Annotated in this window: 50 protein-coding genes and 1 pseudogene; 26 read left to right on the forward strand and 25 right to left on the reverse strand. The window is 65.9% G+C overall.

Annotated features, from left to right (window positions below; all coding sequences use genetic code 11):
* Positions 1 to 3: 3 nt before the first annotated feature.
* The 4 genes and pseudogenes from ON44_RS32360 to ON44_RS54160 form a co-directional block, all read left to right on the forward strand.
* Positions 4 to 900, forward strand: a complete 897-nt coding sequence (locus ON44_RS32360) for an aminotransferase class I/II-fold pyridoxal phosphate-dependent enzyme (protein ID WP_063721660.1) — start codon at positions 4 to 6, stop codon at positions 898 to 900.
* Between the two features lie 237 nt (positions 901 to 1,137).
* The gene (locus ON44_RS32365; protein ID WP_245567425.1) at positions 1,138 to 1,461 is read left to right on the forward strand and encodes a cupin domain-containing protein; all 324 of its coding nucleotides are present in this window, start codon (positions 1,138 to 1,140) and stop codon (positions 1,459 to 1,461) included.
* Between the two features lie 89 nt (positions 1,462 to 1,550).
* Positions 1,551 to 1,739 carry a ribbon-helix-helix protein, CopG family gene (locus ON44_RS50650; protein ID WP_040697332.1) on the forward strand — a complete coding sequence of 63 codons (189 nt, stop codon included), beginning with the start codon at positions 1,551 to 1,553 and terminating at the stop codon, positions 1,737 to 1,739.
* 64 nt (positions 1,740 to 1,803) lie between these two features.
* Positions 1,804 to 1,917, forward strand: a pseudogene (locus tag ON44_RS54160) (type II toxin-antitoxin system death-on-curing family toxin); the annotation flags it as partial.
* 226 nt (positions 1,918 to 2,143) lie between these two features.
* On the opposite strand, the gene ON44_RS32380 reads toward ON44_RS54160, so the two are convergent.
* The gene (locus ON44_RS32380; protein ID WP_040697338.1) at positions 2,144 to 2,551 is read right to left on the reverse strand and encodes an SdpI family protein; all 408 of its coding nucleotides are present in this window, start codon (positions 2,549 to 2,551) and stop codon (positions 2,144 to 2,146) included.
* A 128-nt stretch (positions 2,552 to 2,679) separates the two neighbouring features.
* Here ON44_RS32380 and leuS point away from each other — a divergent pair, with 128 nt between their 5' ends.
* On the forward strand, positions 2,680 to 5,529 hold the full coding sequence (gene leuS / locus ON44_RS32385) for a leucine--tRNA ligase (RefSeq protein WP_040697341.1): 2,850 nt from the start codon (positions 2,680 to 2,682) through the stop codon (positions 5,527 to 5,529).
* 184 nt (positions 5,530 to 5,713) lie between these two features.
* Here the strand turns inward: leuS and ON44_RS32390 are convergent, their stop codons facing one another.
* Positions 5,714 to 6,484: a polysaccharide deacetylase family protein gene (locus ON44_RS32390; RefSeq protein ID WP_040697440.1), complete on the reverse strand. Its 771-nt coding sequence runs from the start codon at positions 6,482 to 6,484 to the stop codon at positions 5,714 to 5,716.
* A gap of 192 nt (positions 6,485 to 6,676) precedes the next feature.
* Positions 6,677 to 7,372: an SDR family oxidoreductase gene (locus tag ON44_RS32395; protein ID WP_040697344.1), complete on the reverse strand. Its 696-nt coding sequence runs from the start codon at positions 7,370 to 7,372 to the stop codon at positions 6,677 to 6,679.
* A 202-nt stretch (positions 7,373 to 7,574) separates the two neighbouring features.
* On the opposite strand from ON44_RS32395, the gene ggh reads away from it, so the two are divergent.
* Positions 7,575 to 8,912: a glucosylglycerate hydrolase gene (gene ggh, locus ON44_RS32400; protein ID WP_040697348.1), complete on the forward strand. Its 1,338-nt coding sequence runs from the start codon at positions 7,575 to 7,577 to the stop codon at positions 8,910 to 8,912.
* A gap of 183 nt (positions 8,913 to 9,095) precedes the next feature.
* The gene (locus tag ON44_RS32405) at positions 9,096 to 9,776 is read left to right on the forward strand and encodes a glycoside hydrolase family 25 protein (RefSeq protein ID WP_245567426.1); all 681 of its coding nucleotides are present in this window, start codon (positions 9,096 to 9,098) and stop codon (positions 9,774 to 9,776) included.
* Between the two features lie 98 nt (positions 9,777 to 9,874).
* On the opposite strand, the gene ON44_RS32410 is transcribed toward ON44_RS32405, so the two are convergent.
* Positions 9,875 to 11,947, reverse strand: a complete 2,073-nt coding sequence (locus tag ON44_RS32410; RefSeq protein WP_040697354.1) for a PhoX family protein — start codon at positions 11,945 to 11,947, stop codon at positions 9,875 to 9,877.
* 258 nt (positions 11,948 to 12,205) lie between these two features.
* Between ON44_RS32410 and ON44_RS32415 the strand changes: the two genes are divergently transcribed.
* Positions 12,206 to 12,451, forward strand: a complete 246-nt coding sequence (locus ON44_RS32415; RefSeq protein ID WP_040697356.1) for a hypothetical protein — start codon at positions 12,206 to 12,208, stop codon at positions 12,449 to 12,451.
* A gap of 58 nt (positions 12,452 to 12,509) precedes the next feature.
* Here ON44_RS32415 and ON44_RS32420 read toward each other — a convergent pair whose 3' ends face one another.
* The gene (locus ON44_RS32420; protein ID WP_040697357.1) at positions 12,510 to 13,313 is read right to left on the reverse strand and encodes a hypothetical protein; all 804 of its coding nucleotides are present in this window, start codon (positions 13,311 to 13,313) and stop codon (positions 12,510 to 12,512) included.
* 106 nt (positions 13,314 to 13,419) lie between these two features.
* Entirely contained in the window at positions 13,420 to 13,962 is a 543-nt protein-coding gene (locus ON44_RS32425) for a lipoprotein LpqH (protein ID WP_040697359.1), read from the reverse strand.
* 146 nt (positions 13,963 to 14,108) lie between these two features.
* Here ON44_RS32425 and ON44_RS32430 point away from each other — a divergent pair, with 146 nt between their 5' ends.
* From ON44_RS32430 to ON44_RS32445, 4 genes are read left to right on the forward strand one after another with little or no spacing between them, the layout of a single operon-like run.
* Positions 14,109 to 15,437, forward strand: coding sequence for a hypothetical protein (locus tag ON44_RS32430; RefSeq protein ID WP_040697361.1), 1,329 nt, complete (start codon positions 14,109 to 14,111; stop codon positions 15,435 to 15,437).
* A complete protein-coding gene (locus ON44_RS32435; RefSeq protein WP_040697363.1) occupies positions 15,437 to 16,483 on the forward strand; it encodes a hypothetical protein in 1,047 nt (348 codons plus the stop codon). Before ON44_RS32430 ends, ON44_RS32435 begins: the two co-directional genes overlap by 1 nt.
* Positions 16,483 to 18,018 carry a tetratricopeptide repeat protein gene (locus tag ON44_RS32440; RefSeq protein ID WP_040697366.1) on the forward strand — a complete coding sequence of 512 codons (1,536 nt, stop codon included), beginning with the start codon at positions 16,483 to 16,485 and terminating at the stop codon, positions 18,016 to 18,018. The genes ON44_RS32435 and ON44_RS32440 overlap by 1 nt, the downstream gene beginning before the upstream one ends.
* The gene (locus ON44_RS32445; protein WP_040697377.1) at positions 18,015 to 19,280 is read left to right on the forward strand and encodes a CHAT domain-containing protein; all 1,266 of its coding nucleotides are present in this window, start codon (positions 18,015 to 18,017) and stop codon (positions 19,278 to 19,280) included. The genes ON44_RS32440 and ON44_RS32445 overlap by 4 nt, the downstream gene beginning before the upstream one ends.
* 4 nt (positions 19,281 to 19,284) lie before the next feature.
* Here the strand turns inward: ON44_RS32445 and ON44_RS32450 are convergent, their stop codons facing one another.
* The 7 genes from ON44_RS32450 to ON44_RS32480 all read right to left on the reverse strand — a co-directional run bounded on the left by ON44_RS32450 (position 19,285) and on the right by ON44_RS32480 (position 25,360).
* Positions 19,285 to 20,124, reverse strand: coding sequence for an alpha/beta fold hydrolase (locus ON44_RS32450; RefSeq protein WP_040697380.1), 840 nt, complete (start codon positions 20,122 to 20,124; stop codon positions 19,285 to 19,287).
* 132 nt (positions 20,125 to 20,256) lie between these two features.
* Positions 20,257 to 20,676, reverse strand: a complete 420-nt coding sequence (locus tag ON44_RS32455) for a hypothetical protein (protein WP_040697381.1) — start codon at positions 20,674 to 20,676, stop codon at positions 20,257 to 20,259.
* Positions 20,677 to 20,767: 91 nt separating this feature from the next.
* On the reverse strand, positions 20,768 to 21,124 hold the full coding sequence (locus tag ON44_RS32460) for a nuclear transport factor 2 family protein (protein WP_040697384.1): 357 nt from the start codon (positions 21,122 to 21,124) through the stop codon (positions 20,768 to 20,770).
* Positions 21,125 to 21,424: 300 nt separating this feature from the next.
* Positions 21,425 to 21,721, reverse strand: coding sequence for a hypothetical protein (locus tag ON44_RS48720; protein WP_083898261.1), 297 nt, complete (start codon positions 21,719 to 21,721; stop codon positions 21,425 to 21,427).
* A 98-nt stretch (positions 21,722 to 21,819) separates the two neighbouring features.
* Entirely contained in the window at positions 21,820 to 22,545 is a 726-nt protein-coding gene (locus ON44_RS32470; RefSeq protein WP_040697390.1) for an amino acid ABC transporter ATP-binding protein, read from the reverse strand.
* A gap of 3 nt (positions 22,546 to 22,548) precedes the next feature.
* Positions 22,549 to 24,339 (reverse strand): ABC transporter substrate-binding protein/permease, encoded by a 1,791-nt coding sequence (locus ON44_RS32475; RefSeq protein WP_040697392.1) that lies wholly within the window; start codon positions 24,337 to 24,339, stop codon positions 22,549 to 22,551.
* A gap of 226 nt (positions 24,340 to 24,565) precedes the next feature.
* Entirely contained in the window at positions 24,566 to 25,360 is a 795-nt protein-coding gene (locus ON44_RS32480; protein WP_040697395.1) for an LLM class F420-dependent oxidoreductase, read from the reverse strand.
* A 183-nt stretch (positions 25,361 to 25,543) separates the two neighbouring features.
* Here ON44_RS32480 and ON44_RS32485 point away from each other — a divergent pair, with 183 nt between their 5' ends.
* Together ON44_RS32485 and ON44_RS32490 are read left to right on the forward strand one after the other, a co-directional pair.
* Positions 25,544 to 26,638 carry an ABC transporter ATP-binding protein gene (locus ON44_RS32485; protein ID WP_040697398.1) on the forward strand — a complete coding sequence of 365 codons (1,095 nt, stop codon included), beginning with the start codon at positions 25,544 to 25,546 and terminating at the stop codon, positions 26,636 to 26,638.
* Between the two features lie 164 nt (positions 26,639 to 26,802).
* The gene (locus ON44_RS32490) at positions 26,803 to 27,450 is read left to right on the forward strand and encodes an NADPH-dependent F420 reductase (protein WP_040697401.1); all 648 of its coding nucleotides are present in this window, start codon (positions 26,803 to 26,805) and stop codon (positions 27,448 to 27,450) included.
* Between the two features lie 181 nt (positions 27,451 to 27,631).
* Here ON44_RS32490 and ON44_RS32495 read toward each other — a convergent pair whose 3' ends face one another.
* Positions 27,632 to 28,141 (reverse strand): winged helix-turn-helix transcriptional regulator, encoded by a 510-nt coding sequence (locus ON44_RS32495; RefSeq protein WP_085998664.1) that lies wholly within the window; start codon positions 28,139 to 28,141, stop codon positions 27,632 to 27,634.
* A gap of 101 nt (positions 28,142 to 28,242) precedes the next feature.
* Between ON44_RS32495 and ON44_RS32500 the strand changes: the two genes are divergently transcribed.
* A complete protein-coding gene (locus ON44_RS32500; protein WP_040697403.1) occupies positions 28,243 to 29,412 on the forward strand; it encodes a thiolase family protein in 1,170 nt (389 codons plus the stop codon).
* A 43-nt stretch (positions 29,413 to 29,455) separates the two neighbouring features.
* On the opposite strand, the gene ON44_RS32505 is transcribed toward ON44_RS32500, so the two are convergent.
* Entirely contained in the window at positions 29,456 to 29,797 is a 342-nt protein-coding gene (locus tag ON44_RS32505) for a hypothetical protein (protein ID WP_040697405.1), read from the reverse strand.
* A gap of 98 nt (positions 29,798 to 29,895) precedes the next feature.
* Positions 29,896 to 30,792: an alpha/beta fold hydrolase gene (locus ON44_RS32510; protein ID WP_083898262.1), complete on the reverse strand. Its 897-nt coding sequence runs from the start codon at positions 30,790 to 30,792 to the stop codon at positions 29,896 to 29,898.
* A gap of 93 nt (positions 30,793 to 30,885) precedes the next feature.
* Between ON44_RS32510 and ON44_RS32515 the strand changes: the two genes are divergently transcribed.
* Both ON44_RS32515 and ON44_RS32520 read left to right on the forward strand, forming a co-directional pair.
* Positions 30,886 to 31,365, forward strand: a complete 480-nt coding sequence (locus tag ON44_RS32515) for a MarR family winged helix-turn-helix transcriptional regulator (protein WP_040697409.1) — start codon at positions 30,886 to 30,888, stop codon at positions 31,363 to 31,365.
* A 50-nt stretch (positions 31,366 to 31,415) separates the two neighbouring features.
* Entirely contained in the window at positions 31,416 to 32,378 is a 963-nt protein-coding gene (locus ON44_RS32520; RefSeq protein ID WP_040697411.1) for an o-succinylbenzoate synthase, read from the forward strand.
* 308 nt (positions 32,379 to 32,686) lie between these two features.
* Here the strand turns inward: ON44_RS32520 and ON44_RS32525 are convergent, their stop codons facing one another.
* From ON44_RS32525 to ON44_RS32535, 3 genes are all read right to left on the reverse strand, one after another.
* Positions 32,687 to 33,199, reverse strand: coding sequence for a TIGR04338 family metallohydrolase (locus ON44_RS32525; RefSeq protein ID WP_040697413.1), 513 nt, complete (start codon positions 33,197 to 33,199; stop codon positions 32,687 to 32,689).
* A gap of 144 nt (positions 33,200 to 33,343) precedes the next feature.
* The gene (locus ON44_RS32530; protein ID WP_174415195.1) at positions 33,344 to 34,186 is read right to left on the reverse strand and encodes a DUF2786 domain-containing protein; all 843 of its coding nucleotides are present in this window, start codon (positions 34,184 to 34,186) and stop codon (positions 33,344 to 33,346) included.
* A gap of 142 nt (positions 34,187 to 34,328) precedes the next feature.
* Positions 34,329 to 35,354 carry an alpha/beta fold hydrolase gene (locus ON44_RS32535; RefSeq protein ID WP_051182684.1) on the reverse strand — a complete coding sequence of 342 codons (1,026 nt, stop codon included), beginning with the start codon at positions 35,352 to 35,354 and terminating at the stop codon, positions 34,329 to 34,331.
* Between the two features lie 545 nt (positions 35,355 to 35,899).
* Here ON44_RS32535 and ON44_RS32540 point away from each other — a divergent pair.
* From ON44_RS32540 to ON44_RS32565, 6 genes are all read left to right on the forward strand, one after another.
* A complete protein-coding gene (locus ON44_RS32540; protein WP_040697445.1) occupies positions 35,900 to 37,201 on the forward strand; it encodes an ABC transporter substrate-binding protein in 1,302 nt (433 codons plus the stop codon).
* A 44-nt stretch (positions 37,202 to 37,245) separates the two neighbouring features.
* Positions 37,246 to 38,268 (forward strand): carbohydrate ABC transporter permease, encoded by a 1,023-nt coding sequence (locus ON44_RS32545; protein ID WP_083898264.1) that lies wholly within the window; start codon positions 37,246 to 37,248, stop codon positions 38,266 to 38,268.
* Positions 38,268 to 39,143 (forward strand): carbohydrate ABC transporter permease, encoded by an 876-nt coding sequence (locus ON44_RS32550; RefSeq protein ID WP_174415198.1) that lies wholly within the window; start codon positions 38,268 to 38,270, stop codon positions 39,141 to 39,143. Before ON44_RS32545 ends, ON44_RS32550 begins: the two co-directional genes overlap by 1 nt.
* Before the next feature lie 114 nt (positions 39,144 to 39,257).
* Entirely contained in the window at positions 39,258 to 41,519 is a 2,262-nt protein-coding gene (locus tag ON44_RS32555; protein ID WP_040697416.1) for a transglycosylase domain-containing protein, read from the forward strand.
* Between the two features lie 364 nt (positions 41,520 to 41,883).
* Positions 41,884 to 42,342: a GyrI-like domain-containing protein gene (locus tag ON44_RS32560; RefSeq protein ID WP_040697418.1), complete on the forward strand. Its 459-nt coding sequence runs from the start codon at positions 41,884 to 41,886 to the stop codon at positions 42,340 to 42,342.
* A gap of 8 nt (positions 42,343 to 42,350) precedes the next feature.
* Positions 42,351 to 42,776 carry a GyrI-like domain-containing protein gene (locus tag ON44_RS32565; protein WP_040697421.1) on the forward strand — a complete coding sequence of 142 codons (426 nt, stop codon included), beginning with the start codon at positions 42,351 to 42,353 and terminating at the stop codon, positions 42,774 to 42,776.
* A 161-nt stretch (positions 42,777 to 42,937) separates the two neighbouring features.
* Here the strand turns inward: ON44_RS32565 and ON44_RS32570 are convergent, their stop codons facing one another.
* From ON44_RS32570 to ON44_RS32585, 4 genes are all read right to left on the reverse strand, one after another.
* Entirely contained in the window at positions 42,938 to 44,038 is a 1,101-nt protein-coding gene (locus ON44_RS32570; protein ID WP_040697424.1) for an inositol-3-phosphate synthase, read from the reverse strand.
* On the reverse strand, positions 44,031 to 44,585 hold the full coding sequence (locus ON44_RS32575; protein ID WP_040697429.1) for a PadR family transcriptional regulator: 555 nt from the start codon (positions 44,583 to 44,585) through the stop codon (positions 44,031 to 44,033). Before ON44_RS32575 ends, ON44_RS32570 begins: the two co-directional genes overlap by 8 nt.
* A gap of 367 nt (positions 44,586 to 44,952) precedes the next feature.
* Positions 44,953 to 45,759, reverse strand: coding sequence for a DUF1707 SHOCT-like domain-containing protein (locus ON44_RS32580; RefSeq protein WP_040697432.1), 807 nt, complete (start codon positions 45,757 to 45,759; stop codon positions 44,953 to 44,955).
* 6 nt (positions 45,760 to 45,765) lie between these two features.
* Positions 45,766 to 46,860, reverse strand: a complete 1,095-nt coding sequence (locus ON44_RS32585; RefSeq protein ID WP_051182685.1) for a DUF1707 SHOCT-like domain-containing protein — start codon at positions 46,858 to 46,860, stop codon at positions 45,766 to 45,768.
* Between the two features lie 159 nt (positions 46,861 to 47,019).
* Between ON44_RS32585 and ON44_RS32590 the strand changes: the two genes are divergently transcribed.
* The 3 genes from ON44_RS32590 to ON44_RS32600 all read left to right on the forward strand — a co-directional run bounded on the left by ON44_RS32590 (position 47,020) and on the right by ON44_RS32600 (position 52,068).
* Complete coding sequence (locus ON44_RS32590; protein WP_169338118.1) at positions 47,020 to 47,439, forward strand: DUF5318 domain-containing protein; 420 nt, start codon at positions 47,020 to 47,022, stop codon at positions 47,437 to 47,439.
* A 718-nt stretch (positions 47,440 to 48,157) separates the two neighbouring features.
* Positions 48,158 to 50,308, forward strand: coding sequence for a transglycosylase domain-containing protein (locus ON44_RS32595; RefSeq protein WP_444543896.1), 2,151 nt, complete (start codon positions 48,158 to 48,160; stop codon positions 50,306 to 50,308).
* 71 nt (positions 50,309 to 50,379) lie between these two features.
* Positions 50,380 to 52,068, forward strand: coding sequence for a glycosyltransferase family 87 protein (locus tag ON44_RS32600; RefSeq protein ID WP_051182689.1), 1,689 nt, complete (start codon positions 50,380 to 50,382; stop codon positions 52,066 to 52,068).
* 317 nt (positions 52,069 to 52,385) lie between these two features.
* Here ON44_RS32600 and ON44_RS32605 read toward each other — a convergent pair whose 3' ends face one another.
* Positions 52,386 to 54,002, reverse strand: a complete 1,617-nt coding sequence (locus tag ON44_RS32605; RefSeq protein WP_051182686.1) for a TerD family protein — start codon at positions 54,000 to 54,002, stop codon at positions 52,386 to 52,388.
* Between the two features lie 67 nt (positions 54,003 to 54,069).
* A partial coding sequence (locus tag ON44_RS32610) for a TerD family protein (RefSeq protein WP_040697438.1) occupies positions 54,070 to 54,832 on the reverse strand: 763 nt, incomplete at its 5' end.

The following is a 54,832-nucleotide window of genomic DNA, read 5'->3' on the forward strand; positions in this document are numbered from 1 at the left end:
GTACTGGCACAAGCCAATCGCTATCCGGAGTTCCTTCCGCGTCAGCTGCCGAGGTTGATCGGGGGGCATGTCGGAGTGCATTCGGATCAGGTGGTTGTCGGTTCCGGCGCGACCGGGGTGGCCATGCAGATCATCCAGGCATTGACCAAGCCGGGTGACGGAATCGTCTACGGTGCACCGACTTTCGACGGCTATCCGATCATGGCGGAGATGGCCGATCTCGAGGTCGTTCCGGTGCCCCTGGATGCCGCGGGCAATCAGGATCTCTGGGCGATGACGAAGGCCATCGACAAGCGGACCGGGTTGGTGGTGGTCTGCCGTCCGCACAATCCGACCGGCACCGTGATCTCGGCCGGTGAGCTGAAGTCGTTCCTGGGCTCGGTGCCGCGCCGGGTGCCGGTCATCCTGGACGAGGCGTATGCCGAATTCCTCGGTCCCGCCGATCGGGTCGACACTCTGGAGCTGCTCAACCGACATCCGAATCTGCTGGTCCTGCGCACCTTTTCGAAGGCCTACGGACTGGCCGGTCTGCGCATCGGCTACACCTTCGGCCGCAGCGAGTTGATCAGTCGCGTCCGCAGGCTGCAGCTGCCGTTCGGGGTGGGTTCAGCGGCGGTGGCCGCGGTCGCCGCGTCCTACGCCGCCGAACCCGAATTGGCCGCGCGCATCCTGCGCATCACCACCGCCCGCGAGACCCTGCGCAGTGCGTTGCTGCACCGACACATCGCCGTGCCACGCAGCTACGCCAACTTCCTCTACCTCCCGGGCCCCGGCGTAGCAACGGCGCTACGCCGAGCCGGCATCGCAGCCAAGGCCTACCCCGACGGCAGCGCCCGCATCGCCGTCGGCGCCCCCGAAGCAGACAACGCGGTCCTGAAGGCACTCGAGTCCCTCCGCTAGCCGGACCGCCCCGGGTCACCCTGGCCCCGGGGCGGCCCGCGCCGGCGGATGCGCTCAGCACGAGCGACGCGGTCGGCGCCAGCGGATCAAGATCAGGTGACACTAGTGGCGGTGGCTTCTCGGGCGATGCCGCCATAGGTGCCACCTGATCTTGATCGCGGGTGGTTCCATGGGGAGGTGGTGAGGTGGTGGGAGTTCCGGGTGAATGCGGCGCCGGCGCGCGGGACGGCGAGTCGGGTGCTGTTTCGGTTTGCGTTGGGAGGGCGGGAGGTTATCGGTCGGCAGACGGTCGTCGAACCTGGTGGGACAAGCGGCTGGCACTACCACGACGGCACGCTGCTCGTGCTGGTTGCCCGCGGCACGCTCGACCACCCCGGTGGCGACTGTGTCCCGGTCAGCTACCGGCGCGGCCGAATCTTCCGGGAACCCAGCGGCCCGAACTATCCACATGTGGCACGCAATCTCGGGACGACACCGGTGACCCTGTTCGTGCTGTACCTGAACCCGGTCGGCAGCCCGCTGTCACATCACGTCGACCCGCCTGCGTGCGCCGACCGATAGCCGCTTCGCGACGTAGCAGCGGCGTTCGCGGGCCCCATGAGGTTTCGGCCGCGCCACCGCCGCGAGCCGTGGTATCGAAGGTTGTGGCGATGACCTTGCGACTCGATGATGACGACGACCGCATGCTGACCGAGGAAGCCGCGCGCACCGGCCGCTCCAAGCAAGAGATCGCGAAGGACGCGATTCCCCTGCATCTCACCGCGAACCAGGAGGTGTTCGAGGCGATGCTGGCGCGCAGCATGCAACGGCACGCCGAATTACTCGAACGGCTGGCGTGATCCCATACCTGACGGTCCACGAACTTCTTTTGATCGCGCGGGCCGTGAACCGCGGACCGACGCGATCCGGGATTACGGGTTACTCGCCTCCGCCGCAGCGCGTCCATCCCCCAAGGTGTTCGGCGTCGATCCGGAATTGTTCGAAAAGGCCGCCGCATTGCTGCATTCGCTTGCTCGCAATCATGCCCTGATCGACGGCAACCAAAGCACCGCGTGCCTCGCCGCGGCGCTCATGCTCGAACGTAACGGTGTGATGCCAACCGCCCTCCCGGACGAACAGGAGCCGATCATGATCGCCGTCGCGGTCGGGGACATGGACGTGCCGGAGATCGCCGAGCATCTCCGGAAATGGAGCGAACAGCAGCGCGCACGACGTCGCGATGGGGTCTGGTCGCGACCGCGCGTCAGTTGGTCGGGGCGCAGGTATCGCGCAACGAGCACGCACCGCAGGAGGAACCGCAGCCACCGATCTCTTGGGCGGGAACCAACTCCTCGACCGCACGAGCTGCGGCATTCGCGCCCGCGCCGAGGGTGAACAGCGCGACCGTCGCTGTGACCGCCGCAACGATCAGCGCCGGAAAACCACCTGCGGCGAGGGCGACGAGACCGCCCGCGAAGAGCAGTGCGCCCGCGGCCACGGAGGTGGGGGCGGCGACGCGGTTGGCGATGCGGAAGGTTTCCTCGTCGTGCAGTGCCGCCTCGGTGTGCACCCCGACGAAGCGGTTGCGTGGCAGCCGGCCGGTCAGTCCGAGCACACCGGTTGCGATGGCGACCATGGCCAGCACGAACAGGGTGAGAGCGACGACGAACACCCGAGAAGGCTAGCGCACCGCCGCCACGCCGGATCCAGCCCGGCCCGATTTTCGGTGTATAAGCCCTGACGTTCTACCCTGATAGACACATCTATGACGGGGATCGGCGAGAACAAGAAGGCAGGACCGTGGCGGACACTCGTGCAACCGAAAGCGATGTACCGGAGCACAGGTACAGCGCCGGCCTCGCCGGCCGCATCGAGCGCCGGTGGCAGCGGACCTGGGACGAGCGCGGAACCTTCCACGCGCCGAACCCGGTAGGCCCGCTCGCGGGTGCGACGCCGACGGACAAGCTGTTCGTCCAGGACATGTTCCCGTATCCGTCCGGCGCGGGTCTGCATGTCGGGCATCCGCTGGGCTACATCGCCACCGACGTCTTCGCGCGCTACCACCGGATGCACGGCCGCAATGTGCTGCACGCGCTGGGCTATGACGCATTCGGTCTGCCCGCCGAGCAGTACGCGGTGCAGACCGGTGCGCATCCGCGCCAGACCACCGAGTCGAATATCGCCACCATGCAGCGTCAGCTGGACCGGCTCGGCCTGGGCCACGACCGTCGGCGCTCGTTCGCGACCACCGATCCGGAGTACTACAAGTGGACGCAGTGGATCTTCCTGCGCATTTACAACGCTTGGTACGACAAGGATCTGGACCGCGCCCGCCCAATCGCGGAACTGCAGGCACAGTTCGTTTCGGGTGCCCGGCCCACCCCCGACGGCCGCGCCTGGAATGATCTGACCGCGGCCGAACGCGCCGAGGTGCTGGACTCGTATCGTCTGGTGTACCAAACGGATTCGGTGGTCAACTGGTGTCCCGGTCTGGGCACGGTGCTGTCCAACGAAGAGGTCACCGCCGACGGCCGCAGTGAGCGCGGCAACTTCCCGGTATTCCGGAAGCGGCTGTGGCAGTGGATGATGCGCATCACCGCCTACTCCGACCGGCTGGTCGACGACCTGGACCGCCTGGACTGGCCGGAGAACGTAAAGGCCATGCAGCGCAACTGGATCGGGCGATCCCGTGGTGCGCAGGTGAAATTCGACGCCGATGGTCAGCAGATCGAGGTCTTCACGACGCGGCCGGACACCCTGTTCGGTTCCACGTATGTGGTGCTGGCGCCCGAGCACGAGCTGGTCGACAGGCTGACCGCGGAGGCCTGGCCCGCGGGCGTCGATCCACGCTGGACTTTCGAGGACGCCGGTGACCCTCGGGAAGCCGTTGCCGGATACCGCAAGGCGATCGCGGCCAAATCGGATCTGGAGCGGCAGGAGAACAAGGAGAAGTCCGGCGTCTTCCTGGGTTCCTATGCGACGAACCCGGTGAACGGCGCGCAGGTGCCGATCTTCATCGCCGACTACGTGCTGGCCGGTTACGGCACCGGCGCGATCATGGCGGTGCCGGGACACGATCAGCGCGACTGGGAATTCGCCTCGGTATTCGGCCTGCCGATCGTGGAAGTCATTTCCGGCGGGGATATTTCGGCCGCGGCCTACTCCGGTGACGGCGCGCTGGTGAACTCCGATTACCTGAACGGCTCGGCGGTCGAGGAGGCCAAGGCCACCGTGATCGCGCGGCTGGAGGCCGACGGCCACGGCAAGGGCACCGTTCAGTACAAGCTGCGCGACTGGCTGTTCGCCCGCCAGCGCTACTGGGGTGAGCCGTTCCCGATCGTCTACGACGAGGACGGCGCACCGCACGCACTGCCGGAATCCATGCTGCCGGTCGAACTTCCGGAGCTGGACGATTTCGCACCGGTCACCTTCGATCCGAACGACGCCGACTCCGAACCTTCGCCGCCGCTGGCCAAGGCCACCGACTGGGTCAATGTCGAACTGGATCTGGGCGACGGCCCCAAGCAGTATCGCCGCGATACCAATGTCATGCCGAACTGGGCGGGCAGCTCCTGGTACCAGCTGCGCTACGCGGACCCGACGAACGCGGATGCGTTCTGCGCCAAGGAGAACGAGCAGTATTGGCTGGGCCCGCGCACCGCGGAGCACGGCCCGAACGATCCGGGCGGCGTCGATCTGTACGTCGGCGGTGTCGAACATGCGGTGCTGCATCTGCTGTACGCGCGGTTCTGGCAGAAGGTGCTGTTCGATCTGGGTGATGTGAGCGGTTACGAACCGTACCGCCGCCTGTTCAACCAGGGCTATATCCAGGCGCACGCCTACACCGATGCGCGCGGTGCGTATCTGCCCGCCGCCGAGATCATCGAGCGCGACGGCAAGCACTACTTCCCCGATCCGACCACCGGCATCGAGATCGAGGCGTTCCAGGAGTACGGCAAGATCGGAAAGTCGCTGAAGAACGCCATCTCGCCGGACGAGATGTGCGATATGTACGGCGCCGATACCTTCCGGCTGTACGAGATGTCGATGGGTCCGCTGGATACCTCGCGGCCGTGGGCGACCAAGGATGTCGTCGGTGCGCACCGGTTCCTGCAGCGGGTGTGGCGGCTGGTCGTCGACGAGGAGTCCGGCGCGGTCCGGGTCACCGACGCGGCGCCGTCGCAGGAGACGCTGCGCCTGCTGCACAAGACGATCGCGGGTGTAGACGACGATTACGCCGCGCTGCGCGATAACACCGCGGGCGCCAAGCTGATCGAGCTGACCAACCATCTGACCAAGAGCTACCCCGCGGGCGCACCGCGCGAAGTGGTGGAGCCGGTGGTGCTGATGCTCGCGCCGATGGCACCGCATATCGCCGAGGAACTGTGGGAACGGTTGGGGCACAAGGAATCCCTGGCTCACGGCCCGTTCCCGGTGGCGGATCCGGCGCTGCTGGTCGAGGAGTCGGTGGAGTATCCGATTCAGGTGAACGGCAAGGTGCGCAGCCGAATTCAGGTGCCCGCCGACGCTGATAACGCGACCATCGAGGCGACCGCGCTGGCCGATGAGAAGATCGCGGCACTGCTCGGCGGGAATGCGCCGCGCAAGCTGATCGTGGTGCCGGGTCGACTCGTCAACATCGTCGCCTAGCGCACTTCCCGCGCACGGATTTGCACGCCGCGCGCCCCATTGCGCGCCATGGACGGGTTGGTGTGCCGCACACCACTTCGTGTGCCATGCACGAGTTGGTGTGCCGCACACCGACCCGTGTGCCACGCACGGATACGCCCGGTTATTTCGACGCGGCAGCCTAGGCGTGCGCGGCGCGGTTCGGTCAGCGCGGCGGCAGCAGGACGTCGTTGAGGGTCACCATGGAGAGATTGCGCTCCTTGATGATGTCCACCAGCTGCCCGTAGACGTGCGTAACCGCGGGCGCGTTCGCGTGCCCGATGATGATCGTCTGCGGGTTGAAATACTTACGCGCGCACTCCAGTAGGTAGTCCTCGGTGATCACACCGGAGTCCGACAGCGAGCCGTACCACATGGTCGGCACGGTGTAGCCGAGATCCGCGGCGACCCGATCGACCGTGCCGTTGTGGCGACCGAACGGCGGGCGGTAGTAGGGCGTGCCGTCCACACCGAAGTTGTTCCGCAGGAAGGACTTCGCCCGCTCCAACTGCGAGGAGATACCCGACGCGGACAGCTTGGTGAGGTCCGCGTGGTCCCAGGTGTGATTGCCGAGCTGGATCTGACCGGAATCGACCAGGGGCCGCAATGCGTCTCGGTGAATCGCCCACGAGTCGTAGTAGGCGGTCACGAAGAAGGTGAATCGCGCGCCGGTATCCCTCGCGAATTTGATGTAGGCCCCGACGACTTCCGGACTCGCGCCGTCATCGATCGTGAGCGCCATATTGGTGCCACCGCCCGGCAGTGCGGTGATGGTCCGCGCCGGAATCGGCGTCTTCGGTCCGATCGGCGGCGGGGGCAGCAGCGGCGCGGGCAGTATCGGCCCGTTGCCCGCCGAACCACTGTTGAACGGCTCCCCCTCGGCCCGCACACAGCCGGTCAATGCCACCGCGGTCCCTGTAGCAAGCATTGTCAGCAGCCGACGTCTATCCACGATTCGAACCCTCTAGCTTCGCTCTATCAGCGCACCGCCGCCCCGTCGACGCAAACGCGCAGGTAACAGACGCGAGGCTACCGAGCGAAACTGTCCCCGAGCTGAACCTCGGAAAAACATGTCAAGAAAACGACACCATCTCGGCCTCACATTCGGATGAAATCACAGTGAGCCGAATCAGTAGGGCCGCAGCACGATCTCGGTCGGATGGCCGTCGCGCGGTGTGTCGATGGCCGAACGCACGGTCCCCGCGACGGTCTCCGGGCTCAGGAATTCCTCCGCGCGATACTCGCGCCCCTCACCCGCGATGATCTCCCGCTGCATATCGGTATCGATGCGGCCGGGATGGATCGAGGTCACTCGCAGCGTCGGCTCCTCCAACCGCAGCGCGTCACCGAAGGCCCGCAAACCGAACTTGCTTGCCGCGTAAGACGCCCACCCCGCATTAGCCCGCAATCCGGCACCCGAATTGATCAGCACCACATGACCGTTGGCCGCGCGCAACGCGGGCAGCAGCAGCCGAGTCAACTCGGCGACGGCAATAATGTTGGCTTCCAAGGTATTTCGCCACTGCTGTACCGAGGATTCGGCGATCGAACCCAGGTCCGCGATACCGGCGTTGTGTACCAACACATCCAGGCGCTCGATCGGCGAAACTGCTTCCGCCACTGCGGAATAGTCGGTCAACTCGACCGGCCATCCGGTGGCGCCGGGCAGTTCGCCTAATATCGCGCGCAGCGCCTCGGCCGAGCGGGCGCCGAGCAAGAGATCGTGGGTCGGTGCGAGTTCGCGAGCGATCGCGGCGCCGAGCCCGCGGCTGGCGCCGGTGATCAGCGCGGTCGGCTTCGGTGTGCTGGTCACGGCGGTGGTCATGGAGTCACCGTATCGGCCACCGAAACGGGCGGTAGCACTACCCGCACGCGCGGCGATGGATGCATAAAGCGAATAAGTGGAATTCACGGACGGGGCATGCAGAGTGAGATCCGGCGCACAACAGCTGGCCACCAGGGCGCACCAGGACGAGACACGAGTCACTGAGCGGGCGTACTTGCGGGTGTCATCGCAAAATAGGGGGATGGCACACCCAGGCTTCACCCCAACACAGCTCGCGGCTCGCGCCGCCTACCTGCTACGGGGCAATGACCTGGGCACCATGACGAGTGCGGCACCCCGGCTGTATCCGCACATGTGGAGCTGGGACGCCGCCTTCGTCGCGGTCGGTCTCGCCCCACTGAGTGTCGAGCGCGCGGTCATCGAACTGGACACCCTGCTTTCGGCGCAGTGGAAGAACGGGATGATCCCGCACATCGTCTTCGCCAATGGTGTGGACGGCTACTTCCCCGGCCCGGCCCGCTGGGAGTGCAAGAGGCTGGCCGCCAATGCCCCGGACGGTCCGGACACCTCCGGCATCACCCAGCCGCCGGTGCACGCCATCGCGGTGCAGCGCATCCTCGACCATTCCCGCCGCCACGGCCGCAGCACCAGGGCGGTGGCCGAGGAATTCCTGAATCGGCGCTGGCCCGATCTGGTGCGCTGGCATCGCTGGCTGGCCCATGCCCGCGACCCCAAGGAGAGCGGCCGGATCACGCTGTATCACGGCTGGGAATCCGGGATGGACAATTCGCCGCGCTGGGATCGGGCCTATGCGAATGTGACGCCCGGTGATCTGCCGCCGTATCAGCGCGAGGATCTGCTGGTGGTCTCGGATCCATCGCAGCGGCCCAGCGACCGCGAATACGACCGCTATCTGTGGCTGGTCGAGCAGATGCGCCGCGCCGGATACGACGACTACCAGCTCGCCTCGACGATGAGCTTCGCGGTGGAGGACGTCTTCGTCACCGCGATCTTCGCGCTGGCGTGTGAGGTTCTCGCCAATATCGGCGAGGAGTACAAGCAGCCCCATGCCGATGTCCGCGAACTGTATTCGTGGGCGGAACGCTTTCGCGCGGGCGTGGTCGCGACTACCGACGCACGCACCGGTGCGGCCCGGGATTTCGACGTGCGCCTCAAGCGCTGGATCAATACCGAAACCCTCTCGATGTTCGCCCCACTACTGTGCGGCGGCCTGCCCCGCGACACCGAACGCAGCCTGTTGCGCCTGTTCGAGGGCCCGCGCTTCTGCGGTCATCCGGACCTGCGCTATGCCCTGCCGCCGTCCACCTCACCGGTCTCCAAGGACTTCCGCTCCCGCGAATACTGGCGCGGCCCGGTCTGGCCGGTGATGAGCTGGCTGTTCTCCTGGGTCTTCGCCCGCCGTGGCTGGGCCGAGCGCTCCTTCATGCTCCGCGCCGAAGGTCTGCGCCAAGCCAGCGACGGCAGCTTCGCCGAATACTACGAACCATTCACCGGAGAACCCCTCGGCAGCATGCAGCAGTCCTGGACCGCGGCCTCGGTCCTGGACTGGCTCGGCTGACGCATCCGGCCCGGTCGCAGCAATGGGAGCCGCTGGGTGACGTGAGCGGCCCCAGCGGGCGGTAAGTGAATACTGCGCAAATGCCTCAGATGTAACTCTGGTCACAAACGATACTTGTCGCTATCGTCAAAAAGCATGGATAGCACTCGTTGGAGATCGACCCGCGCCGTGGCGTTGTCCGCGATGACGGTGGGCAGCATCCTGATGGCTACTTCGACGGGAACGGCGGTGGCCGGCCCGAGCGGACCCGATGTGTCGTCGTGGCAGCACGTCGACGGCCGGTTCATCGACTGGTTCGCGGTGCGAGGGGCCGGGCACGCTTTCGCCATGGTGAAGGCGACGGAGGGCGTGAATTACGTCAATCCGTATTTCGTGCCGGACAGCATTCTGATGCGGGCGGCGGGGGTCGCGCGCGGGACGTATCACTACGCGCGACCGAACCTGCCGCCGGAGCCGCAGGCGGCGCTGTACGCGACCGTCGTGCTCGGACAGAACGGGCCGCTGGATCTGCCGCCGGTGCTCGATCTGGAGAATGCGGGCGGACTCGCTCCGGCCGGACTGATCGACTGGACGCATCGGTATCTGAATACCGTGCAGGCCCTGACCGGACGGGTGCCGATCATCTACACCTATCCGAATTTCTGGAAGTCGGCCATGGCGAATACCAATGAATTCACCAGGTATCCGCTCTGGATCGCCGACTATCGCGGCAATGACCAACCCGAAGTACCGGGTGGCTGGCCGACATGGACGTTCTGGCAGACCACCGACAGCGGCCGCATTCCCGGTATCGCGGGCGGCACCGATGTCAACGTATACAGCGGCGCCCAAGGCGATTTCGCGCGCTACGCCAATATGGGCTGAACACAGCACGAAACCGCTACTCCCTGCAGGTTGTCGAGTAGCGGTTTCGTGTGTGCGGGGCAGCTGCGCCTACCCACCCCGCCTGCTGCGCCCCCTAGCTAGGCGCCGATTCGCCCGCCGCCCTTCTTCCACACCGAGACAACGGCGGGTCTGGGCAGACTATCGCCACCATCGGGCCAATGCGAGGCGGGCTTTTCCGCGGTCGCGTCATCGCGCTCGCCCGGATGCTGGACGCAAACGGTGACCCGCTGCTCCGACACCGTCGGACCGCAGGTCTCCGCGCCGAACGGGACGGTCAGGAATTGTTTGGTCTCACCGCGATTCGGCCCGTCGAGCACCACCGAGAACAGCCCGTCATTGGCACCGTTGGCGCGCGACGCATCGGTGGAGATCCACAGATTGCCGTAATCGTCGAATGCGAGATTGTCCGGTGCCGCGATCGGGCTGACCTTGGCCTTGTCGAACCCGGCGAAGTAGGTGTCGGTGGTCTTCGGATCACCGCACAGCATGAGGATATTCCAGGTGAATGTGGTGCCCGCGTGGTCGTCGTCGAGTTCGAGCACCTGCCCGAATTTATTGATATTGCGCGGATTCGCCTCGTCGATGGCGGGCTTGCCCTGCGCGCCGCGCTGCTCGTTGTAGGTCAGCGCGACATAGACCTTGCCGGACTTGGGATTCGCCTCGAAATCCTCGGGACGGTCCATCTTGGTCGCGCCGACCTTGTCCGCGGCCAACCGGGTGAATACCGAAACCTCTTCGGCGGTGAAGCCGTCCACCTTCGAGGTTGCCTTGCCGTCCTCGCCGGTGACCAGCAGCGGAATCCATTGGCCGGTACCGGTGAAGCCCTTATCCGAGGGCACCGTGCCATTGCCGTCGATCTTGTCCGGGTGATCGCCGGTGAATTTGGCGACGTACAGCGTGCCCGCGTCCAGAATCGTCAGGTTGTGCCGCATACTCGCCTGGCCGTTGCCGGACTGCACCTTTCGCGACGAGACGAACTTGTACATGTAATCAAAGCGCTCGTCATCACCCATATAGGCGACCACGGTGCCGTCCTTGGCGACATGAATGGTCGCGGCCTCGTGCTTGAACCGGCCGAGCGCGGTGTGCTTGATCGGCGCGGCCGCGGCATCCCACGGATTCACCTCGATGACCCAGCCGAATCGGTTGGCCTCATTGGGTTCCTTCGCCAGATCGAAGCGCGCCTCGTGCCGCTCCCATTTGCGCTCGGAGGCGCCGTTCGGGAAGCCGTAGCGCTTGAGCCTGGCCTTGGCGGCCTCGTCGGTGACCTTATCGCCGTTGGCGAAGTACTGGTTGATGTTCTCTTCACCGGAAAGCACTGTGCCCCACGGGGTCAGGCCGCCGGAGCAGTTGTTCAGCGTGCCGAGCACCTTGGCGCCGGACGGGTCGGCGCTCGTCTTCAGGAAGGCGCTGCCCGCGGCGGGTCCGGTGACGGTGAATTCGGTGGTGCCGGTAATGCGGCGGTTGTATTTGCCGAATTCCGGTGTCAGCTTGCCGGTTCCGGATTCGCCCTTTACCTGGACCACCGAAAGACCGTGTGCGGCAATCGCGGTCTGGTAATGCTCGAGTGCGGGCTCTTCCTTGTTGTAGCCCTTGAACATCTGCGGTTCGGTGGTGTACTCGTGATTCACCACCAGCAGGTAGGTATTCGCCTGCCCTTCGATGGGCAGTAGCGCGGCGAAGTCGTTGTTGAAGCCGAACTGTTTGGCCTGCGTGGCCGCAGACTGGGCATTCGCATCGAACTTCGGAGCTTCGGCGAATAGCGGGTCGCCCCAGCGGATCACGACATTGTGCTCGTAACCTTCCGGAATGACCAGTGCGTCATCGGAATTCGCCGCGACGGGTGCGAAGTTGGTGCCGACCGGCACACCGTCGACCAGCGAGCCGCCCGCCGCCAAATCGACCTTGTCGTCGTCTCCGCAGGCCGCGAGCACACCGGCCGCGCCGACCGCGACCACGACCCCCGCACTGCCCTTCAACATGCCGCGCCGCGTCAGCGCCGCGCGCACCATATCGCCGAAGTATTCGTTCTCGGAAGTGTTCGGAACCTCGTGGAAGCAGGCGTTGCCGCATTTGTACTGACAGGTGATGGCCGAGCGCTTCGGCTGGCCGTCGCGCTTCACGAACAGGGCTAGGGGCTTCGGTGTCACGACTGCGCCTCGCTAGCGCTCGACTCCGTCGTGCCACCGAGGTGGCCGCTGTTTCTGGTTCGCTCGCTCACGATGAACTCCTGACATAGTGCCGACCGGCGCACCGTAAGCCGCTCAGGCAATCCACAGGAAACAGTCAGATGAACGTCCGACCAATTAGGTAACCCTCAATATGCGTAGCGCGCTACTGATGTGTGGCTTCCCCGCCAGGAGGAGGATCGGGACGAAGGACATGAGTACCGAGTCAGGAGTAGTGCGATGACCTTGTCCGGAGGAAAACCCCAGCTCACCTCGCAGGCGCTGGACTATCTCGATTCGATTCTCGCGGGCGCGGTGGCCGAGGCCCGCGTCGTAATCGTCGACCATGACCATATGGGTGAAGACGGCGACGGCGGCTGCAACAGGTGTACCCACCCCACCTGTGTCGGCTTCATCCCGGGCGGTGGTGCGGTCTGCAAACGGCCCACCTGCCAGCACAGCTTCTTCAGCCACCGCGTCTTCTGACGCACAAATAAATATTGCTCCCGTTCCTGATGAACGAGAGCAACATTCTGTTCCGGGGCTAGGCATTGACTTGCAGTGCAATCACGACCTCTTGTTCGTTCTCCGGCAGATAGTGGACCTGGATGATCCGACCGACCTGCACCTGGGCCACGCTGGCGGGCGGCAGGAACTTGTCCACGCTCGTGGTGAAAGTCGTTCCGTCGGACCGGGTCACGACCAGGCCGAGCTCGATCTTGGAATACCCGTTGCGAATTTCGCCGGGCACCGCAAGCGATTGCACAACGGCCTGAGCGGTGATGCCGCGCTCGGCGATATCGAGTTTGGCCTTGGTGGTGAAGCCCTTTCGGATCATGGATTCGTTCATGGCGCGCTGGGCCGCCGACATATCGCCGGAGCGATCGACCTCGACCTTGTCGGTGCGATCGGGGAGATAGCGCACCGGCAGCACGACACCCGGCTGCAGCAGTGCGAGTTCGGTGAGCGGAACGATCATTTTGGCGTGCGAGTCGAAGATCTTGCCGTCGACGCCCTCGACGCTGAAGTCGATGCGGATCTGCGGCTGATCATTGACGGTCAGCCCGGTCTGGCGGAAGGACTTGATGGTGCCGATGCCGACCAGACCGTCACGGAAGGCCGAGCTGTTATTGCCGGTGAAGGCCGCCAGAATGCCCTCGCCGGTGAAGGCGAAGACGATCGGGACGATGGTCAGGGCGATGATCGGCAGCGCCATCTGCGGCCCGACCCAGGCGAGCGTGCTGTCGTCGAAGGGGCCGGAGCTGGTGTAGGTGAAACCGTGCCAGAGGTAGTAGCCGATCGAGAGGACGAAGAAGGCGGCGGCGAGCGAGCGGGCGATGTTTTTCATGGTTTTCCCTTGTGTATGAAGCGGTTTGCCCCGCTCACGCCCCTTACGTCAAGGGGCGTGAGCGAGCGCCGGCGAGGCGGAGCCGTGAGCGGGATGGTTGTTCGGGTCAGCCGCCGACCACGGTGGAGCAGGCGAAGGTGATGTCGAATTTCGAGCTCTTCGGGCTTGCGGTCGGATTGGTGAGGTCGGGCGCGCCGACGCCCTCACCGGTGACCTTGTAGGTGTTGCCGTCCTTGACGACCTTGGCCGAACCGCCGGGCATGCCGTTGCCGAAGCCGAGGGCGTAGGGCAGGCCGTTGGCGCCGCCCTTGCTGCCCGCTACCGCGACGGCCTGGACGTTGTCGCTGCCGGTGATGGAGGCGCTCACGCTCAGGGTGCCGTATGTGGCGTTATTGGTGTCGCTGAGCGCGAGGGCGAGGGTGTCGCCCTGCTTGGCGCAGGTGGTGTCGAACTTGCCGTCGAGCGCCTTGCCGTCGACCGAGGCGGTCGACTTGCCCGACGCGGGCGCCGAGGCTGCCGAGGTGCCCGGCTTGGCCGAGGTGGTCGCCGAGCTGCCCGAGTCGTCACTGCATCCGGTGACGAAGAGGGCGAAGGCGGCGGCCGAGGCGGCGAGGGCTGCGGCGGAGATGCGGACCGGCTTGGTGTTCATGATCTGTTCCTTTTGCTTCGTTCGGCTCCGGTGTTGGGCCGATACGAGAAAGGTAGGAATCGAACGCGCCCTACCGATCCCAGGTTTTTCGGAGTCTGAAACGGAGGAAGTTCCGTTAACCTGGTCGAATGCGACGGCCGCGCGCGATGGTGCTGGACGAGGTTTGGCGCCGACTCGAGGGCGTCGAACCGCTCAGTGGACCCCACGGCGGGCCGCTGCGGCGGACCGTGAAGCTCATCCTGGATCCACTGGTCATTCGCCCTGTGCAGAATCCACTGTGCGCGGGCCCGATCCTCACCGCCGACGGCGCGGTTCTGCTCGCCACCCGAATCCATGCCGCCGCCGATGTGCTGCGCGCGACAGCGGCCTGGTTTTCGCTGCTCAAACAGGTCCGGCGGGCGCTGCGGATCACCGAGGGCAATCCGCAGGATCTGTATTTCCAGCGCGCCTTCGAACTCGCCACCACATCGGGTATGCCGGATCCGGGCCGGGACCGGGCGACCGCAGAGGCGACACTGCGCGACGTCCACGAATTCGCGGCGGGGCGCACCACACAGGCGCTCAAGGAGTACATCACCGCGAGTGCGCGGACTGCCGAACTCGACTCGTTGATCGATATCGCGTGGGGACGACGTCCGGTGGGCGGTCCGACCGGAGAGCACGCCGAGCTGTTCGCGGCGCTGCTCGATGCAGCCGCGGCTCGTGACGGCCGGAGCGCCGACGGGCAGCGGACATTCGATCAGCTCGTCGCCACCCATGCCGGGACACACGGCGGAATCCGACTATGGGACAACAGCTTCGAGCCGACGGCTCATCAGCTAGGGCTGACCGCAGTGCCGATTCCGCAGCCACCCGCGCTCGGTTCGTCGGCCTCGAAGGCCAGTCTCGGACTGCCGTTCGATCGCACCATCTACGAGCGCGTATTCACCGTGCTGCAAGCGTCGAGTGAACGGGCCGAACTGCCGCCCATTCCGGAATTGGTAACCACGGAGATCGCCCGAAGTTGTTCGCCCTGGGCACTTTTGGATGAATCACTACGCATCGCGGCGACTGCCGGGGCCGCGCTCGCGCTCGGGTTGCGGCCGATCGCGTCGCATATCGGCACCAACGGCGCACAGCCCGCTGCCGAGACGGCGGCGCATCGGGTGATCAACGGCCGCTGGCAGCGGGAGGCATACGTCCTGCAGGCGCGACGGCTCGTAGTGCGCACCGATATCGAAATGCCCAGTGGACCGCTGGCGGTCATCGCCACCGAACTGCGTACGCCATGGCGGCCCTACCTGCGACGGCTGTGGGTTCGGCTGCACGGACGCGATGTCAGGGAGTTCGGCGTGTACGAGCTGGACGAGCTGTGGGATCTGCTCGATGGGGTGGCGCGCTCGGTCATGCTGGACCATCGCATGCGGGTCAAACAGGCGCTGAGTGTGCGTTCCCTTGTCACCGAGCCGGATCCGGCGGAATCGAGGGCGAGCTGATGAGTGCGGCCGTGCGGATCGAACCGGGCGGGGACGGGATCTGGATCATCGCGCCCGAGGGAGCGCCGACGGTGCTGGACGGCACCGCGGCAATAGACGTGCTGGTGCTCGAGGTGGTCGGCGGACATCTGTCCTGGAGTCTGCTTGCCGGACAGACGATTCCGGCTGCGGTAATCGATGATGTCGAGCTCGCGCAGGACTGGTTGTGGGCGGTGTACGGCGAGCGGATAGCCGTTGCCATTGCCGACACCGAGAGCGGCGGAACCGAATTCACCGACGTGGCCGAACCCGTGGTGCCGGAGCTGGTGGCCGCCGCCTGGCGGCTCGGGTTCGCGTATTGGGCCGCGCGATGGTGGCCCGCATCGACGATCGATGGCATCACGCCGCTCGACGACCAGCTGCTCGACCAGGAAATCGCGACGTTGCGCGCGGCGTGCGAAATGCTCATCGATGACGATGAGCAGGCGCCCGATGACGAAACAGCAGCGTCGGATGTCATCGCCTCCGTCAAAATGCCTGCTCGCGCAGAGGATTACGCGCTGGCCGCCGGTGGCGTGGCGGATCGTCCAGCCGGGGCGCTGTCGCTCGCGCGCGGCACCGGCGGTTGGGACTGGCGACGGTGCCCGCCCGGCCTCATCGACGCGTCCGAACGGGCAGTGTCCTGGGAATCAACCCGTAGTTCGGGAACTACGACGGTGCGCGTCACCGCGGTAGCCGCACCCCAATTGGGCTCGGACGCACCGGCACACCTGCACCCGCGCGCCTTCATCACCACACCCGCCGGCACGGCGGAGGCCGAGCTGGACCTGGTCGGCGATCTGTGGACCGGCGCGGCCACCACGCCGTCGGATTCCGTTTCGACGGTGGATGTCTACGTGCCCGGTGTCGGTGCGCCCGGCGAACCCGAGCCGGGTGGCCTCGAGGTCCGGCGACAGATTCGTGAGCTCGCGGCCGCACGACTGCGTCGCGCTGCCGCCGCGGACGATGCGGTCGATGCACCCCTGCTCGCCGAAATCGCGGCCGCCGCATCGGATTCGGACTTCTGATGCCAGCCGATGACGGTCGCGAGCGACTCGCCGAGGGAGCCGCCGCCTATCAGCGTGGCGATGTCGCCGAGGCCAGGCGGCTGTTCGAGGAAATCGCCCGGACGAGCACGGATGGACTGCGGGTGAGCGCGCTGGTCAATGCCGCGAGCATGTGCGATGAACTCGGCGATCATGCCGGGGCGATCGTCATGTTTCGCGAGGCGCTCGCGGAGATGCCCACGGACGCGATCGAAAAGCGGCCCGCCGCATTGATCAACCTCTCCCAGGCGCTGCAGCACATCGGCGATCTCGATGGTGCGCAGGAGGCGCTGGAACAGGCGCGGGCGCTGCTCACCGAACACAACGACGAGAGCATGCAGCGCGTGGCCTGTCTGCTATCGCTGACCGCGGTGGCATTCCATCGCCAGAGCTGGGCCTACGCCATCGAACTCGCCACCGAATCATTGGATGCGGCAGTGCGTTTCGCACCGCACCTGGCCGGACATCCGCTCTCGACGCTCGGCGGGATCTACTTCGAGACCGGACGGCGCGAACTCGCCGTCGACTTCATGGGCCAGGCGCTGGCGGCCTTCGATGCCGCCGGTGATCGCAACGCCGTCGCGGAGACGGAACAGAACCTGGCCGTCATGTACGTCAGGTTGGATCGGTTCGACGAGGCGGAACCGCCGCTGCGATCCAGCCAGGAGTACTTCGAGCGCGCCGAACTCGGATATCGCGCGGGCGTCGGGCTGAAGACCATGGGATTTCTCGCCGAGGGCCGTGGCGATACCGATGCGGCGCATCAACTCTATCGCCGCAGCCTCGACTATTTTCAAGAATCCGGTGCAGTGCTCGATGCCGCCGATGTGCGAGTGCGCCTGGCGACCGTGGCGTACTCGAACGGACAATACGACGAGGGCGAAGCCCTCATCGACGAAGCATTTGCCGCCTATGCCGAGCGCGGTCTCGGATTGCACTGTGCCCAAATCGATTTCTGGCATGCGGCGCTGTTGGAGTCGGTCATCGAGGCGGCCGAATCCCCGGATGCCGAACTATTGGGGCGGGCGATCGATCTCGCGGTGCCGTCGGCGCTGGCCATCGATGCCGTGCGCTACACCCTCCCCAATGGCAATCAACGCGAGAAGTGGAACCGCCAGATCGCCGATCCGGCAATGCGAATGGCATTCCGGTTCGCCTACCTGTCCGGCAATGGTCCGCTGATCGTGGATCTCATCGAAACACAGTGCGCGGGTACGACATTGGATATCGCCAGATCGGCAGTCGGCGGGCCGCCGCAGCTGCCTCTCGAACTATTCGATCCACCGGCTGAGCCTGCGCAACCCGCAGTGCAGGTCGGGACCGGGGCGCAGAGTGGGTCGGCCCCGCAGTTGGGCACGGCGCTGGCCTCGGTCGCGGCGAGTGCCGGACTGCCGGTGGCGCCACCGCCGCGGGTGGCCGTCGCACCGGACGGACATATCGCATTGGCCGGGTATATCGAGGCCGCCGAGCTGCGGTACCGGCATCCGGTGCGGGACAGCCGGGTGCTGTCCGCATGACCATCTCGGAACAACCGACCGTCATTGTGCGGATGGCGGATGCGGGCGATCTGTACATGTCGTGGCGCTGGTTGCGCAACGAATACGCCCCGGGTGCGAGCATGCTGCCCGGGGATGCGATCGCCGACGCCGTCGAGCAGTTCGCGCAGGCGCTGCCTGATCCGGCGGTCCCAGGCGGCCTCGAACGTGCCATGACCACTGGCGCTTTCGCCTCATACGACGCGGAATATGTTGTTGCGCAGGCGCTTTCCCGCGCTTTGCTACCCTATGGCCTGGCGGCACAGTTGTACGACCTGCACGTGCGCGGTGTGCGTCCACATATTCGGCTGCAACCCTCGCCCCGGGTAGCCCAGATCCCGTGGGAGATCATCGCTCCCAGCCCGGAACTGCGGCTGGTGGATATCGCCGATCTCAGCCTGCTCGCTCCCACCAGCATCGTGCACGGTCCGGACCGCACGGCTCGCACCTGGTCCGAGACGGGCGCATTGCCGGTGGTGGCCGTACTGGATCCGCGCGTCCCGGGCTTTCGCGCCGATTCCGCACTCGGCTCCGTCCTCGGCCGCATGGACCCCAAAGCCCCACTCGCCCAACGGGTTGCCGAATATTCGTCCCAGGGCCGACTACTGCCCGCAGTCGACGATCCCATCGACGCATTCCGCCGCACGGATATCGATCGCAGCTGGTTGAGCGAAGCGCTACGCGGCGGTGCCAGCCGTCTGACCTATGTGGGGCACGTAACCGCCGCGGCCCCCGAATCCGGCCAGAGCGAAGCCTCCGAACTACACCTCGCCTGCGACGCCGAATCCATCGGCTTCGCCACCCCCGTCCGAGCGCACCGTCCCCTCTCGGCCAAGGATCTACTACTCGGCACCCACACCCTGACCGCCGAACCCGTTGCCGGACCCCAACTCTGGCCGATTCCGAGCCGAGTCGCCCTGATCGCCTGCGAAAGCGGCGGCGATATGCGCTTCAGCGAGGCCCTCGGCCTGGTCGCCGCCATGATCAACGGCGGCGCCGAACTGGTCACCGCCAGCCGCTGGCCGCTCCCCACCGATTTCGCCTTTCAACGCCTAGCCGGCGCACCCCCTGATGCCCATCCCCTGCAAGACGCCATCTGCGCCATCGACGCCGCTCACGAACACCCGGACCCGGTAACCGCCCTCGCCATCTGGCAACGATCTCGCCTGACCGCCTGGCGCACCACCCACGCCATCGAACACTCCCCCCTCCTCTGGTCCGCCTTCGCCACCGTCCGCACCTGAGCGACTACGTCCGATGGGCGAGGAGGTGTTCCATGATGAGGCGGGTGAGGGATTCGGGGGCTTCTTCGGGGATCCAGTGGGAGGTGTCCTCGAGCATTTCGAAGCGGTAGGGGGCGGTGACGTGCTCGGCGGTGGCCAGGGCGGCGGTGGAGCCGATGGTGGGGTCTTCGGTGCTCCAGACGTAGAGGGTCGGGACGGTCATCGGGGCGGTCGGACCGGCGAGCGGGAACGCTCGGTACCAGTTCAGGGCCGCGGTGAGGGCGTCGGGGCGGGTGAGGCGGTGGATGTAGTCGTCGATGCGCTCTTCGGGAATCTTCCAGTCGAAGATCTTGCGGAGGGCGGCGGCGTCATCGGCGAGTAGGGCGCGCTCAGGCGTGCGGGGCTGGCGGAAGTAGGTGAAGTGTTGGGCTCGCTGGGCCTGATCTTCATCCTCGGCCATGGCCCGCAGGAAGGCGGTGGGGTGCGGCTGCGATACGGCGGTCAGCGTGCGGATTCGCGCTGGGTGTTCGGCTGCTACCGTCCACCCGACGTGGGCGCCTATGTCATGGCCGACGAGATCGAATCGCTGCCAACCCAATTGGTCGGCGATGGCGATGACATCGCCGACCAGCTCCTCGACGCGGTAGTCGGCGACCTTGTCGGGGCGCACGCCGGGCGAATAACCGCGCTGATCGGGGGCGACCACATGGCAGCCGCCACCACCAAGGGCGGTGAGCTGGAACTCCCACGCGATGGCGGACTCCGGAAAGCCGTGCAACAGCACGACTTCCCGGCCACCGGGTTCGCCGCTGGTCAGGGCGTCGAAGGTGCCGAACTCGGTCGGGATCTTGGTTGCCTCGAGCACAGCACGACTCTAGAGGCAGTCACCGACCACAAACGCCGAACGCGGCATCGGCGGTGGGGACGGCAGCCGGCGGGGTGGGTAAGCACTGCCGATGCCGCGTTCGGCGGAGTTGGTCGATTGTGGATCCAATCTTCAGCGGGCCTTGCGGATGCCGAGGTACTGCAGGGCCGCGAATCCGCCGACGGTCGCCGCCTGCATGACGGTCCAGATCGAGCCGACCAGGTTCAGCTCGAGTGCGCCCTCGACGAGGGCGGCCAGGCTCACCACGACCCAGGCGGCATTACCCGCGGCGACCACGGCGGCGGCCTTGGTATTGATGGTCTTGGTCATGCCGACCAAGGCGACACCGATGCCGTAGAGGGTCAAGAAGATTCCGATCGGGATGCCGATCTTGCTGTCCAGGCCGAGCAGGGATTCCAGTGGGCCCGAAAGCGCCAGGTAGGCAAGGCCGTTGACGGTGGTGACGACCGAGTCCAGGCGAAGCGAGGTGCGCAGCAGGTTCTGGCCGGGGGCGAGCAGGGTGGACATGTAGGTGGGGGTTGTCGTGGTCATGGCTGGTATTTCCTTCTGGGGTAACGATTTTGGACGACCAGGGCCGCCGCCACCGGAAGCGCGGTGGCTGCGGCAGGTTGGTCAGGCGGGGTCAGGCGGCGGCGGGAACCTTGTCGAGGAAGCCGTAGACGTTGGCGATGCGCCCGTCCTCGACAACCGCGACATCGAAGCCGATCACGACGGCGGGTGCGTCGGCCGGCCCGAGCTCCCAGGTGAAGCGCACCTGGTCGTGGTGGGCGTCGACCGGTCCGGCGAGGGTGAACACCCAACCGGGGAACTGGGCCTGGACTCCGGCGATGGCTGCGTCGAGCTGATCGTGTCCGGCAACTGCGGCCAGCGGGTCGGTGTATGTGGCGTCGGCGGTGAACACGGCTTCGATTCCGGCCTTGCGGGCGGCGGCGTCGGTGGTGTTCCAGACTTCCAGGTACTGTGCGACGAGCTCGTTCATGATGGCCTCCTAGGCTTCTGATCTGCGGTTTCGCTGTTGTTCCTGCTGACAGGAACTACGTTATGAGCAGAGCCAGGGGTGCCGAATCAGTCACCTATAAGTACTTTTCGCCGACGTATACGTATGCGGTCGGCGTGCCGAGGACCGTGCGCGGTTCACAGCTTCAAGAGCATCTCGAATTCCAGCCGTGGATCGCCAATCCCCATCCCGCCATCTCTACTCGAATCCGAGTCACCCGGCGAGTCGATTTCCGGGTTGCCGAGCTGCGGCCGAGTCGGTCGGCAGCTCGGCGCGGCGAGCTCAGTGGTCGTCGTAGTGGCCGTTGTGCGCGGCGTGGCGATGGCCGTCGTGGAGGTAGTCGACGTGGTCGCCGTGTTGGACGGCTTCGTGGCCGCAATTGGGGCCGTGGGTGTGGTCGTGGCCTACATGTTCGGTGTGGCCGGCGGGTTCGCATTCGTCCCAGTGACCGTTGTGTTCGCGGTGCAGGTGGCCATTGTGGGCGTAGTCGGTGTGGTCACCGTGCGGGACTTCGGTGTGGCCGCAGCCGGGGCCGTGGGTGTGCTGGTGTTCGGCGTGCTCGTGATGCGCTGTGGTCATCGGACCTCCTCGTTTCCCATTGCTGGATATGTGGCGCCGAGCGTGACGACACATTAACAGGTGCGCATCTATCGAGATTACTAGAAGTGTGCTGGCGGTCACAAAACCTGGGAGAGGAAGCGCTGCAGGCGCGGCGTGCGCGGGTTGTCGAACAGGGCGTCGGGGGTGCCGGTTTCGACGACCTGACCAGCGTCCATGAACAGCACGCTGTCGGAGACGCTGCGCGCGAAACCCATTTCGTGGGTCACCACGACCATCGACATCCCCTGGGTAGCCAGATCGGCCATCAGCGCGAGAATGCCCTTCACCAACTCCGGATCCAGCGCCGAGGTGGCTTCGTCGAAGAACATGATCTCCGGCTGCATGGCCAGCGCTCGGGCGATCGCCACCCGCTGCTGCTGCCCACCGGACAGATTCGCCGGCCGTGAATCGGCCTTCTCGGCCAGCCCGACCACCTCGAGCTGCTCGACGGCCAGCGCGCGAGCGGCATCCTTGGACAGCCCGCGCAGCTTGCGCGGCCCCAGCGCCACATTCTCCGCGACAGTCTTGTGCGGGAACAGGTTGAAGTGCTGGAACACCATGCCGATGCGCTGGCGCAACTTATCCGGATCCTCGGTGAGCACCGACTCGCCGTCCAGCAGCACATCACCCTGATCGGGTTCGTGCAGGCGGTTCAGCACCCGCAGCAGTGTCGACTTACCGGAGCCTGACGGCCCGATAACGGTGGTGGTCTTACCCGCGTCGACATGAATATCGACACCGCGCAGCACATGGTTGTGGCCCAGCGTCAGATGCAGACCGGTTCCGGTGAGAGAGGCACTCATCAGCTATCCGCGCCCTTCCGTGATCGTGGCCGCCTCGACCTGGTCGATGGGCTGGTCGGGTCGGCCGGTGCGCATCCGGTGGTCGATGTAGTTCACCAGGTGCGTCAGCGGGATGGTCAGCAGTAGGTAGACCAGGCCGGCGGCGACCAGCGGGGAGAGATTTCCGGTCTGCGCGTTGAGATCTCGCCCGACCGCGAACAGTTCGCGCTGGGTCGCGAGCAGTCCGAGGAAGTAGATCAGCGAGGAATCCTTGATCAGCGCGATGAACTGGTTCATCAGCGCGGGTAGCACCCGGCGCACACCCTGCGGAATCACCACCAGCGTCATGGCCTGGCGGTAGCCGAAGCCGATGGCACGTGCGGCCTCCAGCTGACCCGCCTCCACGGATTGGATGCCGGAGCGGAAGATTTCACCGATATAGGCGGAGGCCAGCAATGCCAGCGCGAGCGCACCGAGCCAATACGGGTTGTTGCCGGTGATATTGCGCACGACCGGGCCGATGCCGAGTCCGATGATCAGGATGATCACCACGGCGGGCAGGCCGCGGAAGATATCGGTGTAAATCCTTGCGGGCCAGCGCAACCAGCGCGTCCGGGAAATGCCCGCGACCGCGAGCAGCATGCCGAGGATGGTGCCGAGCACACCCGAAACCAGTGCCAGGATCAGGGTATTCGGCAGACCGGTCTTGAACAGATCGGGAAATGCCTTGCGGTACAGCGACCAGTCGAAGAACGTCTCCCGCAACTGCTGCAGCGTCGATTTCGGCGCGGCCTGTCCGCTGTCGGTGGTCTTCTTCTCCGCGGCTATGGCGGCGAAGTCCGGGAGTTGCGGTGCGGGTGCGGCCTTCGAGCCCGGCTTCCAACCGGGCGGCAACTGCCTCGGCACCCAGTCGGCGTAGAGCTTGGCGTAGGTGCCATCGGCGATCACGGCATCGAGACCGCTGTTGAGCGCGTCGATCAGCGGCTGGTTGTTCTTGGCTACCGCGTAGCCGACGAAATTGTCCAGGCTGAAGGTGTTCTGGATGATCGTGGTGCCGTCGCCCGGCTTCACCTGCCCCTCGGCCTGCGCCGACGGCGCGACCCAGGCATCGACCTGACCAGACTTCAGATTCGCGTACGCGGTGGCGTAGTCCGGGAATTTCACCGGATCCAGATGCAGCTGGTTGACCACGTAATCGTCCTGCACCGTGCCCTGCACGACGGCGATCCGGTTACCGCGCCCCAAATCCGAAAAGCCCTTGATGCCACTGCCGTTCGGGACAACGAGCGAGAAGTAGCCGAAGTCGTAACCGTTGGTGAATCCGACGCGTTCGCGCCGCTCCGCGGTGGTGGTGATATTCGACGAACCGACATCGAAGCGACCGCCGGAGACCTGCGAGAGCAGCGGTGCGAATTCGGTGCCCGAGAACTCCACCTGGAGACCGAGTTTCGCACCGATCGCCCGCAGCAGCTCATTGTCGAAGCCGGTGAACGAGCCCGCCGAGTTCAAGCAGATGCTCGGCGGTGCATCCGAGAGCGTGCCCACCGTGAGCTTGCCCGGCGTGATGAGCCGCAGCTTGCCGGTGTCGATCGCCGACACCGGCAACGTGCTCGCGGTGGTGTACTTGTCCGCACCCGCCGAGGCCGCCGAGCCGAGGTTCGTCGGTGCGGCCGATGCCGCGCTCGATCCGGGCGGCGCGCATTGGTCTCGATCAGAGGAATCGTCGCCGGAACCGCAGGCCGTGGCGGCGAGGCCGACGGCAAGCAATAGCACGGCGATCAACGCACGAGACCGCACAGCGGGCAGACCAGCCATGGTGAGGAACCCTAACGTCCGATTCAGCGCTGAAAGGCAGCTACCCCGTGGCGCGTGCAGTCGGCCACACCTCGCCGTCAAGGCCTGCGGCCGCCAGGCGTGCGCGGACGCGGCGCCATGGCCCGATCCCGGAATTCGAATCACGGTGATTCGAACCCGAGTTCCGACCGGCGTTACGCCGCCGACAGAGCGTGATTCTCGAGATCGGCGGCGGTGCGACCCAGGGCTAGGCCAGACCTCTGACCGGCTCCGGATTCACTTCGTCACGCCAACGGACCGCCTGTTCGACCTCACTCAGGTCGAACTTCGGCCCGCTCACACCGATGGTGAACAGACTCACCCCGGCCTCGACGAACTTCGCCGCCCGCTCCGCACCCGGCCACTGCACCGAGCGCTCGATCTTCGCCTGATCGGTGCCGACGTCCGCGCAGTGGTCGGTGAGCACCTTGTTCTTGTGCGCGATCGCGTCGAGGTCGGCGAAGGTGTGCCATATATCGGCGTACTGCGCGACCAGCCGCAGCGTCTTCTTCTCGCCACCGCCCCCGATCAGGATCGGGATATCGCGGGTCGGCTGCGGATTCAGCTTCTTCAGCCGGGCGGTGAGCCGGGCCATATTCGCCTTCAGCAGCGCGAGCCTGGTTCCCGGCGTACCGAATTCATAGCCGTACTCGTCGTAGTCCTTCTGGAACCACCCCGCGCCGATGCCGAGAATGAGCCGGCCATTGCTGATGTGGTCCACCGTGCGCGCCATATCGGCGAGCAGATCGGGATTGCGGTAACCGCCGCCGGTGACCAGCGCGCCGATCTCGATCCGTTCGGTCTGCTCGGCCCAGGCGCCGAGCATGGTCCAGCATTCGAAATGCGCGCCGTTGTGGTCGCCGGTCAGCGGATAGAAGTGATCCCAGTTGAAGGCGATATCGACGCCCGCATCCTCCGCGCGCAGCACGGCGTCGCGCAGGAGTCCGTAGTCGGGGGCGTGCTGGGGCTGTAGCTGTACACCGATTCGAACCGGTCGGGTCATGAGCCTGCTCCTCGTCGCTCGATCTGGTTCCTCGATCGAGGCTACCGGCGCAATCGATCTTCCGGATTAGTTGCGCGAACTCGAGCGCATCGCGCGCGAAGCGAGCACATCCAGTAATATCGCCGGTCAACCCTTACTCGGATCGTCCGGCACGTTCCTGCCGGTGATGGGATGTGATTTGTCATGGCCACTGTGACCTTCGATAGCGCGACCCGGCTCTACCCCGGGTCGTCCAAACCCGCCGTCGACAAGCTGAATCTGGAGATCGCCGACGGGGAATTCCTCGTGCTGGTCGGTCCGTCCGGCTGCGGTAAGTCGACCTCGCTGCGGATGCTCGCCGGACTCGAGGATGTCGACGACGGGCGCATTCTGATCGGCGCCGACGACGTCACGCACGCCGAACCCAAGGAACGCGATATCGCCATGGTGTTCCAGAACTACGCGCTCTACCCGCATATGACCGTCGCGGAGAATATGGGCTTCGCGCTCAAACTCGCCAAGGTCGCCAAGGCGGAGAAGGAGCGCCGGGTGCTGGAGGCGGCCAAACTGCTCGACCTCGAGCCGTATCTGGACCGCAAGCCGAAGGCGCTGTCCGGCGGTCAGCGGCAGCGCGTCGCGATGGGCCGGGCGATCGTGCGCCAGCCGCAGGTATTCCTGATGGACGAGCCGCTGTCGAATCTGGACGCCAAGCTGCGGGTGCAGACCCGCACGCAGATCGCCCAGCTGCAGCGCCGTCTCGGCACCACCACCGTGTACGTCACGCATGACCAGGTCGAGGCGATGACCATGGGCGATCGGGTCGCGGTGCTCAAGGACGGCCTGCTGCAGCAGTGCGCGACGCCGCGCGATCTGTACCGGGATCCGGCGAATGTGTTCGTCGCCGGATTCATGGGGTCGCCCGCGATGAATCTGTTCACGCTGCCGGTCGCCGAGGGTGCGGTGGAGCTCGGCGGCGCCACGCTGCCGGTACCGCGGTCGGTCGCCGATGCCGCCGAGGGTTCGGTGGTGGTCGGCGTGCGGCCCGAGCATCTGGAGTTCGGTGGGGCGGTGGACAAGTCGGGTATCCAGATGGAGGTCGACGTCGTCGAGGAGCTGGGCTCGGACGCGTACATCTACGGCCGCACGATTGCCGAGGGCGTGACGAATGGCGCGGGCGAAACCATTGTGGCGCGGGCGGATTGGCGCAACCCGCCGGAGAAGGGCACCCGGGTGCAGTTGACGCCCACACCGGAACACACCTACTTCTTCTCCGCCGTCGACGGTCGCCGCCTGTCCTGAACTACGCTGCGCGTGCACTTTCCGCCAAATCCCGCACTTCTTGCTAGCGGCGAAAAGTGCACGCGCAGAACCAATGGCGTTCGCCCACGGCGGAAGGCCACCCGAAGGCCGCATCGCGTTCGTAAACTCAGCGCTCGAACGGGGATCGGTGCGAGGAGTGGACGATGAAGGTAGCGGTGCTCGGGACCGGGCAGGTCGGCCGCAGACTGGCGAGCAAGTTGGTCGAACTCGGGCATGCGGTGACGCTCGGCTCGCGCACCGCCGATAATGCGACGGCGACCGAATGGGCGCGCGAAACCGGTGGTGCCCATGGCACTTTCGCCGATGCCGCCGCCGATGCCGAATTGGTGATCAATGCGACGTCCGGCACCGTCTCGCTGGCCGCGCTCACCGCCGCGGGTGCGGCGAATCTGAGCGGGAAAGTCATTGTGGACGTGTCGAACGCACTGGATTTCTCCGCCGGATTCCCACCGAAGCTGGCAACCCCCGAGGCGGGCAGCGTCGCCGAGCAGATCCAGCAGGCCTTCCCGGACGCGCGCGTGGTGAAGACCCTCAACACCATGAACAATCAGCTCATGGTCGACCCGTCCCGAATTCCGGATCGGCACAACGTCTTTCTCAGCGGCGATGACGAATCGGCCAAATCCGAGGTCGCCGACCTGCTGAAATCCTTCGGCTGGACCGATGAGCAGATCATCGACCTCGGCGGCGTCGTAACCGCCCGCAGCACCGAACCCCTTGTCCTGCTGTGGGTTCACCTCTACAACAAGTTCGGCACCGAGGACATCAACTACGCGGTCGTCACCGGCTGAGCTGCCCTGGGGGTAAGCGGTGCAGCACCAGGTAGGTCGCCGTCAGCGTGCAGCACCAACCGGATCGTTGGTGCGGCACCAGCGCAAGTCAGGGCTGCGACACAACGTAGGTCAGCGCTGCGGGCACCGGCCCGAGGCGACGCTACGGGCCGGGCCCAGCGCTCGGGCGACCTCCGCACAATCACTTCGCTGATCGGGCACGCACATAGTCGGGGTTTAGCCTGACCCCGAGTTCTTCCAAGTCGATCTCACGCCCCTTTTCACTGCGGACCTGAACTCGAACCGGCGCACCACTCGACTCCTCGACCAGCAGGAGCGGCGCGGGCCCCGACTGCAGGTAGGTATCGCCCCATTGCATGAGCGCGAGCACTGCGGGCAGCAGGTCGCGACCCATATCCGTCAGGACGTACTCGTGGCGGGTCCGCTTGCCCTCCTCCTGATACGGCCGTTTGGCGAGCAGCCCCGCATCGGTGAGCTTGCGGAGCTGACCGGATGCCGCGGCATCGGTGATGCCGACCCGGGCGGCGAAACCGTCGAAGCGGGTGGTGCCGTAGTAGGCCTCGCGCAGGATCAGGATCGCCGAGCGGGTGCCGATGAGGTCCATCGCCTTCGCGATCGAGCATTCCGTGGGTTTCCACGCGCTCAGATCTGCCAACGGTCCTTCCATCACGGCTGCCATGGCGAACATCATAGCAATATCTGGCTTGAGTCGACTATATCCAGGCGTTAATCTGACTATAAGCCAATAGAGCCAGGCAGAGGAGCTCGGCTCGCGGTTCGAAAGGAACCAGCATGAGAGACGCGGTGATTGTCGAAGCGGTACGCACGCCGATCGGCAAGGGGAAGCCGAACGGAGCACTGCACAACGTCAACGCGGTGGACCTGCTCGCACACAGCCTGCGCGCGGTAGTCGACCGCAGCGGCATCGATCCGGCGCTCATCGACGATGTGATCGGCGGCATCGTCACCCAGATCGGCGAACAGGGCGCCAATATGACCCGGCGGGCGGCGCTGGCCGCGGGCTATCCGGAATCGGTGCCGGCGACGACGGTCGATCGCCAGTGCGGCAGCAGCCAGCAGGCCATTCACTTCGCCGCACAGGGCGTGATCGCCGGGGCGTACGACATTGTGGTCGCGGCGGGTGTCGAGTCGATGGGACGAGTTCCCATGGGCGCGAACATGATCGGATCCGACGACTTCTCCGGTGTCGGCTTCGCCGAGCGTTATCCGGAGGGGCTGGTATCCCAGGGCATCAGCGCCGAACTGATCGCGGCCCGCTGGGGACTGACCCGCAACCAGCTCGACGAATTCGCCCTCGGCAGCCACGAAAAGGCGGCGCTGGCAACGAAGAACGGCTCGTTCGCCGGCCAGCTCGCTCCCATCGCCGGACTGGAAACCGATGAGGGCATCCGGGTCGGCAGCACCCTGGAAACCCTCGGCAAACTGCGTCCCGCCTACTACGACGAGGCCATGGCCGCGCGTTTCCCGGAAATCGGCTGGCAGATCACCGCCGCGACCGCGAGCCAGGTCAGCGACGGCAGTGCCGCGGTGCTGATCATGACCAGCGAACGCGCCAGGGAGCTCGGACTCGAGCCGCTGGCCCGGCTGCACAGCTTCGCGGTGGCCGGTGACGATCCGCTGCTCATGTTGACCGCCGTTATCCCGGCAACGCGAAAGGTATTGCAGCGCGCCGGACTTCAGCTGTCGGATATCGATCTGGTCGAGATCAACGAGGCATTCTCACCGGTGGTGCTGGCCTGGGCGCACGACACCGGTGCGGATATGTCGAAGGTGAATGTGAACGGCGGCGCCATCGCCATCGGTCATCCGCTCGGCGCTTCCGGCGCGCGCCTGATGACCACGCTGGTGCACGCCATGCAGGAGCGCGGTGCGCGCTACGGTCTGCAAACCATGTGTGAGGCAGGCGGTTTGGCCAACGCCACCATTATCGAACGGCTCTGAGTCGCCGAGTACCGCGGCACCGCTCCCGGATCGGTGCCGCGGCTCAGATCGAAACCAGCACCACCGCAACCAGGAACCCGAGCAACCACGACTCGGCGATCAGCGGCACCGCCACCAACGGCGTCCACGCGATGCGGCGCCGGTACCGGATCTTCTCGACCACCCTGATGCCCACCGCAACTACCGAAAGCGCAATACCAACCCACGCAACGCAATACGCGACCGCCAGATAGCGCACACCCCCATCGGGATCCGCGCCACGCCCGAGGAATTCGTACAGCGGCACGAAAGCAGCCACCAGCCAGCCGAACCCGACCGCGAGCACCGACCCGAGCACCACCCGAACCGCATTCGCCAGCCGCAGCTTCCACCGACTCGACCCCACACCCCCAGCATGACCGGTAGATCGGACTCAGGTTGTCGAACGCGTCCTGCCGGTGTCCGGATCCGCGATGTCGGCCGCAGCCATCACCGATTCGGCGGTCATCCGGCGATAGCGCAGATGTTTTCGATCATGACGGGCCAGATATCTCGTGGGAACGCTCCATGCCCGATTCCTTCCAGCATGGCGAGTCTCGCTCCGGGGATGGCTTCGGCGGTTGCTCGTCCGCCTGCCGGTTTGATCATCGGGTCGGCCGTGCCGTGCAGAACAAGTGTCGGCAGTCGAACCGCGGCCAGCGCTGCGGTCCGGTCCGGTGCCGCCAGCATGGCCGCTTGTTGCCGGAGCTTGCCTGCGGGGTCGTAGGCCCGTTCGAAGCTCATCGCGCCGATTTCGGCGAGCCATTTGTCGTCGCGTGGGTACTTGTCGGGCGGTGTGCCGATGAGGTTGTAGAGGTCGACGAGTTGTTGTCCGCTCTCCTCTGCGGAGTTCACTGGTTTCCGCAGCAACGCAGCGACTTTCACGCTCGTCCTGATCGTGGCGCGTCCGATGCGAGCGGACGGTGACGACATGATCGAGGTCAGCGAACGTAGTCGTCCGGGATGTTCGATCGCCATCGTTTGCGCGATCATGCCGCCGAGCGAGCCGCCGACCACGTTGGCCGACCGCCACCCGAGGTCGTCGAGGACCGCGATCGCGTCGCGGGCCATGTCACCGAGCGAGTACCGTGCCGCGGCCTTCGGGCGCACGATCATGGTGAATGGGCTCGGTTCACCGAGGTGCGTCAAGTGCGTCGAGAGTCCGGCGTCGCGATTGTCCATCCGCGCCACCCGGAACCCTCGCCGCACCAGCTCGAGGCAGAAGTCATCGTGCCAGAGCAGCATTTGCGCGCCCACGCCCATGATCAGCAACAACGGCTTGCCGGTGTCCGGTCCGAACACCTCGTAGGCAAGTGAGACATCCCCATTGCGCGCCTGCCGGCGCATTACTTCGCGAGTCATCTGCTGACCCTTTCGGTGGAGTGGTATCGACCAACGCAGCCATTGTTCACATGAGAACAGTTCTCATGTGAACAGTCAAGGTATGATGTCGGCATGCGGCCCCCGACGGACCTCTACAGCGAGTTCGGTTTCTACATTCATCAGGTCGTCGCGTTGATCGATAAACGCGGCGATGCGATGTTCCGACGCGACCTCGGCATCAGCCTGCGACAGTTCACGCTGTTGCGGCTGTTCGACGTCGGACCGACCGTGCCGTCCCAACAACTCATCGCCGAACGCCTCGGCATCGCCAAGAGCGCGGTCAGCAGGCAGATCGACATCGCACGACAACGAGGCTGGATCCGAGTCGAGAGCTCGGCCCACTCCCGCAGACAGAACACCCTCACGCTCACACCGACTGGCCGGCAACTGCTCAGCGAGGCGAAGTCGCTGATCGAGCAGTCCGAGTCACTGGCATTCGACGACCTACCGCCGGCCGATGTCGAGGCTGCGATACGCACCCTGAAAGCGCTGCACGGGAAACTGACGAAACCAGCACCGCCGCTATCGGACACTGCCCCACCGACCGGTTGACATCCCTTGCCACTGCAGTGGCGACAGCGGGCTCGCTAGGCTGCACCGTGATGACCGAAACCTTCGTGTACGCCATTCCGATGCGGACTCGGTTCCGCGGCATCACGGTGCGCGAGGGGATGTTGATCAGGGGCCCCCTCGGTTGGGGGGAGTTCTGTCCGTTTCCCGAGTACGACGATCGGGAGGCCGCCGGATGGTTGGCGACCGCGGTGGAGCAGGTGACGCTGGGCTGGCCGGAGCCGGTGCGGGACAGGATTCCGATCAATTGCACGGTGCCCGCGGTGGGTCCGGAGCGGGCGCATGCGATCGTGGCCGGGTCCGGATGCCGTACCGCGAAGGTGAAGATCGCCGATCATCCCGATTCGCTGGCCGAGGATCTGGCGCGGGTCGAGGCGGTCCGGGATGCGCTGGGGCCGAACGGATCGGTGCGCGTCGATGCCAATGCGGTCTGGGATGTCGAGACCGCCGTCCCACACATCAAGCAGATCGACCGTGCCGCAGGCGGTTTGGAGTACGTCGAGCAACCGTGCCGCACCATCGAGGAACTGGCCGCGGTGCGCCGCCGTGTCGATGTCCGAATCGCCGCCGACGAATCCATTCGCCGCGCCGAGGATCCCCTGCGCGTCGCGGTAGCGGGAGCCGCGGATATCGCGGTACTCAAATGCACCCCATTGGGCGGTGTTCGCCGCGCACTACAGGTCGCCGAGGCCGCCGGCCTGCCGTGCGTGGTCTCCTCCGCCCTGGAAACCAGCGTCGGTCTGGCCGCCCAACTCGCCCTCGCCGGTGCCCTCCCCGACCTCGAATTCGCCTGCGGCCTGGGCACTTTGTCCCTCTTCGAGGGCGATCTGGTGTCCGAATCACTGCGCCCGGTCGACGGCTTCATGCCGGTTCCGAAGACCCCGCCCACACCGGACCCGGCACTACTGAAGCAGTACCGCCACCCCGACCCAGCACGAACCCGCTGGTGGGAAAACCGCCTGACCCGAGTCCGGGCACTGCCCCCGCCCCGCTGACCGAGTCGCGAAAGTACGCAACCAGTACGAACTCGGCACGTCAGCCCAACGGGTCGGCGCAGCGCAACCGCGGACACGACGTACGAATTCGGCCAGACATCGGACCGCAGCCGGACGGCGCGTTCGCTGCCCAACGGTCGACTACCCCCAAACACGATGCGGTCGAGCGACACAGCGGACTCAACTCGACCAGACACCACAGCCGAACACACGCGACCACAGGACCAGGCTTGCCATCAGACCGATACGGCGAGCTCGCCGCCCAACGATCAACTACCCGCGGGCGCAACTCGAGCGACGCAGCGGCCTCAGCTCAAGCGGACACCACAGCCGAGCATGCTCGACCGCAGGACCAGCCCGGCTTCCGGCCCGACAATGCCGTCGACGAGTTCCAAGTAGCGACTGCAGAATTCGGGGCCGTGCGGAGCCACCGATGCGGCGGCGGGCTCGAGGTGGTGGGCCAGTTCGTGCAGGATCACCAATTCGCGCAGGGCCCATGCGGTCGCGCCGGTGTGCAAGGGGACGGCCAGCACCGCGTCCGCGGCCTCGTAGTGGGCGGCGGCGGTTCCGGCGCGGGAGCGGACCCGGACCGGGGTGGCGGCGCGATCCCATTGCGCCCGAACCCAGTTGAGGTTCAGCACCTTATCGGTGTAGGACTGCACCGATTCGACCGAGGCGAAGCGGCGCTCGATCGGCAGCGTGAGGTGTGATCCATAGAGCTCCACCGTCCGATTGCCGATTTCGTCGGCTCGATCGAATACACTCCGCACCAGCTGTTCGGCGTCATACACCTTGGCGCGCTGGCTATCTCGCGCACTCACCGTTGCGAGCTCATTCGTTCGAACCCGCCGATTCGGAGTGTCCGGTACCACCTGAGACCGCCTGAACTCCGATCCGCTCAGCCCACCGGATCCGAGCCCACCAACACACACGCATGGAAACCCCCGCCGGCTCACCCGACTCGCTCACGTCGACCCGCCTCCGGGCAATTGTCCACGCGCGGCACCGAGTTCGGGAGAGGTCCCCAACCGCGCAGCTCGCCCCGCCCGATCACCCGCACGCCGGGCCGCGGCGGAGTGCCCAGCCGACGCCTGTGGACCGCGCCAGGTACCGCGGGCATCGGAGGTCTGCTTATAGAAGTCGGTGAGCTCGATTTCCTTATTGCGCAGGGCCAATGCCGTACTCGTCGCGATGGTTTCGGGCACCACCTCGGCCTCGACCTCCGCCTTCACCTCGGCCAGGCGGCGGCCGATCCGCGCGGCGAATGCCATCTGAAAGTTCAGCCGCGCGGTAACCGCCGCAACCGGCGCCTGCACGCGCCGCTGCACCTTTCGGCCCCAGTGTTTCTCCGTGACGATCTTTTCGACGGTGGCCGAACGATACTGTCCGGATTTGATGTACTGATCCGACGCACGCACCATCTGCACCAGCAGACTGGCGTAGAGGGCTTCACAAGTATCGATATCGGAATCGAAGCCATACGCGTAGACCTGCGTCGACGTGCGCGCAACATCGCAGCGCACATCATTGGCCGCGGCGATCGCCACGAACAACTGCACGTAGGTGCGCAGCCCCTTCTTGCCGGGTTCACCGATCGGAATCATCCGCTGCACCGGCGTCGGCCTGCGCTCACGTCCGGCGATGTGCGCGCGGGCGACCGCCAGGTCGATCGAGGACCTGGTCGCCAAGCGTTGGGCCGCGGCCAGAAACGCCTCGGCCTCGTGTTCGTTATCGGTCGATTCGGCTTGGCGCAGCAACCCGCCGATCCGGGTGAGCATCCGGTCGGGAACCGCATTCGGCGAAGTCATCGACCGCCAGCCTAACCGCATCGCGAGTGACCACCACCGGGCCCGCGGAACCCGGCGGCCAGCCGGCTGACGCCGGCCGTCGACCCCACCCACCGAATCCGAACCTGATCATGCCGCGCGACAGATCCGGCGGAAATCGTGGCTAACGGGTCACGGAATCGAGGAACGCGCGAATGACATCGACCGATTCGTGCGGCGCCTCGAAGGGCCAAAAATGTCCTGTGTCGAATAAGTGCACATTGCTGCCCGTCGGCAGCATCTCGACAACATCGGGATCGGTGTAGAACTCGTGGGGCTGCATCGGGTCCTGAGCGCCCTGCAAAATCAGCACCGGCGCCGTCCAAGAGCGGATCAATTCGGCGCGCCGATCGATCCATTCCTGCCGGAATGACGAGGAGTGGAAGTACCGCGGGACGGCCGCGGCGATACCTGGGTGGGAGAACTCCGCGATGGTGCGCACGAGGTCCGATGCCGCGACGGGTCGCGCAGCCAGCCACGTGTAGGCCGAGGCGACGAACCGACGGGCGTCACCGAGCAGCGTTGGGGCGTCCGCCGACGTGAAGAGTTGCTGCTGCGGATGCAGGCTGGGATGCAGATGCCACAGATGCTGCTGTCCGCGGGCATATCCGGTCAGCCGATCGCCGAGCATGGTGGCGAGGTGGTCGCCGGGCGGGGTGCCGCGGTCGTGCGTCACCAGCGCGAACTCGGCGATCCCCATCGTGTCGAAGAGGGCCTGAAGTTGGCCTGCCACCCCCTGTTGACGGTAATCGCCGGTGCGTTTGTCGGATTGTCCGTAGCCTTTCAAATCGACAGCGATGCAATGATATTGGTCGCTCAGCAACTCCAAGGCGTAATGCCATTGCCACCACGAATCCGGCACACCGTGTAGGAACACGACCGTGGGCGCCGATGGGTCGCCTGCCTCCACGTAGTGCCATGTGACGGTCTCGCTGTCACCGGGCGCTGCGACGAACCGGTGTACCACCGTCGTATCGCCGAGTTGCTCGCGTTCACCGTCGGTGTTGTTCCGCACGGGGTCGGGTTCGGGGAGTTGCTCGAGGAGCGTCTCGACGCGCTGGAAAAGGTCCTGCGCAGCGCCGCCGCCACTGAGTTCGGCAACGAAACGTTGCGGCGGATCGGTGTATGTGTGGGCGAAATCCACAGTCATCTCGATGGTTCCTATCCATTGGTGAGTAATCGGAATGCTCGGCGCGAGGTTCGTTTGCTGCGATCCACCGGCTATCGAAAGCATTCATGTCCACCTCCGCTCTAGCTGACGAAATCGTCACATGCGACGATTCGCGCAGTCAAGCATTCTGACGAAATATTCAAAACTGATAGATTCAGTCATCGGATCTCATGGTCAATCGCCCGACCTGTAGTCACGGCACCGCCGCATACACCGCAAAGCCACATCCGTACCGCGAAAGACACCGGGCTGCGCGATCTGCCGTTCCACGGTTTCGACGCCGACCGGATCTGGCTGGCGATCGTCGCGCTCGCCCCGGATCCGACCGCAGACGATCGGGCCGAAGGCCTGTCGAAATCACGAGGCTACGAGCGACTGTGACATTGCCGCGGTAGCGTCCGCCCCGGCTGGAGAGTGCCCCTGTTGCGGGCACAATCGCTGCGTCACATATAACAACCATGTATCTTGCCTTGTGCACCTGCAGGGTGTGCTGCTGCTCACGTCTCGACCTTGGAGTGTTCGCGATGGCTTTGAAAAAGGTGACGTCCCTACGTTCGTCGCTCGTACCACGAGCGGCGTTGGCGGCCGCCTCTGTTGCGCTGCTGACGGCGACGTTCACCAGTGCCTGCTCCAGCGATAACGGCGGCAATCCATCCAGCCAGAACCTCACCGGCCGCGGCCCGATCACCTATGTGGAGGGCAAGGACACCACCGAAACCGGTGCGGTCAAGCAGCTGATCGAGCGCTGGAACGCCTCGCACCCGGATGAGCAGGTCACCTTCAAAGAGCAGTCCAACGACGCCTCGCAGCAGTACGACGATCTGGTCGAGCACATGCGCTCCAAGCAATCCACCTACGACGTGGTCGCCCTGGACGTGCCGTGGACCGCGGAATTCGCCGCCAAGGGCTGGATCCAGCCGCTGAAGGACACCTTCTCCATCGACACCTCGGCGCTGCTGTCCCCGACGGTCGCCAGCGCCACCTACAACAACACCCTCTACGCCGCGCCGCGAAACACCAACGGCGGCTTGCTGTTCTACCGCAAGGATCTGGTGCCGAATCCGCCCAAGACGTGGAGCGAGATGCTGGCGCAGTGCCCGATCGCCAAGCAGAACAATATCGGTTGCTACGCGGGCCAGCTGGCACCGTACGAGGGCCTGACGGTGAACGCGGCCGAGGCCATCAACGCCTACGGCGGCACCTTCGTCGGCGCGGACGGCAAGACCCCGACCGTGAACACCGCGCAGGCGCGCGCCGGGCTCAAGGTGCTCGTCGATGCCTACAAGAACGGCGATATCCCGAAGGAAGCCATCACCTTCAAGGAGCCGGAGAGCGCGAACGCCTTCAACACCGGCAAGCTGCTTTTCATGCGCAACTGGCCGTCCACCTTCGGTGACGCGGGCGGGGAATCCTCCGCGGTCAAGGATAAGTTCGGGGTCGCGCCGCTGCCCGGCGAGAACGGTGTCGGCGCCTCGACCCTCGGCGGCTACAACGCGGCCATCAGCGCCTTCTCCAAGAACAAGGCGACCGCGCTGGACTTCCTGCGCTACCTGATCAGCGAGGACGCCCAGCACATCGTCGCGGCCGGTGCGCTGCCCTCGGTGCGCGCGTCGATGTACGACGATCCGGCGCTGATCGCGAAGATGCCGTACCTGCCCGCGCTGAAGGATTCGATCGCCAACGCGGTGCCGCGTCCGGTCACCCCGTTCTACCCGGCGGTGTCGAAGGCCATCCAGGACAACGCTTATGCTGCGTTGAACGGAACCAAGTCCGTCGACGACGCGATCAACGGTATGCAAAAGGGCATCGAGACAGCCGGGTCGTAGCGAGTACAAGAGCGGACCCGACCACCCCGTAGGAGAGAGAAACGGTGTCGGATCCTTCGGGAACGGCCACTCGCGTGCCGAGCGACGGCGATCAGCCGACAAAGCGCGGATTCGGTGGCACCTTGGCTTTGGAGTTGCGGCGTTCCGGTAAGGCGTGGTTGTTCGTCACGCCCGTGCTGATCACCCTCGCGGTGGTCGTCGGCTATCCGGTCTTCCGCGCGTTGTACATGTCGTTCCAGAAGGATCCTGGACTCGACCCGGCGACCGGCATGTTCGTCGAGGGTGGCAGCGCCGGCTTCTCGAACTACACGCACTGGCTGCTGCAGCAGTGTCAGGCGGCCGGCGAGACGGTGTCCTGCCCGACCGGCAACCTCGGCTCGCAGTTCTGGCTGGCCATCGGCGTGACGCTGTTCTTCACGGTGATCACGGTGACGCTGGAGGCCACCCTCGGCCTCGGTATGGCCATGGTCATGGGCAAGACCTTCAAGGGCCGCGCCCTGCTGCGTGCGGCGGTGCTGGTGCCGTGGGCGATTCCGACCGCGGTCACCGCCCGGCTGTGGGAGTTCATGTTCCAGTACGACGGTGTGGTGAACCGGGTCTTCGGCACCCACATCCTGTGGACATCGGAGGCCTGGCCCGCGCGGTTCGCGGTCATCGCCGCCGATGTCTGGAAAACCACGCCGTTCATGGCATTGCTGCTGCTGGCCGGTCTGCAGGTGATTCCGGCCGATGTGTACGAGGCCGCCAAGGTCGACGGTGCGTCGGCCTGGCAGCGCTTCACCCAGATCACGCTGCCGCTGCTCAAACCCGCGCTGTTGGTCGCGGTCCTGTTCCGCACCATGGACGGGCTGCGCCTGTACGACCTGCCCGCGATCATGACGCTCGGCAACCCGTCCACCCGCCCGATTTCGGCGCTGGTGGTCGAACAGGTCCGCCAGGGTCCCAATAGCGCGGCGGCACTGTCGACGATCACCTTCCTGCTGATCTTCGCGGTGGCGTTCCTGCTGGTAAAGGTCTTGGGCGCCAATGCCGTTCGGACCCAGGAAGAACAGCGGGAGGCGCACTGATGACCACCGTGACCACCAAAAAGCCCGCGGCACAGACACCTTGGACCAAGCGCCTGGGGCCGGTGCGGCTGTATCTGGGTGCGCTGATCGTGCTGGTGTGGGGCCTGGCACCGTTCTACTGGATGGCCGTCACCGCATTCCGCGATCCGGACTACACCTTCGACAACACCCCGTGGCCCACCCACGTCACCCTGGAGAACTTCCGCAACGCCTTCGACACCAGCCGCGGCAACGACTTCGGCAAGGCGCTGCTCAACAGCGTCATCATCGGCGCGGTGACCACGGCGGTCGCGCTGGTGCTCGGCGTGCTCGCCGCCTACGCGCTGGCGCGGCTGACCTTCAAGGGCAAGTACCTGGTCTCGGGGCTCATCCTGTCCGCATCGATGTTCCCGGTGGTCGTATTGGTCACCCCGCTGTTCCAGCTGTTCACCAACCTCGGCTGGATCGGTGAATACCAGGCGATGATCATCCCGAACATCTCGTTCGTGCTGCCGATGACCGTCTACATCCTGGCCTCGTTCTTCGCCGAACTGCCGTGGGAACTCGAGGAAGCCGCCCGCATCGATGGCGCGACCAAGACGCAGGCATTCCGGCTGGTCATGCTGCCGCTGGCCGCGCCAGCGGTTTTCACCACCGCGATCCTGGCATTCATCGCCTCGGTCAACGAATATCTGCTGGCCCGGCTGCTCTCCAGCGATAAGACCGAACCGGTGACCGTCGCGATCGCGCGCTTCTCCGGTAACAACCCGCTCGTGCAGCCGTACGCCGCAATCATGGCCGCGGGCACGATGGTCACGATTCCGCTGGTCATCATGGTGCTGCTGTTCCAGCGCCGGATCATCTCCGGTCTCACGGCGGGTGGCGTGAAGAGCTAGTACGCCTGTCGCATGGCTTGAATCCCGTTGCGGCGGTGATACTCGGTGTATACGATCTCTGGTCATTTCCGATCGTGTCCGTGCAGGTGAGTTTTACCGACGCTCCGGGAGGAGATGATCGTGAGCTCGTTCGGCAAGCGGCGACGCGGCGGCAGTCGCCGGGGCAGACCGATGCCGGCACCCTATGCCTCGGTCGCGGGATTCAGCGAGCACAACTTCGGGACTTCACGACGCAAGGACAAGCCCCGACCGCCCGGTTCTTCGAAACCGTCCAGGCCGCAACCGACCCCGGCGAATCGACCGCAGCGCACCAGGGGCGAACGCTTCCGACGGCTACTGCTCGCGCTGTTCATCACCTTCGTCGCGGTGCCGTCGCTACTGTTCGTACTGGTCTACTGGAGCGCCGAAATCCCGGATCCCGATGCGGTGCAGACCAATCAGATCGCCACCATCCTCGCGGCCGACGGAACAACAGTGATCGCGAAGGTTGTTCCGCCGGATGGCAATCGGATTCCGGTACCGCTATCGGAGGTGCCGAAACCGCTGCGCGATGCGGTACTTTCGGCCGAGGACCGCAACTTCTATACCAATCCCGGCTACTCGACCAGCGGATTCCTGCGCGCCGCGCGGGACAATATCCTCGGCAAAGAGGATGCCGGCGGCGGCTCCACCATCACTCAGCAGTATGTGAAGAATGCTTTCCTCGGGTCCGAACGCACCCTGACCAGGAAGATGCGCGAGCTGATCATCGCCGCCAAAATGGCGCGGCAATGGAGTAAGGACGACATCCTCGCCGCCTACCTCAACACCATCTACTACGGGCGCGGCGCGTACGGGATCTCGGCGGCCGCGAAGGCATATTTCGACAAGTCGGTGCCGGAACTGACGCTCGCCGAAGGCGTTGTACTGGCCTCGGTCATCCGCACCCCGTCGATCCTGGATCCGGAGACCCATCTCTCCGATCTGACCGCGCGCTGGAAGTACGTGCTCGACGGCATGGTCGAGATGGGTGCGCTCGCGCCAGGTGACCGTGATGCGGCGGTATTCCCGCAGATCGTCCCGATCACCGAAATCCCGGACGTCAACGCGGCCCGCGGCCCGGAGGGCCTGATCCGCAGCCAGGTGCTGCGGGAACTGCGCAGCGCGGGCATCAGCGAGCGGGAGCTGAATACGGGGGCATTGCAGATCACCACCACCATCGATGCCAGAGCACAGCAGGCCGCACTCGACGCGATCCACGATCGACTCGACCCGCAGCCGCCGGAACTGCGTGGCGCGGTGGTTTCGATCGACCCGCGTTCCGGCGCGGTGCGCGCCTACTACGGCGGCGCCGACGGCATCGGCTTCGACTTCGCGCAGGCGCCGCTGCAGACCGGCTCCGCATTCAAGGTCTTCGCGGTGATCGCGGCACTGCGGCAGAGCATTCCGCTCACCCGGATGCTCGACAGTTCACCGGTGACCGATCGCGGCACCAAGATCACCAATGTGGACGGCGAATCGTGCGGCAAATGCACCATGGCCGAGGCGCTGAAGCGCTCGCTGAACACCAGTTTCTATCGACTGACGATGTCGATGTCCGACGGCCCCGAGGCAATTGCCGATGCCGCCCATCAGGCCGGAATCCCCGAAGAGATTCCGGGCGTGGCCGGTAAGACGCTCACCGAGGACGGCGGCCACCCGCTGAACGGAATCGTGTTGGGCCAGTACCTGGTTCGCCCCATCGATATGGCCTCCGCCTACGCGACGATCGCCAATTCCGGTGTCTACCACCAGCCCTACTTTGTGCAGCGAGTGGTCGCGGGCGACGGCCGCGTCCTGCTGGATCGGGGCGGGCCCGACAAACAGGTCGGCAAGCAGCTCCCGCCCGGCCAGCAGCGCATACCGCGCGGCATCGCCGACAGCACCGCCGACGCGATGATCCCGATCGCCGCATATTCCAACGGGCACAGCCTGTCCGGTGGACGCCCCTCGGCCGCCAAGACCGGCACCACCCAACTCGGTGAGTCCACAGAGAACAAAGACGCGTGGATGATCGGCTTCACTCCGTCGCTGTCCACGGCGGTCTGGATCGGCACCGAACAGTCCCAGCCCATCGAAACCGCGCGCGGCGCCGACATCTACGGCTCCGGCCTGCCCTCCGATATCTGGAAGCAGGTGATGGACGGCGCGCTCGACGGCACACCGATCGAACAGTTCCCGACGGCCGGCTCGCAAGGCAGCCCGCCGACCGCGAGCAAACCCTCCGGCGGCAGCTACGACATCCTGAACCCGCCGACCAGCACCTCGTCCGCACCGGTCATCGTCATCCCACCCGCCCCACAGCCATCCAGGGAAGTCGAAATCTTCCCCGGACTGAGCATTCCGGTGCCCGGCTGAATCCTTTGGCAGCGCCTTCGGCGCTGCGTGTTCGCGGCCCCCTGGCGTCGCGAACTCCTCGCACGTAAGACTCGCTCCGTCGGGGTTGTGTCGAGCTGACAACATGCTCGTACTCGGTTCGCCATGAATGTGCGTCGACCGGGGCCATGGGAACGGATGACGTGGCAGCATCGTTTGCCAGAGTGAAGTGAGCGCGCGCCGGAACCGAAACCAGGCCGACGCCGACGTCGCGAGATCGATGAGGAAGGATATGCGCTCGAGCGACGACACGCGGCGCGAGCGTCAGGCCAGGAAGTAGCTTCCGTGGCCACGGGGGCCCGGGAGCGCCGCCAATTGGAGACAGACTAGACATAGGGGCACGCCGGTGGATTTCAATGTCGTTGACCGTCCCGAGACGCTCGTGGCGGGCACAGTGCTGCGCAGCCCGGCGCTCGCGGTCGAGGGACCGCGCCGCGCCAAGGTCGAGGAGGCGTGGAAACGCAATCTGGCCCGCAAGCTGCCCGGCCCGCCGACGACCGCGTATGTGGACCACGCGCCCGAGATCAACTCCTACCTGACGCATATCGTCGGCTACCGCTGCCACACCCTCGCGGATCTGCTACCGGGCGATGTGCTCGCCCGAGTACCCGCGGGACGGTTCGCCCGATTCACGCTCAGCGGCGACAATCTCGGCGACACCATCGTGACCATCTGGCGGGCGGTATGGGATGCCGAGGCCGCCGGACGATTGATCCGCGCCTATACCGGTGACGTGGAACATTATCCGGACGCGCGCACGGCCGAAGTATTCGTGGCGCTGGCAGACGAACCGGTCGACGGTTAGGAACAGCTGTGGACTTCGAAATTGTCACATTGGACGAAAGCCTGGTCGCCGGACTCACCGTCCCGCTGGCCGGACGCGAGGTGACCGCCCGCGACCTGGACCTGGTGAACTTCACCTGGGACCGGTATCTGGCGCGGGAGAAGAATGTGCCGCGGGTCGCGGCCTATATCGGCCAGAACGATCACGCCGTCGCGATTCTGGGCTACGAGGTCGCCGAGATGGACGATATGGATGCCGGTGATGTGCTGACCCGGGTCCCGACCGGGCGCTACGCGAAATTCGTTGTCTCCGATAAGCCCTACGATCTGCTGCGCACCGCATGGGCACAGGTCCGCAAGGCCGAGAGCGCGGGCACCATCACCCGCTCGCACACCGCAGAACTCGAGCGCTACACCGGGCCGACTTCCGTAGAGGTGTACGTCTCGCTGGATTGAGTTGCCGAGGTGCCGGTGACTGCAGACCGGTGACTCGGAGACGGGCTGAGCGTCAGAAACGAAAAGGGCCGGGCTCACGGATTTCCGTAGCCCGGCCCTCGACGTCTCCCGCTCATCACACACGAGATTTCGAGAACACGCAGCGCCGCAGGCGCTGCAAATTATTCAGCGCCGATGATGAACGCTTCCAGCTGCGTGCGCGCGATGTCGTCCGCCAGCTGCTTCGGCGGGGACTTCATCAGGTAGGCCGAGGCCGGGATGACGGGGCCGCCGATGCCGCGGTCCTTGGCGATCTTCGCGGCGCGCACCGCGTCGATGATGATGCCCGCCGAGTTCGGCGAATCCCACACCTCGAGCTTGTACTCCAGGTTCAGCGGCACATCACCGAAGGCACGCCCCTCGAGGCGCACGTAGGCCCACTTGCGGTCGTCGAGCCAGCCGACGTGATCGGACGGGCCGATGTGCACGTCGTTGGCGCCCAGTTCCTTCTTCAGGTTGCTGGTGACGGCCTGGGTCTTGGAGATCTTCTTCGACTCCAGCCGCTCACGCTCGAGCATGTTCTTGAAGTCCATATTGCCGCCGACATTGAGCTGCATGGTGCGGTCGAGCTGCACGCCGCGGTCCTCGAACAGCTTGGCCATCACGCGGTGGGTGATGGTCGCGCCGACCTGGCTCTTGATGTCGTCACCGACGATCGGAACGCCTGCCTTGGTGAACTTTTCGGCCCACACCGGGTCGGAGGCGATGAACACCGGCAGCGCGTTGACGAAGGCAACGTTGGCATCGATGGCGCACTGGGCGTAGAACTTGTCCGCCTCTTCGGAGCCGACGGGCAGGTAGGAGACCAGGACGTCGACCTTGTTGTCCTTCAGCACCTTCACGACGTCGACGGGCTGCGCCTCGGACAGCTCGATGGTCTCGGCGTAGTACTTGCCGATACCGTCCAGCGTCGGACCACGCTGCACGACAACGTCGCTCGGCGGCACGTCGGAGATCTTGATCGTGTTGTTCTCGCTGGCGAAGATCGCCTCGGCCAGGTCGAAGCCGACCTTCTTGGCGTCGACGTCGAACGCGGCGACGAATTTGACGTCGCGGACGTGATACCGGCCGAACTTGACGTGCATCAAACCGGGCACGGTCGCGGTCTCGTCCGCGTCCTTGTAGTACTGCACGCCCTGGACCAGCGAGGAAGCGCAGTTACCAACGCCGACGATGGCGACGCGGACTTCGGTGGCGTTTTCAGCCTTGTTGTCTTCACTCATGGCCGATATTTCCCTCTTTCTGTGGTGCCGCCTTCGTCGATTGCTCCGCCGCAATCAACTCGTTGAGCCAGCGCACTTCGCGCTCGCTTGATTCCAGACCGAGCTGGTGGAGCTGGCGGGTGTAGCGATCCAGCGAGCCACTGGCCTTCTTGATCGCCTCCCGCAGACCCTCTCGGCGCTCCTCGACCTGCCGTCGCCTGCCCTCCAGAATCCGCATCCGCGCTTCCGCGGGGGTGCGGCTGAAAAACGCCAGGTGGACGCCGAAGCCGTCGTCGGTGTAGTTCTGCGGTCCGGTATCGGCGAGCAGTTCGGTGAACCGCTCCCGCCCGGCCGGAGTCAGTTGATAGACCCGTCGCGCACGACGGGTGACGCCCGCGACGTTCTCCTCGGCGATCAGTCCATCCGTCTGCATGCGACGCAGCGTCGGATAGAGCGATCCGTAGGAGAAGGCCCGAAACGGCCCGAGCAATCCGGTCAGCCGCTTGCGCAGCTCGTATCCGTGCATGGGCGCTTCGAGGAGCAGCCCGAGGATTGCCAGCTCGAGCATCGGGCTTCACCCCCTGACTGTGTGTGCAGACCTAACCGATGGATGCGACTTCCCACTATATCGGAGCGATATAAACATGCATAGTCGTCGGCGATACATACCGCTGTTTGCGCAGGTAGAGGCGACTACCCCACGCGCGCCCCGGACAGCAGACAACACCACCATCGTCCGTTTGCGGGCTCGGATGTAGCTGGTACCGGCTGCCGACGGTGGGACGAAACTCGACTCGCCCCACCTCGGCACCGTCAGCGCTGGGCGCTGACCGTTCTCCCTAGTCGATACCGAATGGCGCGGCGTAGCGAACCGTGCCGTGCGGTAGCGGTTGAGCCGGATCGAGCGTCAATGCCATCCGGATCGCGGCGCCCCGTCAGCGACTGGGCGGGAAGACTTGCAATGGCTCCCCGGTTACCGTCGCTGTCAGATAACCCGACGCACCCGCTCGGTTCTTCGCGTAGATCGAGACAGCGGCGTCCGAATCACTGCGGCCCGGCGGAAATTCGATCGAGGCGTGCGTAATGACACCGTCCGGCGTCTTGATCGACTGCGGCGCACCGGCCAGCAGCCCCGCGATGGCACGCAGGTCGATGCTCGCGAGATCGAAGGTGCGCACATCGGCCTTGCGCCCATTGCTGGTGGTGTAGTCGTGGAATCCGCCGTCGTAGCGATATCGCACGGTCTCGGTCGGATCGCCTGCCGCCTGCCGCTCGAAGATCGCGTAGTCGGGATACAGGGTGACCTCGTCGACCTTCGTATCGCCGAACTCGGCGCGATATTCATCGATGAAGTACGCGAGGCCGCTACCCGTGGTGAGCACCGGCACATGTTCCGACCACCCGAACGGTCCGGACGCGCCCGAAGCGCAGCTCGCGATGCCGCCCACCGCCGCACCGATGACCGCCGCACCGGCGATGAACGCCACCGGCGCGAGCCAGCGCCGCGGTCGACGGCGATCGACTCGAATCACCGGGGCGTCCACCAGATTCCGCGGAATCTGCAGATCGCCGATCAGCGCGTCCAGCTCACCGAATGCCTTGGCGCGCATGGCCTGCGCGGTGCGTTCGGCGTGTTCGTCGTCGGTGAGCTGACCGTCGGCCAGCGCCGCGTCGAGCACTCCGCAGACATCGGCCCGATCGGTATCGCGGGCCCGGATTCCGCTATAGCGCGTCGTCGCCATCGACAATCACCCCTGGAACGGCCAGGCGCGAACAACCTGCCCCGCCGGAGTCAGCACGTAGTACCCGGATTCGTTGAATTGGTTGCCCGCGTATATCCGCACGATGGTCGCACCCTTCGCGCTGCCGAAAGAGCTATAGGAACCGGTGGTGTCGACTTCCACATCCATATGCGTGACAACTCCGTTCGGCACCTTCAACGCGGTGGGCGCGGTTGCCAGTAAGTCCGACACGGCGGCGACGTTCAGCTGCGCCAGATCGACGGCGGGCGTATCGGTCTTGCGACTGACGGGAGCACCGCTCTGCGCGAATCCGCCGCGGTAGTCGTAGCGGACCTGCCGATTCGACTGACCGGGTACCGCGCGCGCAACCGTGGCGTAATCGCCGAACAGGGTCAGCTCATCGGCCTGCAGATCACCGAACTTCTCCCGGTACTTCGCCAGGAAGTGCGTAACCCCTTCGCGAGTGAGCAGATTCGGCGTCGCGACCACCACCGGTGGCACCGCACCGAGATCGGGCACCGCGGCGCCAACATGTGCGACGGGTGGCGCATCCGATGTCGCGGCACCGCTGGTCAGCGCGAAAGCGGCGACGGCGGCACAGACCGACGCGGCGGTCACACCGATCACATACCAGCGTCGGCGATTCGATCGAGGTGGCGCCGGCGGCAACGGCGCATCGGTCGGCCGTTGCAAGTCATCGACCAGATCGGCCAGATCGCCGAGTGTCTTGGCCCCTTGCGCCAATTCACTGAGCGTCTGATGCTCCTCTTCGGTGAGCTGACCATCCCGGCGGGCGCTGTCGAGTAGCTGCCCGGTTGTGTTGCGATCGGCGTCGCGGGCTCGGGTGTGATCGGGATAACGGCCCGTGGATCCGGGGCGGCGCAAGGGGTTTCGCGTCGGTGTCGGCGCACCCGGTACCAGATCGCGCACCGCCGAAGGGACCTGGAGATCGCGGGTGAGCCGGTCGAGATCGGCGATGGTCTTGGCGGTCTCGGCCCGCGCAGTACGGTCGCGATATTCATCGGCGCCGAGCTGCCCTTCGGCGTAGGCGGCATCCAGCACACTGGACACGTTGGCACGGTCGAGGTCACGCGCGCGCATACGTCCGGATGCTGCCGTCGACCGCCCGGATGTAGCGGGGGACACGGGGGAATCGTAATCCGCCGACGCCGGTAACGCCCCAGTTCAACAATGAATACCGGTCGGTCGATCCCGCATAGCCCAGCGCGGCCCGCGCGCGGCCCCGCTACTCTGGTTCTCGTGCGAATTCAGCGACAGGTGGTCGACTACGCTCTCAAGCGTCGGTCGCTGCTCGCTGACGTCTATGCGGGCCGTGTCGATGTCGCCGAGGTTTGCGATGCAAATCCCTACCTTTTACGTGCGGCGAAGTTCCACGGTCGGGGGAGCGAGGTCACATGCCCGATCTGCCGGAAAGAGCAATTGACGCTCGTATCCTGGGTCTACGGCGACGGCCTCGGCCCGATGGCGGGTTCGGCTCGCACACCAGAGGAATTGATACGCCTCGCCGAGACTCGCGAGGAGTTCTCGGTCCATGTCGTCGAGGTATGCCGGAGCTGCAGCTGGAATCATCTGGTGCAGTCCTATGTGCTCGGTACCGCTCCGTCGCCCACGCGGCGGCGCACGGGCACCAGGGCCAACCGGCGCACCGCAGCCGAATGATGTGCCAGGTCATCTGCCCGTCGGGTGACACGCGGAGCCTCGACGTGTCCGCCGCGGCGATAATCGCCGCATCGCGCCCCGCAGACCCTTACGAGTTATGGAGATCTTGTCAGTGAATTCGCCCTACGAGACTTCCCCCTACGGCGATGAACCGCACGGCGGCCGCACTCAGCGAAGTTCACCTCAGCCTCCGAACCCGTATCCCGGTCAGCGACCGGCCGGTCCCCCGCCTGGTCGGCCAGGTCCCGCTGGTCCGCGGCCGCCGCAGGGTGGGTATCCCGGCGAGCCGCGTGGTCCGCAGCCGCCGCCGCGTCGACCGGGTCCGCCGCCGCAGGGCCGTCCGCCGCAGGGCAGGCCACTACCCGATAACGCCCCGCCCGGCGCGCAGTCCACGCAGAAGATCGAGCGCCCGAATCGGCAGCCCGGTCCACTGACCGACGCCGAACGCAACCGTCGCACGGCCCCGCCCACCGGTCCCCGACCGGCCAGCCCGCGGCCCGGCCAGGATCGGCCCGGTCAGGATCGCCCCGGCGCCCGGCGCCCCAACGGCACCGGCCCCACCACCGGCGAGCGCCGGGCGACCGCGGGCGCGCCGCCCTCGGGACCGCCGCCACGCCGCAATGGCGGTAACGGTGGTCCGGGTGGACCGGGCGGTCGTCGTCCCGGTGCGAAGAAGAAGTCACCGTGGCGGATCGTGCGCCGGGTTATCTACGTCCTGCTGGCCCTTTCCATCATTTTGCCGAGCACGATCTTCCTGATCGCCTACACCACGGTTTCGGTACCCCAGCCGGGTGACCTCAAAACCAACCAGGTCGCGAATATCCTCGCCAGCGACGGCACCACGGTGATCAGCAAGGTGGTACCGCCCGAGGGCAACCGCACCGACGTCACCATCGACCAGATTCCGCCACATGTGCGCAATGCCGTGATCGCCGCCGAGGACCGGGACTTCTACACCAACCCGGGCTTCTCGGTTTCCGGCTTCATGCGCGCCGCCCGGGATCAAGCCCTCAACAAGGAGAGCGCGGGTGGTGGCTCGACCATTACCCAGCAGTACGTGAAGAACGCGCTCGTCGGTGACGAACACTCGCTGTCTCGCAAGCTGCACGAGCTGGTCATCTCGGCGAAGATGGCGCGCCAGTGGAGCAAGGACGAAATCCTTGCCGCCTACCTCAACACCATTTACTTCGGTCGCGGTGCGTACGGAATCGATGCCGCCGCCAAGGCCTACTTCGCCAAGCCGGTCTCGGAGCTCACCGTGGCCGAGGGCGCGGTGCTCGCCGCCACCATCCAGCAGCCCTCCGGCCTGGATCCGGAGAAGAATCCCGAGGGTGCGAAGTTCCGCTGGAACTATGTGCTCGACGGCATGGTCTCCGGCGGCAATCTGAAGGCCGAAGAGCGCCAGGGCCAGCAGTACCCGCAGGTGGTCCCGGTGTCCACCACCAAGGACAAGGGCCTGGACACCGGGCCCGAGGGCCTGATCAAGACCCAGGTGCTCAAGGAGTTGGCGGCCGCGGGCATCAGCGAACAGCAGCTCAACACCGCTGGTCTGTCGATCACCACCACGATCGATCCGAAGGCACAGCAGGCGGCCGTCGACGCCGCGCAGAAGAAGATGCAGGGCGAGCCGGAAAAGCTGCGCGCCGCAGTGGTTTCGGTGGATCCGAAGACCGGTGCGGTGCGCGCCTACTACGGCGGCGACGACGGTCAGGGCTACGACTTCGCCAATGCCGGTCTGCAGCCGGGATCCTCCTTCAAGGTCTTCGGTCTCGCGGAGAACCTGGAATTGGGCAAACCGCTGTCGGAGATGTACGACAGTTCGCCGATCACCGTGAACGGCATCAAGATCACGAACGTCGAAGGCGAGCAGTGCGGCACCTGCACCATCGCCGAGGCGCTCAAACGCTCGCTGAACACCAGCTTCTACCGCATGGAGCTGGATATGCAGAACGGTCCGCAGAAGATCGCCGATATGGCGCACAAGCTCGGCATACCGGAGACCATTCCGGGCGTGGGCAAGAGCCTGGTCGAGCCGGACGGTTCCGCGCCGAACAACGGCATCGTGCTCGGTCAATACCAGGCCAGGGTGCTCGATATGGCCTCGGCCTACGCGACGCTGGCCGCCTCCGGCGTCTACCACGCACCGCACTTCGTCACCAAGGTGGTGAGCGCCGACGGGCAGGTACTGCTCGACCGCGGCGATGTGGCCGGTGAACAGCGGGTCTCGGCGGCGGTCGCGGACAACGTCACCGACGCGATGAAGCCGATCGCAGCGTGGTCGCGCAATCACAACCTGGCCAACGGCCGCGAGTCGGCGACCAAGACCGGTACCGCCCAGCTCGGCGACACCGGCGAGAACAAGGATGCCTGGATGGTCGGCTACACCCCGTCGCTTTCCACCGCGGTGTGGGTCGGCTCCATCGATAACTCGGCGCTGCGCAACTACAGCGGCGGCATGGTCTACGGCTCAGGTCTGCCCTCGGATATCTGGAAGGCCACCATGGACGGTGCCCTGGACGGCACCCCCAAGGAAACCTTCCCGAAGCCGGCCCCGATCAAGGGCCAAGCCGGTGTGCCCGCGTGGTCGGCACCGTTCACCCCGCCGTCGACCACGGAGGCGCCGCTGCTGCCGCCGATCCAGATCGTCCCGAATACGATCGACACCCCCTTCGGACCGATCCAGGTACCCGGCGTGCAACCGCAGACGCAGCAGCGCCAGCCGCAACAACAACAGCAGCAGCCGGAGTCGACGCCGCTGCCCGGACAGCCGACGGCGAACTCCGACGGTTCGATGCCGACGACCACCGGATCGCCCCAACCGGGTGGCACCGGTAACGGCAACGGCAGTCAACCGACCCGCACCCGGTAGCCTCGGGTGCCGTGACCGAACCGCAACTCGTGGACGAGCGGACGAACGCAAGCGCGCCGCAGACCGACGGGATGCCGTCCGGTGCAACGCAGTCCGTCGGCGGCGCGGCGCACTATGTCGCGCCCGCGCCGCTGGCACCGGACCTGCGCTCGGCCGACGGCCGAGATCGGCCCAGCCGCAACGATTCCCTGACCGCGCAGCTGAGTACGGTCGTCGGCGGCCCGGTCGGTGACCACGCGCTGATCGGCCGGGTTCGGTTCTGGACCCCGATGCGGGTGCTACTCGCCTTCGCGCTGGTCTTCCTCGCACTCGGCTGGGCGAGCAAGGCGGGCTGCATCCAGCAGACGAGCACGTCCGACGGTTCGCTCACCCTCGACTGGAACAACGGCCGCCAGTACATCGCCATGTGCTACTCGGATACCGTGCCGCTCTACGGTGCGGAGCGGTTGAACGAGGGTGCCTTCCCGTACAAGAAGGAATGGACCGAGCAGACCCCGGACGGCGGCCGGGAGACCAGGTACATGGAGTATCCGGTGCTGTCCGGGCTCTACCAGTACGCGTCGATGCAGGTCGCCAAGACCTGGGATGCCTCGCCGCTGCCCGGTGCGCTGCAGGTGGTCATCTACTTCAATGTGGTCGCGGTCGGTCTGGCCTTCGCCTGGCTGGTCACGGTATGGGCCTCGGCGCAACTGGCGGGGCGGCGGATCTGGGATGCCGCGCTGGTCGCCTGTTCGCCACTGGTGATCGTGCACGCGTTCACCAATTTCGACGCGCTCGCAACGGCTTTCGCCGCCACCGGGCTACTCGCCTGGGCCCGCCGACGACCGCTGCTCGCGGGCCTGCTGCTCGGACTGGGCGGCGCGGCCAAGCTCTATCCGCTGCTGCTGCTCGGGCCGATCGTGGTGCTGTGCCTGCGCGCCGACCCACTGCAGCGGGTGCCGAGCGCACGGCTCGGACTCCGATTGAGCGATATCAACAGCGGGCGCACTGCGATGACCTGGCTGCGTGAAACCCCGTATCGCATGCAGTTTCTCAGCGCCCGACCGCTGGGCGCGGCCGCCTTGACCGTCGCGGCCGCCGCGGGCACCTGGCTGGTGGTGAATCTGCCGATCGCGCTGCTGTACCCGAATGGCTGGCGGGAGTTCTTCCGGCTCAACACCACTCGCCACGCCGACCCGGATTCCATCTACAACGTCATCACCTCGTTCACCGGCTGGGCCGGATTCGACGGCGAGATCGGACATGCCGAACAGCCGACCATCCTGAATCTGGTGTCGCTGCTGGTATTCGTCGCCGCCTGTGCGGCGATCGCCTACATCGCGCTCACGGCCCCGCGCCGACCGCGCCTGGCCCAGCTGTGCTTCCTGGTCGTCGCCGCCTTCCTGATCACCAATAAGGTCTGGAGCCCGCAGTATTCGCTGTGGCTGGTGCCGCTGGCCGTGCTCGCGCTGCCGCATCGCCGAATTCTGTTGGTCTGGATGACCATCGACGCACTGGTCTGGGTGCCGCGGATGTTCTACTACCTCGGCCTGGACCGCAAGGGTCTGCCCGAGCAGTGGTTCACCGGCACCGTACTGCTGCGCGATATCGCGGTACTCGCGCTGTGTGCCTTGATCATTCGACAGATCTACCGACCCGAGGAGGATCTGGTCCGGCGCGATTTCGTCGACGATCCGGTCGGCGGCGTCATCGATCGCGCACCGGACCCGCTGCTGCCCTGGCTGCCGGAGGCACTACGGCCCAGGGCTGTGCTGCGCTAGCGACTGCTTGCAGGTCGCTCGAAAGGGCCGCTAGCGACTGCTTGCAGGTCGCTCGAAAGGGGCCGCTAGCGACTGCTTGCAGGTCACTCGAAAGGGGCCGCTAGCGACTGCTTGCAGGTCACTCGAAAGGGGCCGCTAGCGAGACTGCTTGCAGGTCACTCGAAAGGGGCCGCTAGCGAGACTGCTTGCAGGTCACTCGAAAGGGGCCGCTAGCGACTGCTTGCAGGTCACTCGAAAGGGGCCGCTAGCGAGACTGCTTGCAGGTCACTCGAAAGGGGCCGCTAGCGACTGCTTGCAGGTCGCTCGAAAGGGTCAGCTCAGCTGGTGCGCAGGAAGCGCGCCTGCCTGGCCGGTTCCCGTGGCAGCAGGTCCAGATCCAGCTGCCACGCGCTGCCGGTCCACGGGTCGAACAGCGGGGTGCCGTCCACCGTCGGCAGATGACGGCAGGCCTGGGACAGCATCGCCACCGTCCCGTCACTGGACTCGGATTCGTCGGTGCCGACGATCACCGTGGAGAGCCCGATCAGATCGCCGCGTACCAGCAGCGTCGCGATCCGCTGCGCGTCCGCGGTCTGGTACCCGTGCGGGAAGTCCGCGGCGAGCAATACCCGATGCTCGGTCGGCGGCGTGAAATTCCCACTGGAATAAGCCAATTCGGCCAGTTCGGCGGCATCGACCAGGGTCTGCAGCCGCGCCGAGATATCGCCGAAATCGGTGATCGGCGGCCCGTTCAGCACCGGGGTCAGCGGACCGACGAGCTGGCCGAACGCGCCGGTCAGGTCGATCATGTCGACCAGCGTGCGCCGGCCGGGATCGGCCGCGAGCAGGCGCGCGAGCACCGCGCCGACGACCGGGGTCGCCGCAGCCGTGGATTCGGTATCGATCCACAGCGGACGAGTCAGCGGCACCGGCACGCAGTACGGAATCCGCAGCGGCCCGCGCTCATTCGCGTAGAGCTCGCCGAGTCGGATGCCGTCGCTCGGCGTCGGCGCCCCGTCCCAGGCGGGCGAATCCCAGGACGCGAGTGACGGCGGCAGTTGCCGATCGGCGTCGGCGAGTTCGCGCATGAGCGCTTCGCTATCGCGCAGGTGACTACCTTCCGCGGTGGCGATCAGATCGTCACAGCGACGCTGGGCGGTCTGCCTGGCCTCCTCGGCGGCGGGGGTGTTCCTGGTCGCCGGATCCGAAACCGCCGCGGACAGTTCCTGATCCAGCCGCTGCATGGCGTAATCACGCGCGGAGATGAGCGCGGCGGCCGAGCGCGCGGCATCCTCGAAGATCATCCACAGGCGTTCGAGTCCGTGCGCGACCTCGAGCGGCGCCGGGCCGGCGGCACGGGAGTCGCCGGGACCGCTGATGGTGTCTTGGCCGTCGGCCCGGCCCGCACTGCCGACCGGTTCGGCTTCCCGCAGATCGGCCGCGCTATGTTGCCCGGACTGCGGCGTCGCCGGTTCGTCGACCTCGACGCCGTGCGCGGTGAGCAGCACCGCGAGCCCACCCGCATAGCCCTGACCGACCGCGCGCAACTTCCAGTCGGTTCCGCGCCGATACACCTCGAGGCAGATCAGCGCGGTCTCCCCCGCGGACGGACGGATCGCGAATTCCGCTGTAGCGATATCGTGCACGGCGAGTTCGGCGGTGACCGCACCGAGCCCGGGCTCCTGCGCGGGCGCGGCCGGATCGGCGCTGACCACGAGCAGCACCGCCTTGGCGTCGGCGCGCACCTCGGCGAGCCGGATGGTGACGCTGTCCTCGGACAGCGTCACCCCCGCGGTCTCGGCCTGGTTGTAGAACACGAAATCGCCGGTATCGAAGACCCGCAGGTTCTCCGCCACCACGAGCGCCGAAACATCCAGGGCAGCCCCGGCTTTCGCGCTGAATCGAACGATATCGCCGGTCAGCACCATATTCTGACCGGCCTTCAGCTGAATCACGTTGTCCGCCCCGTTGTTTCGTGCACTCTGTCTTTTCGAGCGACCTGCAAGCAGTCGCTACGCTAACTCAATTGCCCAGGAACCGGCCCAGCTGTGGCACCGCCTCACCGGGATGTTTGGCCTGGAAGCCTTCGCCGAGCGCCTGCAACTTCCAATCGCTGCCGACCCGGAACAGCTTGGCCATCGCCATCGCGGTGAACGGCATACCGCCTGCCATGGTGTACCTGGCCAGCTCGCCGTTGTTGGCGCCGTCGACCAAGCGGCAGAACGCATTCTGGACTTGTTCGAAGGTGTGGCCCTTATAGGAGGTCACGATGAACACCAGCGTGCTGACATGCGCCGGGATGCGGGTCAGGTCGACCAGGATCACCTCGTCGTCGCCCTCACCCTCACCGGTGAGGTTGTCGCCCTGGTGCCGGACCGAGCCGTCCTTGGAGGTCAGCTGGCCGTAGTAGGCGACATCCACCACGTTCATATCGGCGAACATCACCACCGACGCATCGAGGTCGATATCGACAGTCCGGTTGCCGAACATGCCGCGGCTGCGCACCGGATCCCAGCCCAGACCCATCTTCACGAAGGTCAGCGCGGTGCCGCCCTCCTTGCGCAAGGTGACCCGCTGGCCTTTGACCAGGCTGACCGGGCGATCCTTGCTCAGGCTGACTTCGCTGGGCGGCTGTTGTTGCGCAGCGGGCTGCGCGGCCGGCGGATAGCCCTGGCCCGGGCCGGGCGCGGGCGGCGGGTAACCACCGGGTGCGGGCGGGGGCGGGTAGCCCTGGCCGGGCGGCGGGTAACCGGGTGCGCCCTGGGGGTAGCCCTGCTGTGTCGGC

The sequence above is a fragment of the Nocardia vinacea NBRC 16497 genome, assembly GCF_000308835.1.
Taxonomy (GTDB): Bacteria; Actinomycetota; Actinomycetes; order Mycobacteriales; family Mycobacteriaceae; genus Nocardia; species Nocardia vinacea.

What these genes read in the sequence shown, in the direction of transcription:
- ON44_RS32435 (WP_040697363.1), top strand. Translation starts at nt 15,437, where the DNA reads ATGAGTGCGGCCGTGCGGATCGAACCGGGCGGGGACGGGATCTGGATC.
- ON44_RS32425 (WP_040697359.1), bottom strand. Translation starts at nt 13,962, where the DNA reads ATGAACACCAAGCCGGTCCGCATCTCCGCCGCAGCCCTCGCCGCCTCG.
- ON44_RS32455 (WP_040697381.1), bottom strand. Translation starts at nt 20,676, where the DNA reads ATGACCACGACAACCCCCACCTACATGTCCACCCTGCTCGCCCCCGGC.
- ON44_RS32470 (WP_040697390.1), bottom strand. Translation starts at nt 22,545, where the DNA reads ATGAGTGCCTCTCTCACCGGAACCGGTCTGCATCTGACGCTGGGCCAC.
- ON44_RS32535 (WP_051182684.1), bottom strand. Translation starts at nt 35,354, where the DNA reads ATGACTGTGGATTTCGCCCACACATACACCGATCCGCCGCAACGTTTC.
- ON44_RS32585 (WP_051182685.1), bottom strand. Translation starts at nt 46,860, where the DNA reads ATGCGCGCGCGTGACCTCGACCGTGCCAACGTGTCCAGTGTGCTGGAT.
- ON44_RS32580 (WP_040697432.1), bottom strand. Translation starts at nt 45,759, where the DNA reads ATGGCGACGACGCGCTATAGCGGAATCCGGGCCCGCGATACCGATCGG.
- ON44_RS32485 (WP_040697398.1), top strand. Translation starts at nt 25,544, where the DNA reads ATGGCCACTGTGACCTTCGATAGCGCGACCCGGCTCTACCCCGGGTCG.
- ON44_RS32555 (WP_040697416.1), top strand. Translation starts at nt 39,258, where the DNA reads ATGATCGTGAGCTCGTTCGGCAAGCGGCGACGCGGCGGCAGTCGCCGG.
- ON44_RS32460 (WP_040697384.1), bottom strand. Translation starts at nt 21,124, where the DNA reads ATGAACGAGCTCGTCGCACAGTACCTGGAAGTCTGGAACACCACCGAC.
- ON44_RS32550 (WP_174415198.1), top strand. Translation starts at nt 38,268, where the DNA reads ATGACCACCGTGACCACCAAAAAGCCCGCGGCACAGACACCTTGGACC.
- ON44_RS32570 (WP_040697424.1), bottom strand. Translation starts at nt 44,038, where the DNA reads ATGAGTGAAGACAACAAGGCTGAAAACGCCACCGAAGTCCGCGTCGCC.
- ON44_RS32495 (WP_085998664.1), bottom strand. Translation starts at nt 28,141, where the DNA reads ATGATGTTCGCCATGGCAGCCGTGATGGAAGGACCGTTGGCAGATCTG.
- ON44_RS32540 (WP_040697445.1), top strand. Translation starts at nt 35,900, where the DNA reads ATGGCTTTGAAAAAGGTGACGTCCCTACGTTCGTCGCTCGTACCACGA.
- ON44_RS32520 (WP_040697411.1), top strand. Translation starts at nt 31,416, where the DNA reads ATGACCGAAACCTTCGTGTACGCCATTCCGATGCGGACTCGGTTCCGC.
- ON44_RS32405 (WP_245567426.1), top strand. Translation starts at nt 9,096, where the DNA reads ATGACGGTGGGCAGCATCCTGATGGCTACTTCGACGGGAACGGCGGTG.
- ON44_RS32500 (WP_040697403.1), top strand. Translation starts at nt 28,243, where the DNA reads ATGAGAGACGCGGTGATTGTCGAAGCGGTACGCACGCCGATCGGCAAG.
- ON44_RS32440 (WP_040697366.1), top strand. Translation starts at nt 16,483, where the DNA reads ATGCCAGCCGATGACGGTCGCGAGCGACTCGCCGAGGGAGCCGCCGCC.
- ON44_RS32395 (WP_040697344.1), bottom strand. Translation starts at nt 7,372, where the DNA reads ATGACCACCGCCGTGACCAGCACACCGAAGCCGACCGCGCTGATCACC.
- ggh (WP_040697348.1), top strand. Translation starts at nt 7,575, where the DNA reads ATGGCACACCCAGGCTTCACCCCAACACAGCTCGCGGCTCGCGCCGCC.
- ON44_RS32575 (WP_040697429.1), bottom strand. Translation starts at nt 44,585, where the DNA reads ATGCTCGAGCTGGCAATCCTCGGGCTGCTCCTCGAAGCGCCCATGCAC.
- ON44_RS32420 (WP_040697357.1), bottom strand. Translation starts at nt 13,313, where the DNA reads ATGAAAAACATCGCCCGCTCGCTCGCCGCCGCCTTCTTCGTCCTCTCG.
- ON44_RS32490 (WP_040697401.1), top strand. Translation starts at nt 26,803, where the DNA reads ATGAAGGTAGCGGTGCTCGGGACCGGGCAGGTCGGCCGCAGACTGGCG.
- ON44_RS32515 (WP_040697409.1), top strand. Translation starts at nt 30,886, where the DNA reads ATGCGGCCCCCGACGGACCTCTACAGCGAGTTCGGTTTCTACATTCAT.
- ON44_RS50650 (WP_040697332.1), top strand. Translation starts at nt 1,551, where the DNA reads ATGACCTTGCGACTCGATGATGACGACGACCGCATGCTGACCGAGGAA.
- ON44_RS32475 (WP_040697392.1), bottom strand. Translation starts at nt 24,339, where the DNA reads ATGGCTGGTCTGCCCGCTGTGCGGTCTCGTGCGTTGATCGCCGTGCTA.
- ON44_RS32430 (WP_040697361.1), top strand. Translation starts at nt 14,109, where the DNA reads ATGGTGCTGGACGAGGTTTGGCGCCGACTCGAGGGCGTCGAACCGCTC.
- ON44_RS32445 (WP_040697377.1), top strand. Translation starts at nt 18,015, where the DNA reads ATGACCATCTCGGAACAACCGACCGTCATTGTGCGGATGGCGGATGCG.
- ON44_RS32600 (WP_051182689.1), top strand. Translation starts at nt 50,380, where the DNA reads ATGCCGTCCGGTGCAACGCAGTCCGTCGGCGGCGCGGCGCACTATGTC.
- ON44_RS32415 (WP_040697356.1), top strand. Translation starts at nt 12,206, where the DNA reads ATGACCTTGTCCGGAGGAAAACCCCAGCTCACCTCGCAGGCGCTGGAC.
- ON44_RS32510 (WP_083898262.1), bottom strand. Translation starts at nt 30,792, where the DNA reads ATGACTCGCGAAGTAATGCGCCGGCAGGCGCGCAATGGGGATGTCTCA.
- ON44_RS32530 (WP_174415195.1), bottom strand. Translation starts at nt 34,186, where the DNA reads ATGACTTCGCCGAATGCGGTTCCCGACCGGATGCTCACCCGGATCGGC.
- ON44_RS32480 (WP_040697395.1), bottom strand. Translation starts at nt 25,360, where the DNA reads ATGACCCGACCGGTTCGAATCGGTGTACAGCTACAGCCCCAGCACGCC.
- ON44_RS48720 (WP_083898261.1), bottom strand. Translation starts at nt 21,721, where the DNA reads ATGACCACAGCGCATCACGAGCACGCCGAACACCAGCACACCCACGGC.